Origin of the sequence: Paraburkholderia sp. GAS32, from assembly GCF_050434225.1 — a bacterium.
In the GTDB taxonomy this organism is placed as follows: domain Bacteria; phylum Pseudomonadota; class Gammaproteobacteria; order Burkholderiales; family Burkholderiaceae; genus Paraburkholderia; species Paraburkholderia madseniana.
On sequence record NZ_JBNPVS010000022.1, the window covers coordinates 52,198 to 103,807 of the forward strand.

87 protein-coding genes (2 of these 87 running past the window's edge) are annotated in these 51,610 nt (G+C 58.5%); 83 read left to right on the plus strand and 4 right to left on the minus strand.

Annotated features, from left to right (window positions below; all coding sequences use genetic code 11):
- The 71 genes from P3T25_RS24910 to P3T25_RS25260 all read left to right on the plus strand — a co-directional run.
- Positions 1-419, plus strand: partial view of a hypothetical protein gene (locus tag P3T25_RS24910; RefSeq protein ID WP_429359215.1) — the 3' portion only. It extends 244 nt beyond the left edge of the window; only the last 419 of its 663 coding nucleotides appear in the window; its start codon lies off the left edge, out of view; the stop codon is at positions 417-419.
- A gap of 141 nt (positions 420-560) precedes the next feature.
- Positions 561-803, plus strand: coding sequence for a hypothetical protein (locus P3T25_RS24915; protein WP_429359216.1), 243 nt, complete (start codon positions 561-563; stop codon positions 801-803).
- An 11-nt stretch (positions 804-814) separates the two neighbouring features.
- Positions 815-1,036 (plus strand): hypothetical protein, encoded by a 222-nt coding sequence (locus tag P3T25_RS24920; RefSeq protein ID WP_429359217.1) that lies wholly within the window; start codon positions 815-817, stop codon positions 1,034-1,036.
- Positions 1,037-1,160: 124 nt separating this feature from the next.
- Positions 1,161-1,400, plus strand: coding sequence for a hypothetical protein (locus P3T25_RS24925; protein ID WP_429359218.1), 240 nt, complete (start codon positions 1,161-1,163; stop codon positions 1,398-1,400).
- Between the two features lie 161 nt (positions 1,401-1,561).
- Entirely contained in the window at positions 1,562-1,846 is a 285-nt protein-coding gene (locus P3T25_RS24930; protein ID WP_429359219.1) for a hypothetical protein, read from the plus strand.
- A gap of 146 nt (positions 1,847-1,992) precedes the next feature.
- Entirely contained in the window at positions 1,993-2,229 is a 237-nt protein-coding gene (locus P3T25_RS24935) for a hypothetical protein (protein ID WP_429359220.1), read from the plus strand.
- 157 nt (positions 2,230-2,386) lie between these two features.
- Complete coding sequence (locus tag P3T25_RS24940) at positions 2,387-2,683, plus strand: hypothetical protein (RefSeq protein WP_429359221.1); 297 nt, start codon at positions 2,387-2,389, stop codon at positions 2,681-2,683.
- Between the two features lie 5 nt (positions 2,684-2,688).
- Positions 2,689-2,892 (plus strand): hypothetical protein, encoded by a 204-nt coding sequence (locus tag P3T25_RS24945; RefSeq protein ID WP_429359222.1) that lies wholly within the window; start codon positions 2,689-2,691, stop codon positions 2,890-2,892.
- Between the two features lie 11 nt (positions 2,893-2,903).
- Complete coding sequence (locus tag P3T25_RS24950) at positions 2,904-3,158, plus strand: hypothetical protein (protein WP_429359223.1); 255 nt, start codon at positions 2,904-2,906, stop codon at positions 3,156-3,158.
- 8 nt (positions 3,159-3,166) lie between these two features.
- Positions 3,167-3,568 (plus strand): hypothetical protein, encoded by a 402-nt coding sequence (locus P3T25_RS24955; protein ID WP_429359224.1) that lies wholly within the window; start codon positions 3,167-3,169, stop codon positions 3,566-3,568.
- A 92-nt stretch (positions 3,569-3,660) separates the two neighbouring features.
- Complete coding sequence (locus P3T25_RS24960; RefSeq protein ID WP_429359225.1) at positions 3,661-3,984, plus strand: hypothetical protein; 324 nt, start codon at positions 3,661-3,663, stop codon at positions 3,982-3,984.
- 63 nt (positions 3,985-4,047) lie between these two features.
- Positions 4,048-4,332 carry a hypothetical protein gene (locus tag P3T25_RS24965; RefSeq protein ID WP_429359226.1) on the plus strand — a complete coding sequence of 95 codons (285 nt, stop codon included), beginning with the start codon at positions 4,048-4,050 and terminating at the stop codon, positions 4,330-4,332.
- 152 nt (positions 4,333-4,484) lie between these two features.
- The gene (locus tag P3T25_RS24970) at positions 4,485-4,778 is read left to right on the plus strand and encodes a hypothetical protein (RefSeq protein WP_429359227.1); all 294 of its coding nucleotides are present in this window, start codon (positions 4,485-4,487) and stop codon (positions 4,776-4,778) included.
- 13 nt (positions 4,779-4,791) lie between these two features.
- Positions 4,792-5,022, plus strand: a complete 231-nt coding sequence (locus P3T25_RS24975) for a hypothetical protein (protein ID WP_429359228.1) — start codon at positions 4,792-4,794, stop codon at positions 5,020-5,022.
- Between the two features lie 145 nt (positions 5,023-5,167).
- Positions 5,168-5,977: a DUF4942 domain-containing protein gene (locus tag P3T25_RS24980; protein ID WP_429359229.1), complete on the plus strand. Its 810-nt coding sequence runs from the start codon at positions 5,168-5,170 to the stop codon at positions 5,975-5,977.
- 146 nt (positions 5,978-6,123) lie between these two features.
- Positions 6,124-6,549, plus strand: a complete 426-nt coding sequence (locus P3T25_RS24985; protein WP_429359230.1) for a hypothetical protein — start codon at positions 6,124-6,126, stop codon at positions 6,547-6,549.
- 130 nt (positions 6,550-6,679) lie between these two features.
- On the plus strand, positions 6,680-6,895 hold the full coding sequence (locus tag P3T25_RS24990; protein WP_429359231.1) for a hypothetical protein: 216 nt from the start codon (positions 6,680-6,682) through the stop codon (positions 6,893-6,895).
- 15 nt (positions 6,896-6,910) lie between these two features.
- Positions 6,911-7,330 (plus strand): hypothetical protein, encoded by a 420-nt coding sequence (locus tag P3T25_RS24995; protein ID WP_429359232.1) that lies wholly within the window; start codon positions 6,911-6,913, stop codon positions 7,328-7,330.
- Positions 7,331-7,631: 301 nt separating this feature from the next.
- Complete coding sequence (locus P3T25_RS25000; RefSeq protein WP_429359233.1) at positions 7,632-7,895, plus strand: hypothetical protein; 264 nt, start codon at positions 7,632-7,634, stop codon at positions 7,893-7,895.
- A gap of 140 nt (positions 7,896-8,035) precedes the next feature.
- Positions 8,036-8,443, plus strand: a complete 408-nt coding sequence (locus P3T25_RS25005; RefSeq protein WP_429359234.1) for a hypothetical protein — start codon at positions 8,036-8,038, stop codon at positions 8,441-8,443.
- 147 nt (positions 8,444-8,590) lie between these two features.
- Entirely contained in the window at positions 8,591-8,905 is a 315-nt protein-coding gene (locus tag P3T25_RS25010) for a hypothetical protein (protein WP_429359235.1), read from the plus strand.
- Between the two features lie 216 nt (positions 8,906-9,121).
- A complete protein-coding gene (locus P3T25_RS25015; protein ID WP_429359236.1) occupies positions 9,122-9,445 on the plus strand; it encodes a hypothetical protein in 324 nt (107 codons plus the stop codon).
- Positions 9,446-9,568: 123 nt separating this feature from the next.
- Positions 9,569-9,715, plus strand: coding sequence for a hypothetical protein (locus tag P3T25_RS25020; protein WP_429359237.1), 147 nt, complete (start codon positions 9,569-9,571; stop codon positions 9,713-9,715).
- A gap of 201 nt (positions 9,716-9,916) precedes the next feature.
- A complete protein-coding gene (locus P3T25_RS25025) occupies positions 9,917-10,048 on the plus strand; it encodes a hypothetical protein (RefSeq protein ID WP_429359238.1) in 132 nt (43 codons plus the stop codon).
- Positions 10,049-10,783: 735 nt separating this feature from the next.
- Positions 10,784-11,071 (plus strand): hypothetical protein, encoded by a 288-nt coding sequence (locus P3T25_RS25030; RefSeq protein WP_429359239.1) that lies wholly within the window; start codon positions 10,784-10,786, stop codon positions 11,069-11,071.
- A 14-nt stretch (positions 11,072-11,085) separates the two neighbouring features.
- Complete coding sequence (locus P3T25_RS25035) at positions 11,086-11,448, plus strand: hypothetical protein (protein ID WP_429359240.1); 363 nt, start codon at positions 11,086-11,088, stop codon at positions 11,446-11,448.
- A gap of 136 nt (positions 11,449-11,584) precedes the next feature.
- A complete protein-coding gene (locus P3T25_RS25040; protein WP_429359241.1) occupies positions 11,585-12,052 on the plus strand; it encodes a hypothetical protein in 468 nt (155 codons plus the stop codon).
- A 152-nt stretch (positions 12,053-12,204) separates the two neighbouring features.
- Positions 12,205-12,492 (plus strand): hypothetical protein, encoded by a 288-nt coding sequence (locus P3T25_RS25045; protein ID WP_429359242.1) that lies wholly within the window; start codon positions 12,205-12,207, stop codon positions 12,490-12,492.
- A 62-nt stretch (positions 12,493-12,554) separates the two neighbouring features.
- Positions 12,555-12,815, plus strand: a complete 261-nt coding sequence (locus P3T25_RS25050; protein WP_429359243.1) for a hypothetical protein — start codon at positions 12,555-12,557, stop codon at positions 12,813-12,815.
- A gap of 128 nt (positions 12,816-12,943) precedes the next feature.
- Complete coding sequence (locus P3T25_RS25055; RefSeq protein WP_429359244.1) at positions 12,944-13,204, plus strand: hypothetical protein; 261 nt, start codon at positions 12,944-12,946, stop codon at positions 13,202-13,204.
- Positions 13,205-13,319: 115 nt separating this feature from the next.
- Positions 13,320-13,715 (plus strand): hypothetical protein, encoded by a 396-nt coding sequence (locus P3T25_RS25060; protein ID WP_429359245.1) that lies wholly within the window; start codon positions 13,320-13,322, stop codon positions 13,713-13,715.
- Positions 13,716-13,862: 147 nt separating this feature from the next.
- Positions 13,863-14,261, plus strand: a complete 399-nt coding sequence (locus P3T25_RS25065) for a hypothetical protein (protein WP_429359246.1) — start codon at positions 13,863-13,865, stop codon at positions 14,259-14,261.
- 137 nt (positions 14,262-14,398) lie between these two features.
- Positions 14,399-14,854, plus strand: coding sequence for a hypothetical protein (locus tag P3T25_RS25070; RefSeq protein WP_429359247.1), 456 nt, complete (start codon positions 14,399-14,401; stop codon positions 14,852-14,854).
- A gap of 143 nt (positions 14,855-14,997) precedes the next feature.
- Positions 14,998-15,264 (plus strand): hypothetical protein, encoded by a 267-nt coding sequence (locus tag P3T25_RS25075; protein WP_429359248.1) that lies wholly within the window; start codon positions 14,998-15,000, stop codon positions 15,262-15,264.
- A gap of 205 nt (positions 15,265-15,469) precedes the next feature.
- A complete protein-coding gene (locus P3T25_RS25080) occupies positions 15,470-15,706 on the plus strand; it encodes a hypothetical protein (protein ID WP_429359249.1) in 237 nt (78 codons plus the stop codon).
- Between the two features lie 43 nt (positions 15,707-15,749).
- On the plus strand, positions 15,750-15,986 hold the full coding sequence (locus P3T25_RS25085) for a hypothetical protein (RefSeq protein WP_429359250.1): 237 nt from the start codon (positions 15,750-15,752) through the stop codon (positions 15,984-15,986).
- A 737-nt stretch (positions 15,987-16,723) separates the two neighbouring features.
- Positions 16,724-17,074 carry a hypothetical protein gene (locus tag P3T25_RS25090; protein ID WP_429359251.1) on the plus strand — a complete coding sequence of 117 codons (351 nt, stop codon included), beginning with the start codon at positions 16,724-16,726 and terminating at the stop codon, positions 17,072-17,074.
- A gap of 132 nt (positions 17,075-17,206) precedes the next feature.
- Positions 17,207-17,578: a hypothetical protein gene (locus P3T25_RS25095; protein ID WP_429359252.1), complete on the plus strand. Its 372-nt coding sequence runs from the start codon at positions 17,207-17,209 to the stop codon at positions 17,576-17,578.
- 163 nt (positions 17,579-17,741) lie between these two features.
- Complete coding sequence (locus tag P3T25_RS25100; protein ID WP_429359253.1) at positions 17,742-18,158, plus strand: hypothetical protein; 417 nt, start codon at positions 17,742-17,744, stop codon at positions 18,156-18,158.
- A gap of 139 nt (positions 18,159-18,297) precedes the next feature.
- Complete coding sequence (locus tag P3T25_RS25105; protein WP_429359254.1) at positions 18,298-18,585, plus strand: hypothetical protein; 288 nt, start codon at positions 18,298-18,300, stop codon at positions 18,583-18,585.
- 64 nt (positions 18,586-18,649) lie between these two features.
- The gene (locus tag P3T25_RS25110; protein WP_429359255.1) at positions 18,650-19,003 is read left to right on the plus strand and encodes a GntR family transcriptional regulator; all 354 of its coding nucleotides are present in this window, start codon (positions 18,650-18,652) and stop codon (positions 19,001-19,003) included.
- Positions 19,004-19,109: 106 nt separating this feature from the next.
- The gene (locus tag P3T25_RS25115) at positions 19,110-19,322 is read left to right on the plus strand and encodes a hypothetical protein (RefSeq protein ID WP_429359256.1); all 213 of its coding nucleotides are present in this window, start codon (positions 19,110-19,112) and stop codon (positions 19,320-19,322) included.
- A gap of 72 nt (positions 19,323-19,394) precedes the next feature.
- The gene (locus P3T25_RS25120; RefSeq protein ID WP_429359257.1) at positions 19,395-19,736 is read left to right on the plus strand and encodes a hypothetical protein; all 342 of its coding nucleotides are present in this window, start codon (positions 19,395-19,397) and stop codon (positions 19,734-19,736) included.
- Between the two features lie 147 nt (positions 19,737-19,883).
- On the plus strand, positions 19,884-20,138 hold the full coding sequence (locus tag P3T25_RS25125) for a hypothetical protein (RefSeq protein ID WP_429359258.1): 255 nt from the start codon (positions 19,884-19,886) through the stop codon (positions 20,136-20,138).
- Positions 20,139-20,198: 60 nt separating this feature from the next.
- A complete protein-coding gene (locus P3T25_RS25130) occupies positions 20,199-20,534 on the plus strand; it encodes a hypothetical protein (protein WP_429359259.1) in 336 nt (111 codons plus the stop codon).
- Positions 20,535-21,047: 513 nt separating this feature from the next.
- Positions 21,048-21,185 carry a hypothetical protein gene (locus tag P3T25_RS25135; protein ID WP_429359260.1) on the plus strand — a complete coding sequence of 46 codons (138 nt, stop codon included), beginning with the start codon at positions 21,048-21,050 and terminating at the stop codon, positions 21,183-21,185.
- A gap of 262 nt (positions 21,186-21,447) precedes the next feature.
- Entirely contained in the window at positions 21,448-22,548 is a 1,101-nt protein-coding gene (locus P3T25_RS25140) for a ParB/RepB/Spo0J family partition protein (RefSeq protein WP_429359261.1), read from the plus strand.
- Between the two features lie 197 nt (positions 22,549-22,745).
- Positions 22,746-23,108, plus strand: a complete 363-nt coding sequence (locus P3T25_RS25145; RefSeq protein WP_429359262.1) for a hypothetical protein — start codon at positions 22,746-22,748, stop codon at positions 23,106-23,108.
- Between the two features lie 69 nt (positions 23,109-23,177).
- The gene (locus P3T25_RS25150) at positions 23,178-23,399 is read left to right on the plus strand and encodes a hypothetical protein (protein ID WP_429359263.1); all 222 of its coding nucleotides are present in this window, start codon (positions 23,178-23,180) and stop codon (positions 23,397-23,399) included.
- Positions 23,400-23,543: 144 nt separating this feature from the next.
- Positions 23,544-23,903, plus strand: a complete 360-nt coding sequence (locus tag P3T25_RS25155) for a hypothetical protein (protein ID WP_429359264.1) — start codon at positions 23,544-23,546, stop codon at positions 23,901-23,903.
- A gap of 75 nt (positions 23,904-23,978) precedes the next feature.
- Complete coding sequence (locus P3T25_RS25160) at positions 23,979-24,536, plus strand: hypothetical protein (RefSeq protein ID WP_429359265.1); 558 nt, start codon at positions 23,979-23,981, stop codon at positions 24,534-24,536.
- Between the two features lie 137 nt (positions 24,537-24,673).
- Positions 24,674-24,826: a hypothetical protein gene (locus P3T25_RS25165; protein ID WP_429359266.1), complete on the plus strand. Its 153-nt coding sequence runs from the start codon at positions 24,674-24,676 to the stop codon at positions 24,824-24,826.
- A gap of 12 nt (positions 24,827-24,838) precedes the next feature.
- Positions 24,839-25,273: a hypothetical protein gene (locus P3T25_RS25170; protein WP_429359267.1), complete on the plus strand. Its 435-nt coding sequence runs from the start codon at positions 24,839-24,841 to the stop codon at positions 25,271-25,273.
- Positions 25,270-25,545, plus strand: coding sequence for a hypothetical protein (locus P3T25_RS25175; RefSeq protein WP_429359268.1), 276 nt, complete (start codon positions 25,270-25,272; stop codon positions 25,543-25,545). The genes P3T25_RS25170 and P3T25_RS25175 overlap by 4 nt, the downstream gene beginning before the upstream one ends.
- A gap of 155 nt (positions 25,546-25,700) precedes the next feature.
- Entirely contained in the window at positions 25,701-26,174 is a 474-nt protein-coding gene (locus P3T25_RS25180; RefSeq protein WP_429359269.1) for a hypothetical protein, read from the plus strand.
- A gap of 134 nt (positions 26,175-26,308) precedes the next feature.
- On the plus strand, positions 26,309-26,695 hold the full coding sequence (locus P3T25_RS25185; RefSeq protein WP_429359270.1) for a hypothetical protein: 387 nt from the start codon (positions 26,309-26,311) through the stop codon (positions 26,693-26,695).
- A gap of 123 nt (positions 26,696-26,818) precedes the next feature.
- The gene (locus tag P3T25_RS25190) at positions 26,819-27,211 is read left to right on the plus strand and encodes a hypothetical protein (protein WP_429359271.1); all 393 of its coding nucleotides are present in this window, start codon (positions 26,819-26,821) and stop codon (positions 27,209-27,211) included.
- Between the two features lie 106 nt (positions 27,212-27,317).
- Positions 27,318-27,482 (plus strand): hypothetical protein, encoded by a 165-nt coding sequence (locus tag P3T25_RS25195; RefSeq protein ID WP_429359272.1) that lies wholly within the window; start codon positions 27,318-27,320, stop codon positions 27,480-27,482.
- A 10-nt stretch (positions 27,483-27,492) separates the two neighbouring features.
- Entirely contained in the window at positions 27,493-27,720 is a 228-nt protein-coding gene (locus P3T25_RS25200) for a hypothetical protein (protein WP_429359273.1), read from the plus strand.
- Positions 27,721-27,846: 126 nt separating this feature from the next.
- Entirely contained in the window at positions 27,847-28,335 is a 489-nt protein-coding gene (locus P3T25_RS25205) for a hypothetical protein (RefSeq protein ID WP_429359274.1), read from the plus strand.
- 762 nt (positions 28,336-29,097) lie between these two features.
- Entirely contained in the window at positions 29,098-29,283 is a 186-nt protein-coding gene (locus P3T25_RS25210; protein WP_429359275.1) for a hypothetical protein, read from the plus strand.
- Positions 29,284-29,311: 28 nt separating this feature from the next.
- Positions 29,312-29,773, plus strand: a complete 462-nt coding sequence (locus P3T25_RS25215) for a hypothetical protein (protein ID WP_429359276.1) — start codon at positions 29,312-29,314, stop codon at positions 29,771-29,773.
- A 157-nt stretch (positions 29,774-29,930) separates the two neighbouring features.
- A complete protein-coding gene (locus tag P3T25_RS25220) occupies positions 29,931-30,164 on the plus strand; it encodes a hypothetical protein (protein ID WP_429359277.1) in 234 nt (77 codons plus the stop codon).
- Between the two features lie 130 nt (positions 30,165-30,294).
- Positions 30,295-30,678 (plus strand): hypothetical protein, encoded by a 384-nt coding sequence (locus P3T25_RS25225; protein ID WP_429359278.1) that lies wholly within the window; start codon positions 30,295-30,297, stop codon positions 30,676-30,678.
- A 123-nt stretch (positions 30,679-30,801) separates the two neighbouring features.
- Entirely contained in the window at positions 30,802-31,068 is a 267-nt protein-coding gene (locus P3T25_RS25230; protein WP_429359279.1) for a hypothetical protein, read from the plus strand.
- 49 nt (positions 31,069-31,117) lie between these two features.
- A complete protein-coding gene (locus P3T25_RS25235; protein ID WP_429359280.1) occupies positions 31,118-31,765 on the plus strand; it encodes a hypothetical protein in 648 nt (215 codons plus the stop codon).
- A gap of 403 nt (positions 31,766-32,168) precedes the next feature.
- Complete coding sequence (locus P3T25_RS25240; RefSeq protein WP_429359281.1) at positions 32,169-32,501, plus strand: hypothetical protein; 333 nt, start codon at positions 32,169-32,171, stop codon at positions 32,499-32,501.
- A gap of 127 nt (positions 32,502-32,628) precedes the next feature.
- Positions 32,629-32,946, plus strand: a complete 318-nt coding sequence (locus tag P3T25_RS25245; protein ID WP_429359282.1) for a hypothetical protein — start codon at positions 32,629-32,631, stop codon at positions 32,944-32,946.
- 120 nt (positions 32,947-33,066) lie between these two features.
- Positions 33,067-33,402: a hypothetical protein gene (locus P3T25_RS25250; RefSeq protein WP_429359283.1), complete on the plus strand. Its 336-nt coding sequence runs from the start codon at positions 33,067-33,069 to the stop codon at positions 33,400-33,402.
- Between the two features lie 523 nt (positions 33,403-33,925).
- Entirely contained in the window at positions 33,926-34,150 is a 225-nt protein-coding gene (locus tag P3T25_RS25255) for a hypothetical protein (protein WP_429359284.1), read from the plus strand.
- Positions 34,151-34,289: 139 nt separating this feature from the next.
- Positions 34,290-34,514, plus strand: coding sequence for a hypothetical protein (locus tag P3T25_RS25260; RefSeq protein WP_429359285.1), 225 nt, complete (start codon positions 34,290-34,292; stop codon positions 34,512-34,514).
- A 78-nt stretch (positions 34,515-34,592) separates the two neighbouring features.
- Here P3T25_RS25260 and P3T25_RS25265 read toward each other — a convergent pair whose 3' ends face one another.
- The 4 genes from P3T25_RS25265 to P3T25_RS25280 form a co-directional block, all read right to left on the minus strand.
- Positions 34,593-35,447, minus strand: a complete 855-nt coding sequence (locus P3T25_RS25265) for a SprT-like domain-containing protein (protein WP_429359286.1) — start codon at positions 35,445-35,447, stop codon at positions 34,593-34,595.
- Positions 35,448-36,131: 684 nt separating this feature from the next.
- On the minus strand, positions 36,132-36,590 hold the full coding sequence (locus P3T25_RS25270) for a hypothetical protein (RefSeq protein WP_429359287.1): 459 nt from the start codon (positions 36,588-36,590) through the stop codon (positions 36,132-36,134).
- The gene (stbB, locus tag P3T25_RS25275; RefSeq protein ID WP_429359288.1) at positions 36,590-37,339 is read right to left on the minus strand and encodes a StbB family protein; all 750 of its coding nucleotides are present in this window, start codon (positions 37,337-37,339) and stop codon (positions 36,590-36,592) included. Before stbB ends, P3T25_RS25270 begins: the two co-directional genes overlap by 1 nt.
- A 14-nt stretch (positions 37,340-37,353) precedes the next feature.
- A complete protein-coding gene (locus P3T25_RS25280) occupies positions 37,354-37,785 on the minus strand; it encodes a hypothetical protein (RefSeq protein ID WP_429359289.1) in 432 nt (143 codons plus the stop codon).
- Between the two features lie 460 nt (positions 37,786-38,245).
- On the opposite strand from P3T25_RS25280, the gene P3T25_RS25285 reads away from it, so the two are divergent.
- The 12 genes from P3T25_RS25285 to P3T25_RS25340 all read left to right on the plus strand — a co-directional run.
- Positions 38,246-38,671: a hypothetical protein gene (locus P3T25_RS25285; RefSeq protein ID WP_429359290.1), complete on the plus strand. Its 426-nt coding sequence runs from the start codon at positions 38,246-38,248 to the stop codon at positions 38,669-38,671.
- Positions 38,672-38,901: 230 nt separating this feature from the next.
- Positions 38,902-40,497 (plus strand): type IV secretion system DNA-binding domain-containing protein, encoded by a 1,596-nt coding sequence (locus tag P3T25_RS25290; RefSeq protein ID WP_429359291.1) that lies wholly within the window; start codon positions 38,902-38,904, stop codon positions 40,495-40,497.
- Between the two features lie 16 nt (positions 40,498-40,513).
- The gene (mobF, locus tag P3T25_RS25295; RefSeq protein ID WP_429359292.1) at positions 40,514-45,721 is read left to right on the plus strand and encodes a MobF family relaxase; all 5,208 of its coding nucleotides are present in this window, start codon (positions 40,514-40,516) and stop codon (positions 45,719-45,721) included.
- 78 nt (positions 45,722-45,799) lie between these two features.
- The gene (locus P3T25_RS25300; protein ID WP_429359293.1) at positions 45,800-46,645 is read left to right on the plus strand and encodes a hypothetical protein; all 846 of its coding nucleotides are present in this window, start codon (positions 45,800-45,802) and stop codon (positions 46,643-46,645) included.
- Positions 46,646-46,671: 26 nt separating this feature from the next.
- On the plus strand, positions 46,672-47,106 hold the full coding sequence (locus tag P3T25_RS25305; RefSeq protein WP_429359294.1) for a hypothetical protein: 435 nt from the start codon (positions 46,672-46,674) through the stop codon (positions 47,104-47,106).
- 181 nt (positions 47,107-47,287) lie between these two features.
- Positions 47,288-47,776 carry a DUF2726 domain-containing protein gene (locus P3T25_RS25310; protein WP_429359295.1) on the plus strand — a complete coding sequence of 163 codons (489 nt, stop codon included), beginning with the start codon at positions 47,288-47,290 and terminating at the stop codon, positions 47,774-47,776.
- A 138-nt stretch (positions 47,777-47,914) separates the two neighbouring features.
- On the plus strand, positions 47,915-48,319 hold the full coding sequence (locus tag P3T25_RS25315; protein WP_429359296.1) for a hypothetical protein: 405 nt from the start codon (positions 47,915-47,917) through the stop codon (positions 48,317-48,319).
- Positions 48,319-48,921: a DUF2726 domain-containing protein gene (locus P3T25_RS25320; protein ID WP_429359297.1), complete on the plus strand. Its 603-nt coding sequence runs from the start codon at positions 48,319-48,321 to the stop codon at positions 48,919-48,921. The genes P3T25_RS25315 and P3T25_RS25320 overlap by 1 nt, the downstream gene beginning before the upstream one ends.
- On the plus strand, positions 48,918-49,370 hold the full coding sequence (locus P3T25_RS25325) for a hypothetical protein (protein ID WP_429359298.1): 453 nt from the start codon (positions 48,918-48,920) through the stop codon (positions 49,368-49,370). The genes P3T25_RS25320 and P3T25_RS25325 overlap by 4 nt, the downstream gene beginning before the upstream one ends.
- A 149-nt stretch (positions 49,371-49,519) precedes the next feature.
- Positions 49,520-49,687: a hypothetical protein gene (locus P3T25_RS25330; protein WP_429359299.1), complete on the plus strand. Its 168-nt coding sequence runs from the start codon at positions 49,520-49,522 to the stop codon at positions 49,685-49,687.
- Between the two features lie 94 nt (positions 49,688-49,781).
- Positions 49,782-50,144 carry a hypothetical protein gene (locus tag P3T25_RS25335; RefSeq protein ID WP_429359300.1) on the plus strand — a complete coding sequence of 121 codons (363 nt, stop codon included), beginning with the start codon at positions 49,782-49,784 and terminating at the stop codon, positions 50,142-50,144.
- 227 nt (positions 50,145-50,371) lie between these two features.
- On the plus strand, positions 50,372-51,610 hold the 5' portion of the coding sequence (locus P3T25_RS25340; RefSeq protein WP_429359301.1) for a hypothetical protein. 687 nt of this gene lie beyond the right edge of the window; 1,239 of the gene's 1,926 nt are visible here — the first part of the coding sequence; the start codon lies at positions 50,372-50,374; its stop codon lies beyond the right edge, outside the window.

Genomic DNA, 51,610 nt, shown 5'->3' on the forward strand with positions numbered 1-51,610 from the left:
AGGCGTATCAAGCGCAACAGGATCGCGAATACCGCGACCGGCAAGACAAATGGCAGCGGGAGGCAGAGGCAGCGAACGCCCTACTTCGAATCCCGGTGCGCTGGACTTCGGGCCTGAAAACGGTGCTTTCCGGCCTTTCACAGAACAGCATGGGGACCGGCACCAACCGCCGTTCTGTCGCGCATATCCTGTTGCTTGAACCGCTCGACGCGGGCACCCTTCACCGGCCCGCCAATTCGTTTCTCTGCACCGCCGAGAGCGGCACGAACGGCAAGCAGTGGACTGCGCAGCTACACACGCTGAGTGTTGGCAGCAAAGGCCCCTACGTCAGCCAGATAACGTGCCGTCAGTGTCTAAAGTTGGCGAGCCGATGGAAGGATTCAGATAGCGGCGTGGCTCCCGAATTGATCCGAGGTTGACCGACCGCAGAAGCGAATTAACCAACCCACAGAAAGAACCCGCCTTGTGCGGGTTTTTCGTTTTGCGGCGTGACATGTGTTGACTTGTGTTATTGAATCACGGATAATCGGTTTATTCGACAACGATGCAACGGAACCCCGATGAAGCTCCCGAGAACCGCAACCCGACTGCTGGCCCGCCGTGAGACCGAAGGCGCACGGATCGTTTGCACGGGTGCGCATGAATCGGGAGCCGCCCGCGCTTTAGTCGCCGCAGGCCTGGCCGTCCGGTACGACAACCAGAGCCGCACGATTGCCGGTCGGACGTACTGGAATCACTTCACCCGCCGTTACTGCACGGCTCGACCCCATACCGACATTGGCGGCATCCTTTACTTCGCATGACAGGAGAGTAGATGAAGAAGACCGACGAACAGCGGCACGAATCCCGGTTGAAGAAACAGGGCCGCTTGATTGATACCATGCTTTCCCCGAGCTTGCTTGCCCCCGAAAAGGCTCACCTGACGACGCCCCAAAAACGGCTTATGCGGCGTTACTGGCGACTGGCCGCGCGAAGGCTCGACCTAAATTGCGCAGAGGCAGCGAACGCCCGCAGAATCGCTCGCAGTCACCACTGACCGCTCGACCCGAAACGAACCCGCCTCAGTGCGGGTCCTTCATTTGTGATGCGAAAAGCCGTTGACACTCGTTGTTGAATCACAGATAATGTCTTTCATCGACAACACACGCAGGAGCCGCAACATGGATGCAGAAACGAGGGACATTCTGAACAAGCTCGACGCGATGGCGACCGGCCAATTCTATTTTGGGGCCGCAGTGGTGAAGGCGCTCGAAAAGTTCACCGGCATTACCAGCGAGGAACGGGCAATGCTTATCCGTTTCCGCGACGGCACGCACCGTGGCACCGATCATGTGGAGTTGCAACAGTTCGCAATCGACGTTCGACGCCTTGCCAACAATTCCGCATTGGCGGCACTGTAAGAGCCGCCACGCAGGTAAAGCGCGAGAACCGGGAGTTTGACCGCTCCCCGACCCTGAACCCGCCCCAGGCGGGTTTTTCGTTTGTGATTCAAAATGGCTTGACGCGTAGTTATTGTGATGCGACAATTGCACTTATCGACAACGCCCCTACAGGAGCCAGCATGAGTCAGAAAATCACCCGCGATCAAGCCACGTTCGCCAGCATTCGCGACCTGATTGGAAACAGTCTCCAACAGCACCGGTTCGACGTGGAAGGCGGCGAGGCAATTGCGGCCCGCGTCAAAGTCACGACTCGCGCCGGTCTCATTCACACGAAGCGACTGCACGCAGTTTTGCGTTACAGCAACAACAAGTGCGAGCGATACACGGAGCAGCCGAACGGCAATTTCAAGCGCACGGGCCTGTTTGTCGCCACGGCGGAGGAATTCGCGGGCGTGACCGTATAACGACCACCCTATAGCTTGCAGAGAAAACCCGCCGACCGTGGCGGGTTTTTACTTTGTGACACAAATAATGCTTGCGGCACTTGTTGAATCACGATAACATGTTGATATCGACAGCGCAGTACCAACAAGGCAAAGGAGCCGAAACGATGAACACCACGACCAACGCAATCGCAGTCCCGCAGACCCACAATCCGACGATGAAGGTTATCGGATTCGAGAGCGTGGCAGTAGCGAAGGCGTACAAGGAGCAGCACGGCGGTTGGGTCTTCGAAACGTCCGTGACGCTCCCCGATCACCTGGTATGGTGGTTCGACATGTGCCACACGCCGACGCGAGTAATGACGCATCCTTGCGTGCGAGGCATGAGCGGAAAGCTGATCTAAGCTGTTCCCCACCCGACTAACCCGCCCACTGTGGCGGGTTAGTCGTTTCTGGCCCGTCGAAAGTTTTATCTCTTTTTGTGATTCAGTGCTTGACACCAGCGTTGTTGTGATTCATAATGTATTTCATCGACAACGCAGAAACGCAGGGGGAAACGAAATGCTCTACGCACCTGAACTCGGACAGAAACCGGAGCCGCGCCTGTTCCACTCGGAACACTGCTACCAGTCGCTTTACGAACTGGCTTGGAAGGTGGAAGACGACGCGCAGGCCCGCGAGGTCATGAAGAAGCTGCGCATTCGCCCCGCACGGTCGGAAATCGAGAAGCGCGAGCAGGGCAAGCACCTGACCGCCGACCGCCTCAAATCCGATATTTTCATGTGCTGTATCACCAGCGAAGCGAATCGGAAGCTGATGGACGCGGACGTTACCGCCAAACGCGAGCTTTTGGATTGATAGCGATGACCGGAATAGAACTGGCGAAGGCGATACGGGCGGCAACGGGGAAGGTTTCAATCCCCATGCTGGCCGTGAATGAAGTTCCGTACATCAACGCCGAAAAGTCGGACCTGATTGCGTGGGCGCGTCGGATCGGTGACGGTGAAACCTTTATGACGCTTGAGCGTGACGGCGACGCGTGGATGATCGTTAAGGCGCAGGACTAACAGGAGCAGATATGACGTTCGAACAATGGAAGCGCCGCCCGGTGTATGTGGCGCAGTGCAAGACGGCAAGCCTGGCAATGAGCATGGGCGAGAGCACCCCGATGCTTCGCCTGTTGCCCGCGTACAGGACGCCCGCAGTGCAGAAGGCGCGCAATCGCGTCGCAGACGCCGCCCGCGCCCTTCGCGCACAAGGCAAGGCCGCGAAGTGGCCGAAAGATGAAGTCGCCCGAGCAACCCCGCTTTCCGCCGTGCTGGCGAACGTATAAGGATCGTCATGAAAACCGAAAACGCAGTCGAAACCCTACGCAGTTCGTTCACCGCCGCAGGTACGCGCGTTTTCATGGTCTTCGACCCGGCGCGTGCAGCCGCCCACAAGCCCGCCTACCGGCTTGCGACCCGTTGGCGTTGGCTCGCTGCATTCTCGGACGTGTGGGCCGCAGGAGACGCCTTTGAAGCGCTTGAAATGTCCGATTGCGCAGGACAAGAACACCTGTTCGGCAAATGGGCCATGAGCGAGACCCGCCGAGTCCCCCGCCATCACTTCGGCAACCAGCGCAACACCTGGGCGCGTGTGCGCTACCTGTTGAACTCGGTAGAACGCCGGATGCAGGGCCTACGCCCGCAGCGTTGCGGCTCCAAAGGATCGGTTGAGCGCTGGATTCCCGCCCCCGCCTAAAACACCCCCACTTTTTGCATCACGGCTATTGACTTCTTTGTTGTTGTGATTCATAATCTTCTCATCGACAACACAACGAACAGGGAACGCAAATGGCAAACATGAAATTCTACAGCGACGTGAGCGGTGAACCCGTCGAACTGAAGAACCCGTATGGCATGGACAACAAGGAATACCGCGCCAAGTGGCCTGATGTTAAGGGCCGCAAGTATGACGGGTTTTCCATGTGGGTTGGTCGTCCTGTTGACGGCGGCGAAGTCCAGCCGGTAACGCGCTACATCGAATACAGGTCGAATCCGAGCAAGCACGTTTGCGATTCGCGTTGCGTCAACGCGCAAGGCAAGATCATGAAGTGCGAATGCTCTTGCGGCGGCAAGAACCACGGCAAGGGCGCATTCACCCGGCTAATCGGTTGACCTCCCCACCCCCGAACCCGGCCCCGCGCCGGGGTTCCCCTACCGCATACAAGGCCCCGAAACATGAGCGCAAAGAAAGCCGCCGAAGCCCTTTACACGTTCGACGCAGACGCCCGCGAACTGATCGACGCCCTGTTCGCAGACCGCCCGCATTACGCCGTTCCCAACGAAGAAAAGCAACATGCGATTCGAACGATTGCCGGGACGTGGACACTTTCACTCGCCGCAGCCGCCGCAGGGGTAAGCGAGACCGACGCTCTAATCGCTATCGCGCACCGTTACTTGCATTGCGGCACTATCCCGGCGTCACGCTCGACCGTGCAACTCGCGATGACGGCCACCGTGTAACACGCCGTAGCGTCGCCCCACCGACCCGGCCCCGTGCCGGGTTTTTCGTTGGTCGCGTGAAATATCGAATATTCCATTGTTGAATCACGGAAAGTGGGTTATACTTTTTCCATCGACAACGCAACAACGTGCCACGGCACACGGGGAAGAAAATGGCAAAAATCGAATTCAAGGCGAAAGTGCGAACGATCCTCACCGCGCACACTGACGAAGTGGCCTACCGCTACATCGACGTGCCGCAGTTCAAGCGTAACCACTGTGATATGCACGCGTTCCGCACGCATCCGAAGTACGGCGGTTACGCGAATTCCGACCTGTTCCCCGGTATGCTGGCCCGCATCCGGCGCGACGTGTTCGGCGGCAACCCACTCCGACTGGACGCGATACCGGCAGGCGTGACTGTGGACGTGTCCGGTTTTCTGGCCCGCGTGACGTTCGACGCTTGAGCCGGGGCCACGAATGCGCAAACTCGGAAACGTAAACGCGTTCGTGCCGATGGTTGGCACGATCAACGGCAAACGGTTTAGCTTCGACGGCACCACGCTAGATCTGACCCGCAAGGCAATCGACGTGGGCGGTGAGGCGGGCGACCTGATCCAGAGCGAGTTAGGCCGTCACCGCCTGGAGTGCAACCCGCACGAATCGCGGATACCTGAAAAGTTGTGGGCCGACAAGGTGTTCCAGCAGTAAGCCCTGCCCCACCCGATCAACGACCCGGCTCCTGTACCGGGTTTTTTAATGTGCCGCGTCTGACCCCCGTAATCACTTGACGTGATTCATAAACTCCCGTACAATGTTTTTCATCGACAACGCAGCACTAAGGCCGGGAGCCACAATGACAAAGGAAATCGTTAAAAGCGTCAGTATCGCCAACATGGCAAACCAACGTGCGGCAATCATGGCCCGCGTAGAGAAGGCATTCGAACTGTTGGCCGAAGCTGATGCAATCGCCGCGAGCGCGAACATGGAACTCCCTGGCATCGACATTCGACAGTCGCACCTTGTCAAAGACAACACGCGCATTTGCGGCAAGCACACGACGAAGGGCGACGGGGTCAAGCTGGCAGCGCTCACCGTCGATTACTACGGTTGGTCGTATCTGATGAAGGAATCGGGCCTGATGACGTTCATGGACGCCGCAGCCCGCGACGAGTGGACCCGGCAACTCACCGAAGGCGAAGCACCGGCATTCACCGCCGAAAACATCGAAGCCGTGTTTCGCAACATTCACGCCGAGCGGGGCAACACGTTCGAACGCGGAATCATCAACTGCTTTAAAAATCTCTCATGGGACTACGCGACGAACCAGCCGTTCAAATTCGGCAAGCGTGTTGTCATGAAACACCTGTGCGACCGAATTTTCGGCTACCCGCAAACGGGCATTACTAGCCAACTAGCGGACTTCGCCCGCGCGTTTCACATTCTGGACGGCAAGCCCGAGCCGGATAACCGGCAGTCATTTGACGGCGTAGTTGATGAGGCCCGCAAAAAGGGAAAGACCGAAGCGGAAAACGAATATTTCTCGATCCGTTGGTATAAGAACCGCAACGGGCATTTGACGTTCAAGCGGCCCGACCTTGTGACGCAGATGAATCGCATCATCGCCAAGCACTACCCGCACGCCCTGGCATCCGAAGTGCGATAAGCAGAGACCCGCAGCACCCCGTCCCACCGAGACCCGCCCGAGACCGAGGCGGGCTTTTTCATTCTGTCGCACGAAAACACTTGCTGAATCACAGAAAAGGAGATATACTCTTTTCCATCGACAACGCAACACAGACAGGAACGAAAATGGCATACGCGCAAACCTTCGACAAACTCACGGCAATCAGCCTGGACACGTTCGGCCATTCGCAGACGTGCAATTATTGGTATGTCGTGCAGCAGTATCACGGCCCGCATACGGCGTTCCAGCACCGCGAAAACTTCATTAAGTGGCTCGACCTGTTGGGCCTGAAACTGCGCGAAGAACTTCCGGCCCACGGTACACACAAGGTTATGTGGATCGAAGGCACGTACCGCACGCAGATGCACATGAGCTATGACGAGTTTTACGCGCTGGAAGGTGTTCACACGCGCACGCTTTCGAATGGCAGCTACACGCTTGGCATCGTGACCACGGACGAAGACGGGATCAAGACGCTGCACAGCCTGAACCCGAATTGCAAGCACCGCCACGAATTCGATTATCAGGAATCGCGGGCAATGGTCGGCTGATCGACTGGCACCGCAGCAGAGAACCCGGCCTGAGCCGGGTTTTTCATTCCGGCGCACGAAAACACTTGCTGAATCACAATAAGGCTGGCATAATCTTTTCATCGACAACGCATCAGCAACGGGGTAAGCGATGGAAAAGATTCAACAGATGATGGCTCGCGCACTGGAAGCGCACGACATTAAGGCAGATTTCACGTTTTGCCACCGCAACATGTTGAGCGTAGCAGTGGAAGACGCCACGCAATTCGCGGACGCAAAACGCATTCTCTCGTTTGTGCCGGGTCTCAAGTTCGACAGCGAGACCAGCGACGACGAGTGCGGCCACTTCGCTTACTACACGTTCTGACTGGAGGCCGACGCAATGAACCTGACCACCACAGAGCAGCAGAAATTGACCGATGCAATGGCCCGTTATCACGCGGTACGGCTCGCGATCTACAGCCGCACGATGAGCGGCGAGCGTGAAGCGCAGATTGCAGCCCAATTCGCCTGTGACGCGGCACTGTCCGACATTAAGCGCAGCACACGCACAAGCGGATTCATGGGCGCAATGGCAGTCTTCGAAATGACGATTGAGGACTGTCAAAAGGCACTGACCCAACTGGACGCCCCTCAAATCCCGGCCCACCTGAAAAGCAACCGCGCCCACCTGATCGCCGTGTGCCGCGAGTACGAGGAAGCCCGAGCGCACTACGGCTCGACCACGACCAGCCCGCGCATTCTGGAAAAGAATGCCCGCTTTAACCTGTACGAGCTTGGAGGCATGGCGGCTACGTGGTAACGCAGGGCCGCGAAACCCGAGGTTCACAGGGGGCCGGTGGACGGTTCCCCGCATGGATAACTGGCATTGCACCCCGTTTGCTACCGCAAACCGGGCACAAACCCTGACGGGTACAGCCAGTTACCCACACTCGAAGGCTTTTCCCTAGTGAGATAGAGAATCAAAGTCACAACCGGCCACCAGAGCCGAAGTGATCGCACCACCGACGCCGGAAGAAAAACGAATATCCGCTTGCGTTCCTGTGATTCATTAAGTACAATGGTTTCATTCGACAGCGCAGTACAACACAGGAGCCGCACAAATGGAAACGCTCGAAATCGCAGGTACGCCGGTCAAGGTCAATTTCACGGTCGAACGCGGTCATAGCATGACGCAGGGCAATCCCGATTACGTTGCACTCGACGGTGCGGGCAAGCTGATTGCCACTATCAGTCTGCACTATACGGGGTTGCGCTACTCCGAGCGCTTTTACAACGTGTGTTTCAACGATGGTAAGGTCAGGCTCGCAGACGGCCTGGGCGACGCGCCGAACGTGATCGAAAACTATCTGTTCCGCACCCACTGACCGACGAAGCACCGAGACCCGGCCCCGAGCAATCGAGCCGGGTTTTCTTTTTCGTGTGATGCAAAAAGAGCTTGACGCCAATTGATGAATCACAGATAATACTCATATCGACAACGCAGCAACGAAGGCAAGGAGCCGAAATGAGTAACGGATTTTTCGAAGTGGCACGGAATTCGACCGGTTTGGTTGATGGTCGCGAACCTCTCCCCACCGAAGTTGAGGCGCGGATTATCGCTGCAACACTGGCGGTACAGCACGGAGAAGCGTTTCAGGTGTGGGGCAACAAAAGCCTACTCGACGTGATCGGCCCCGAGCCGACGCTGATCGTGGTAGCTGGCGAAGGCAAGCGCTGGCAAGCGCACTACAACCCGACGCCGCAGCGTTATGTCGTGACCGACACGCAAAGGCCCGGTTACGACTTCCCGGCAGTTCTGGCCGCAGGACTGGAAAGGGAAGACGCCGTAGAGGCTGTGAACATTGCAAACGAAAATCGGCGCTGGCACCCTACCCTGATCCACGCCCAAATTCGCGAGAAGCGCGCGGAATAGGGGTATCGCTGATCCCCGAGCGCAGCAGACGAAAGCCCGCCACTGATGCGGGCTTTTTCGTTTGTGATTCAAATAGTGCTTGACTCCATCGTTATTGTGATTCATAATGTCTTTTATCGACAACGTAGTAACGCTCAGGAGCGCGGCATGATCTACGAAGCACAACCCACCCCGGCCACCGTCGCGACGTTCGCACCGACCCCGGCAGCAGACGCGCCGAAGACCGCAGGTAACTTCGTGCTGATCGAGAACAAGAAAACGCATTGGTTCGAACCGACGCCGCACGCCTGGGACTTGGAGCAAGGAGCAACCCACCGCCTGATCCTCTCGCACGGCGAGAGCCGCCCGCTTCGCCTGTTGAAGACCGTCGCATACGTCGCAGTAGACGAGGCGGCAGACGGGACCGCAGTTTGGGAAAAGTGGCTGATTCGCGACCTCCGCGCCTGGGAACACAAACACTAACGACAAAGGCCCCGCGAGGGGCCACCCTCACACCATGACCGTTCGACGCTATTACAGACACGCCCGCAGCCTGGGCAAATTCAGGGCCATTGATTGCCTTGCCATAGCCCGCAAATGCGCGGCCCTCGATTGGGATGCAGCCGCCGCCCGCTTGATCGCCAATGCGCAGATCGCCAACCGGTCCACGCAGGGCCACCAGACGACACAGGAGCCAGTATGAGCGGATTGAGCGGACGCGTTATCTTCACGCCCCCGGCAAAGCAGGGAGACGGAAACACGCGCTTTGAAACGTGGAGCGGCGACGTTGACCATAATCGTTATGTGCGGATTCTTACGCGCCGGGTAGTGCGTGAAGGCACCGACGAAGCGCAAATCGAATTGATGATTGCGCAGACGCCGACCCGAAGCAAGGGCACGCGCACGCGCACGCAAACAACGTTCGGTTCGGTGGTTCTCAGCCCCGAGGAAGCCCGAGCGCTCGCACTGTCCCTGTGCCCCGAACTGGAACCGCCCACGGAAGACACGAAGAAAATCGAATAATATTTGTGACATGTGTTGACGTGATTCAACAACGATGGCATAATGCTCTTACTGGTTCAGCAGCGAGGGGCCAGTAAGACGGCGCAGCAACGCCGGATCGTCAAACTACCGGGAGTGCGGAACATGGCAGCAGAAGAAATCGAAGTTCGGGCGTTCAACAACGGCTGGAACGACGCCATGCGTGGCGTGTGGATGGCGGAACCAGCGGACTGGAAGACTAGCCGCATGTATGCTGCATACCTTCGCGGGCAAGACGCCGCCCGCATGTGATGAACCCCGGCCCGCTAACACAGGGGCCGCTTTCGTGAGCACATAATGAGGACCGAGGGAAAGGTGGAGTTATCGAAGGCGACGGCGGAAGAACTGGCCCGCGAGTGTCAGGAGCTACGCGACGAAATCACACGCCTTTGCTGGATCGTCCCGCCCCACGTTCTCAGCGGGAGCGTGCAAGCCGTTTGGGAGTGGAAGACAATGGCCCGTAGGGCATTGAAGATCGCGACCGACAACGGCAGCAGTTTCCGCAACTTGCGTGCTATGCGTTTCGTTATGGTCGAAATGGCCGACCCCGCGAAATTCGTCTATGACATTGTTGGGCAGAAGTAAGGGTCGCCCCGGCTTACCTGCTCGACGGCTTTGTTCAGCCGAAGCCACATGTTCTTGCATTTTGCATCGTCAACACCCCTCAAGTGTAGCGGCGTTTCAGCCGTAAACACTCGTTGCGGCGTGCCTCACTCGCGCCACGTTCAAGCATGGCCGTGCGCAAACGTTTGCGTCCGCGCGCGTGATCGGCACTCCGCGAGACCGCCCGCGATAACCGGCCCCGCCGTCGATAAGAAGCCCGCCGCGTGCGGGCGTTTTGTTGCGTAGACGCACGTCTCTAACATTATTGGTGTGACGAATGTTGACGTGATTCGTAAAGAGTCGTAGACTCTAATGCAATTGGGGATTGGTCCCTAAACAACGCGAGCCAATGTGCAGCAACACAGACGCCCGCCCACTGACAGGAGTGTGTCAAATGAAATCGCTTTTCTCGCAGCAAGCCCAAATCATTTTCGCAACGTTCGGCGGCATTGCCGTGAGCGCCTTCGCAATGCAGTCCATCCCCGGCCTCACGCTCTAACGTGGACCCGCTGGACGCCGCTCCATCGGGGCGGCAATCGAATATCAGGCACAGCAAACGCGGGGCTAACCGTTTGATGTGCCGAAGTACCGAATTGGATTCTCAAGGCAGAGACGCAGGGGCGACGCCGACGCCATGACAACGAACAGGAGGACAAGCGCATAGACCGCAGGAGGCCGGTATAGCCCCCACCATCGCCACAACCATAATATATTGCAATGAACACAACACGAGTTTTGCGGGAAATTACCCAAGGGCAGATGACCGAGGTTTCGGGATCGAGTATTACCCGTCATTCGACCGATTCCGGCCTTTTGACACGGCTCCAGTTCTATATCACGCCGGATTCGTCGCGCGTGATCCAGTTGGAGACCGAATGTACGGGCTTGCGCTACGGTATGCTTTCTGAATCGCGGCGCGTGTCAGAGGTCAAAGGCCCGGACTTGTTGCAGTTTCAGGTGCGCCACCGCCGCTACTTCTCGCCGCTTTTCGACGCCAGTGCGTAGTTGAGACCAACCCCGTGAGTGAGACCTACAACGATGCGAAAGCCATTCTTAAATGGCTCGCCCCGCGCGCCCCGGCCACCGTAGCAGAAATTGTCGCCGGGTTAGCCGTGGCCGAGAATTTGCGAAGCAGTTCGCGCGAGGTGTCGGACGCTATTCGATACTTGCTTGACCGGGAATGTGTGATCGCAGATAGCGGCCCGAAAACAGGCAAGGAGGCGATGCTTAAACGCCGCTACAGGGCGACAGGCAAGCCGCTACCGCCCCCAAAGGTGAAGCCGGGTATGCGGACTAGCTTCGACGCCCTGCAATCCGCCTGGGGGATGCACGTTGTTCCCCTGCAATCGAGCTTGACAGTGCAGCACTTCAACCTCGATTGATAAGCGCTGGCTCATGCCCCGCAGCAGACCCGCCCACCGAGGCGGGTTTTTCATTTGTGATGCAAAAAGAGATTGACGCGCACGTTGTTGTGATTCACAATGTCTTTTATCGACAACGAGGCACGGAGCCAACACCATGAAGCACGAAATTTTCAGCATCGCAGGCACGGCGAAGGAAGTTGCAGACGGCATGGCCCGCGCGTTTTTCATGAGCGCATTTGCCGCCGCTTACGAGGAAGCCGATGGAACGTCGCCGTTGAAGGCGCAAATCGGCAGCATGGCGGGCCGCAACCTCGCGGACGTACTTCCGGCCCCGGTTGACCCGGCAGCGCACCACGCCGCTTTTACGCTCGCCTGTGACTTGCGGACGAAGAACGACGCCACCGACCTTGCCGCGCTGTTCGAAAAGGCGCAGGACTTCTACGCGGGCGAGGGCGATCAGGAATTGACGCCCGATAACTTCGGCTTCGCGCTCGCAATGGAGGCAATGGGGGCAATGGGCACCGGCCTGGACGATGCTTTCGGGATGGCAGTCGCCGCCGCTGTATTGGTCCCGCATTGCGAGTTTGGTTCACACTCGCTCGAAATCGACTACTTCGGCTGATTGCCAACCCGCCCCACCCGAGAGACCCGGCCCTGAGCCGGGTTTTTCGTTTCCGCGTAGAAATATCCGATACTCCCTATTGCTGAATCACGGAAAGGGAGTTAGAATACTTTTCATCGACAGCGCAGTACCACTAAGGCAAGGAGCCACGCATGACCCGCAAGTACAAGCACACCCGTTTCGCCGGTCTCGTTTATCTCAACCAGATGCCCGGTCTGTGGCGATTCGTGGACGTACACGACGGGATGCCGAAGGAAGGCGAGGCACCGCGCGTAGTCGGCCCGCAATACAAGACCGAGCGCGAATTGCTGGCAGACGCTGACCGCTACGCTCGCGAGTCCTGGGGTTACGGTGCCACGCCGGATGAGGGAGAAACCCCGCTTGTCATCCTTCCCGCGCAGCACGCTCGCAAAGCTGGCTACGCTGGCGAACCCGCCTAATCCCACCGGACCCGGCCCCGCGCCGGGTTCCCCCCCCGACACCGTAGACAGGAATCGCCCGCATGGCATTCACCCCAAACATTCGCCGCCGCCGCCCGTCCACCGGCAGCGCCTACCCTGAAAACGTGGTAAAGATCATGGCCCCCACGATCGACCATGCAATGACGGCGATGGCCGCGCACTTCAAACGCCGCCACACGCACGGCAAGCAACCGGCCCGCAATTGGGTTCAGGCGGTCAAAGAGATTGACGCCGGTTCCGGCTACAGCACGGCACTGGCACAGGTCCGCGCAGAACGCACCGGAGCAAATGCCGCAGCCTAACCGGTCCCGAGAGACCCGCCCCCGATGGCGGGTTTTTCGTTTCTGAAGTACAAAAATACTTGACGTGATGCAATAATGCGGGCATAATTTTTACATCGACAAACGCAGCACGCACGGGAGACCGAAACATGAAGTTCGCAGCCAAGGAAATCCACGCAGTAGCAATCGAATTTCCGTCCGGTAAGTTCGGGTTCGCGGGTTTCAAGATTCCCGGTGTTCTCCGCTTCGATGCCACCGAGGAAAACATCGAGAAGGCTCACGAATGCCTGGGGACGCAGTTTCTTCCGACCCGCGCATTTCCCACGATGGAAGACGCCGAAGCCGCCCTTTCGTCGTGGCTCGCAGCGAACCCCGGCTACACGAATACCGGCATCGTCGCAGCAGTGTAAAGAATTTTCGGACGGGCGTTGTCGTGATTCGACAACGCCCGTAAGAAAGAGCTACCTGACCAACTAACGGGGCGTGAGAAACGCGGCCCCACTCTGACACAGAATAGGGAGAATCATGATGGCAACGAAGGCAGCAACGAAGACCACGCCGAAGGCGGGCAAGCGCGCACCGGCCCCGGCAGCGAAGCTCCCGAAAACGAAGCCCGCAGCCGCACCGGCACCCGTGGCGAAGACGAAGCCCGCGACGGCATCGAAGGCGAAGCCCGAGACCCCCGCAGCCGTAGACCGCACGGGCATCATCGGACGCCCGAGCAACGCCGAGCGCGGTATGGACAACCTGGAGCAGCGTTCTATCCGCATGACGCCGAATCAGTGGCTTGTCTATGACGGGATGACCCCGGAAAAGGTGCGTGCATGGCTTGACGCACAGGGCGAGAAGAACCCCGAGGTAATCGAGGCTGGCCGTGAAATGCAACGCGCTCGCGAGGCGAAGAAGAAGGGCAAGAAGTGAGCAGCGACGCACGGGCAATCGCCGCACTGATGGACGGATGGAACCGGATCGAATCGGCAGTTAAGGCCACGTTCCCCCAGGCGACTGACGAGCAGGTTTATCAACTGACTTCGGCCCTCATGAAACACTCATTGGGATTCTGAAACCATGAAAATTGCAGTCACCGAGCAGCTTTCGCCGGAATTCGCCGCAGCCCTACTGGCTGATGTTTGCGAATCCCCGATCATTGCCAATTGGGCTAACCCGGACGAAGACGCGCAAGGCGAGTACCGCGAGTACAGCGCAGACGGCAAGTTGACCGCCGCCCGCATTCGTGCAGACATTGAGCCGCTTCCCGGCCACGCAGTACAGCAGACGATCAACGGCGAGACGCTTTCGCTTGGCATCAAGAGGCTGATTGAAGGCACGGCGGAAACGAATCTGCACGCGGAAGCCGTGGGCGTAGTAGTGATCGCCGTTGTAGCTGACGACCCGAGCGACATTGACCAGGAGACGCTGGACACTATTGTTCAAGTCGGTCTGTATAACGACCTGATGTACGCCTGACCCCGACCCGGCTCCCCCGTCGATATGAAAGACCCGCCCCCAAGGCGGGTTTTTCATTGGCGCTCGAATATTCCTGTTGATGAATCACGTAAAGTGCGAGATAATAACAACTCGACAACGTAAGGCAAGGAGCCGTGATGACCGCACTGCATCAACGCGTTCGCGCACCCATTACCCCGGCAGTACGCGCACAACTGAAAAGAGATTGCAGCGACCTGAACGCGACAGCAGCACGCAAGCAAACGACGCTCGACAAATGGGACCACGCAATCGAGAGCGCAGCCGTCCGCGATCATTTTGAGCTTGGTTGCTGGCTTCATTACTTGACGAAGCAGCCGGAAGGTCAAGACTCTATCGCTCTGCGCGTGGAATGCGTGCGCCGTTTGTTCGAAGCAGGATTCGATAACCCGAGCTTCGCGTTTTTTACCGCGTTCGACTTTGGGGAGCGACAGTTCGACAACATTTTCGAACAGGGCGATTCGAAAGCTGTTATCGAAGGGCTACGCGCCCACCTGGGTTCGCGTATGGTTCGCGCCGGGTTCGAATACTTCGGATGGCCCCTTGTGGATGATCGACAAGCGGCGCTGTTCTAACCCGGCACCCGCCACCGCCACCGGCAAAGCCCTGTCACTCGACGGGGTTTCTTTATTGGATGCGCAGAAACAGTTGATGAATCACAGAAAGCAGGTTATACTCTTTCCATCGACAACGCAACACCGAAGGCCAGGAGCGACCCATGACGACGACCGCAACGAAAACCGATATTTCATACAAGAAAGATGGCCTGTTCACCACGTTCTTTGCGGACAGCCAGCAAGGAGGCACGGCAGTTAGCGACCTGATGACTCAGAACGGCGGATCGAACAAGGTTCTCACGATCCACGCCGACGCGGTTATCACGCAACTTCGCGCAGCCGGTTACACGGTGCGCAAGGCTCGCCCGGTCAGCGCGAAGGAAGTGGATTCGATTCTGGCGGAATTGGGCGACCTTCTGCCCGGTTGACGCGCAGCAGCCGTAGTACAGCAAACAAAGCCCCGACCATCGCGCCGGGGCTTCTTTATTGGAACGGCAATGCAGCACAGGATTGCAGTTGCAGGTATCAGAGAAGAAAACAAATAAATATCGAATATTCCACCGGCACAACTTGCGTTAATGAATCACATAAAGTACAATGTTTTTCATCGACAACGCTCGCAGGGGAATCAAGATGGCACGAAAATCCAGATACGCAGCGGCAATCCTGACTCCGATCATCCCCGAATCGGGCGCGCGGATCGGCAGCGAATGCGGCCCCGGCGAATTCGCCCGCGACAATGCAGGGACCGTCATTTGCCAGTACGAAGACCGTTGGGGCAAACACGCGCTTGTGCTGATGGACGCGGGCGGCACCCGAGTTTGTGAGGGGATGAATCGCGGCCCCGGTATCGGCTGGCACTACCTGTAACCCCTGACACTCACCGGCCCCGCCTGGGGCCATTGGAGACCTGATGGACAAGCGTTATAACGTGGGATTCGAAACGATTTTCGGTAAGAAAGTCGGAACGGTGGCAGCGGCGGAAAATATGGATGCGGCAATCAAGCAAGCCCGCGTCCGGTTCACGCTCCCCCTGAAACCCGGTTCCGCGTCGCAAGCGTGCGACGATGGCCCCGGCGATGAAAACTTTGCCCGCATGTACGAAATGCGCTACGGCGGCACACGGATGAGCGAGGTTCCCGCAGCATGAAGCCGACCACGGCATCCAGTAAGACCGAGACCCGGCCCCGTGCCGGGTTTTTCATTCCTGGCCCCGAAATATCGAATATTCCCCTTGCGTTAATGTGATTCAAGAAGTACAATAGTTTCATTCGACAAACGCCGCAACAACGTGCCAAGGCACAACGGGGAACAAGATGCTTCAAGCGAACCAACTCCGCGCCCATATCCGGGAAGTAACCGAAGGCCCGAAAGTGGCAAAGCCCAAACTGACGCGAGACCAGAAAGCGGCCCTGAAAGCGTATAACGAGGCGCTACGGCAAGAGGATCGATACCTGGGTTCCGTGTTCGCGAATGCAGCCGGTCAGCGAGCGATTGAAGGGAAAACCAAGAGCGCTTACGACCGATGCAAGGCCCTTGGAATGACTCACGAACACGGCCTGTAATGCCGCCCCGAGACCGCCCGCCGAGGCAGAGGCGGCCCCGAGGCCCACAGCAGCCCCGCAGACCGGCTTTAGCTTGGGCGACGTTGCAGATCATCCTGGACGCCGCCGAGACCGTAGGCGACGTTTTAAGCGCCCTCACCGATGACTAACGTCCTTTCCGTTCTCTACCTTGTGACTATGAGCGCCATTATCGGATTCGGCATCTGGTTCACCTGGCGACGCAGCGGCCCCCGAAAATAAATCACGCCGTCGCTTGCGTTGTTGTGATTCAGATAGTACAATGCTTCTCATCGACAACGTAGTAACGACTGGAGTGAGAAACATGGGTTTGCATATCGACGTTTTCCGCGCATCGCAAGGCGGCTCGCACATCGACTGCACGATGGACGGCATTAGCAGCAAGGCCGATCAACTGTGCATCGTCAACGTTCCCGGCCCGTTCAACCCGAGCGATACCATCCCCGCCGCGATGTTGGTCAAGGGCAACGCGCTGGGAACCGTGCAGATCGTCCCCGCCGTCAAACCGGGCAATGAGTGGATCGAGACGCGCCGCAACGCGTGCATGGGCGGCAACTACGGCGCGTCGTCCGATAGCCGTTTCAATGAAGCCGTTGAAAAGCTGATCGGCGGCACGTTTTACGGCGCGGTAGCGATTCACGACCGTTTCGAATAACCGGCCCATCGTGCCACGGCACCCCGCCAACAAAGCCCCTCCGCAGGGGCCTTTTTATTGCTTACCCCTTGTGTTGTTGTGATTCATGAACTATAATATTTTCATCGACAACACAACAGCAAGGGGATTCAAATGAGCGCAGGACGAGCAAAGGCAGGCGGGCAGATCGGCCAGAATGGCGAGTTCTACAAAGGCGGCACGTTTCTTCCGTCCACCGACAACCCGAAGCGCACGCCGACCAAGCGCAAGCGCGGCCCTAAGCGTGACCTGATCGCCCCCGGTGAGTTCGCGGAATACCCGGAAGGCCACGGCTCGATTTTCATGGTGATTCGCAACTATGTCGCGTTCGACAGACTGGCAGATGGCACGTTTGGCCCGTTCCGCCGTTCGGACAATGCCAAGGCAATCGCGTACCAATTCGGCGACGGGGCGATGCTGGATGAACTGATCGCCAAATACAACGCGGGCGAACGTTTCTTCCCCTACCCGGCCCGCCCCGAATAACGGATAACGGTGACGACGAACCCGCCCCGCGCCACGGCGCACCGAGGCGGTTTTTTCGTTCGTGAGTGCCAGATCGCCCCGCCGTGTATGCAAATCGCCTAAGTTTTGACGCTCCCCGGCTCGACAGGTATAAGAAGCGCATGGCCGCTCGCAACTCGCACCCGTGAGCAGCCAGGCACGAAAGCCCCTATCGTTTGAGGGGCTTTTCCGCATTCGTCGTCGCCTGAAATTGTTTGTGACAGGTGTTGACGTGATTCAAGAAGTGCGTTATGATTCTATTCATCGACAACGAAGCACGGGAAGCACAAAAATGAACGTCCAACAAGTGATAGCCGACCTAGAAACCGGCGCACTGACCGAAGTGCCCGAAGCCGCTAACCAGCGGTACTCCCCCACGCGCGGCCTGTCCGTCACGCAGCGGTTCTACATTTACCCGGATGATCGCCTGATCGCCGTGGATTCGTGCGACGGTCGCAACGACGCTTACGAACTGCGCGAAGGTTCGGACGAGTATGAGACGTTCCGCCACCTTTACCGTGACTACTTCGACGGCCCGACCACGGCCCCCACCATTCATTAATCCGCAGGGGCCGCGAGGCCCCCGCAGACCGCAGGAGACCCGCCGCCGAGCGGGTTTTTTATTGCCCCTGGCCCTTGACATAGTGAATCACAGAAAGGATAATAGTTACATCGACAACGCAGCAACGAAGGGGCACGAAATGAATCCAGATGAAAACATGGCAGCAGTCACGAAGCTGCTGGACGAGGCGAAGGCCAACCCGGCGAAGGTCGCGGAAGTCCTCAAACTCGGGGCGCACCTGTCCACGGCGACGCACTTGCAGCGACTCCGCAGCGCACTTAGCGACACCGAGCGATTCATCAATCGCGAAGGGCGACGCGACCCGGCAATTCGACCGGCAGACATGCAAAAGACGCTGGATTCTTACATTCAGCATCGCGCGAACCTTCTGGCGGTGATGGCTGAACTGTTGAAGCAGCCGCAGTAAGCGACGACCGAAGCCCGCCCCGTGCGGGCGACTCATCGAACATAAAGGCCGGGAGCCGCAGACCATGAACGTCCCTCACAGGGAAACGCTCGCACCCGAGCGCAGCCCGAGCAAGCCGCGCAGCCGCGCGAAAACAAGCCGCCCGCCCGTCAGTGAATGGATGCCCGACTTTGCCGCCCTGCAAAGTCAGCAGGTAGTGACCGGCATCGCGGACCAGATCGAAGCCGCCATTGCGACCGGCGCACTCAAACCGGGCGAGCAATTGGCGACCATGCGGCAAATGTCAAAGCGCCTGGGCTTTCACCTGAACACGATCAATGCGGCGTTCAAAGTAGCGGCGTCGCGTGGCCTGATCGCGAGCAAGAGCCGCGCCGGTTCCATCGTGCTACCCGTTGCACGCGCCCGCGCCCTGCACTGATCGACGCGCCGGAATATCGAATATTTTTGCGCTCTACTGTTGTTGAATCACAGAAAAGAGGTTATACTCTTTTCCATCGACAACGCAGTAGCAACCGGGAGCAGCCATGTACCACACGACCGAAACCCTCACCCGCAAGATCATCGAGGGCGCGAACGGCAACGAAGTGAGCGTAAAGCGTGCAGACGGCGCAGTTTTCACCGTTCGCCATATCGACGCAATGCGCTATTTCGTCCGCGACACGCGGCAGGAGCACGCGCCGGGTACTGGCTACGCCTTGAGCATGGCCGAAGTTTTCGACCGGATCAGCGCGCAGTAAGCGCCCCCCCAGGAGGCCCCGCCGTGGGGTCTCCCTCGCCACCCTGCCGACCACGGCAAAGGAGCCGCAGCAATGCCCGATACGACGACCGACTACAGCGAGCGCCGCGAATATGACACCCCGGCCACCACGGCGAATGCCGACCGCGCCACATTCGTTTTGAGCAGCATCATGGCCCGCTCAATCGTTACGCTTGCGAAGATCGCACGCGAACATCAGCTTTCGCTGATCGAACGCGAATTCAATAGCGTGCGCTGGACGCTGGACGATGAAAGCGAGGTTTCGCGCGAAGCCGCTTACCTGTGCGTCAATGCGGATCAATTCTGGTTCCGCAGTTGGGACGATGACCGCCACGCGCTCGCATCGACGCCTGTAAGTGTGGCCGAGCTTAAAGACACGTTCGTCATCGAGTAACCGCCCCGCTTCCCACGCAACACCCGACCCCGCCCCGTGCGGGGTTTTTCTTTTGCGTGATGCAGATAATGCTTGACGCTACTTGATGAATCACAGATAATAGCTACATCGACAACGCAGTAACAGCCGGGAGCCGGAAAGATGGAAATGAAATTTGTACCGCAAGTGATCGCAACGCTTCTCTGCGGAGCGAACGAAGTTGGCCGAGTCGTGGCGTTCAACTGCACGGGCACGAATCTGGACAGCGACCAACCCGAGACCCCGATGGCGCAAGCCGAGCGCTATAAGGCGACTTTCGAGCGCGACGGTAACGCGATGGTTCAAAAGGTCGCGGAGGTCTTGGGAGCAGACCGCGTGCGGTACACCGTTGTCGATGACGTGATGATTTTCGTTGGCCTGTAACCCGACCTGATAACCGGGGGGTGCCGACTGGCACCGCCTCACCCTCGACCGCAAACCGATATGAACCTGATCCCGAGCATTGCAGCAGTACAAGCCGCCCGCGTCGCCCTTGAGGCCGAATGCAAGGCAGACGAGGACGCCGGAATCCCGTTTTTCGACCGCCGCCGCGCAATCAGCGACCCGGTAATCACGCCGTTCGCCCGAGCACTGAAAGCCGAAGGATACGCAATCAAGCGCACCCGCGAGGACAAGGACGGCTGCGACTTGCTAGACACTTGCCCCGTGTGCCGGTCGCGCTATCTGTTCACGGCAATCAAGGACGGCCAGGAGACGAAGGCTTGCCCGCATTGCCACGACGCGGCGATGAAAGCCGCAGCAGCGCAAGCCGCAGCCTGAACCGGACCGCCCACCAGCAGCACCCGAGACCCGGCCCCGAGCCGGGTTTTTCTTTGGTCCCGCGTTTGACTCTCAAACCTGTATTGCGCAATACACACCGACAACCAAACCGAAGGGGCGCACAGCCTGGTGGACGGTTCCCGCATCCCTATGCACAAGCCGGGACAACTCGCAAGCGAGTTCCCCCACCTTGCACACAGGGCACCCTTGCGAGCTTTGCCTACGGCCTGACGCGCTCCGCTTGTCCCACGTAGATAGAAAACCTTTCCCCCCTCCCTACGGCCCGCCAATCGCGCCATTGAAGCCCATGAAAAGCAGCTTTGCAGTGAAGGGGGTTCGCTTGCCCCTTCGCACTGGCCCCGCCCCCGGCTGATCGTCCGCCCGCCGCCCTACCCGAAACGCATCACAAAAATATTCGATTTTGCGTGTGACATGTGTTGACAGACGTTGATGAATCACAGATAATAACTACATCGACAACGCAGTACCAACCAAGGCAAGGAGCCGAAAATCATGGCCGGTATGCAACACGCATTCGCACTCCGTCACGGCGTCAACAATGTGAAGTTCGAAGACGGCAAGTGCTTCGTTCGCGGCCAAAGCCGCAACGGTCAAACCGTGTGGCACTTCATGGGCTTGCTCGAATCCTGATCTATGCCCCGGACCACGCGCAGACGGTAGGACCGGAGCGCTACCAAATAACCCCGCCGCGTGCGGGGTTTTGCAGTGAGAGGGTATGACGCACCGCGCAGCAGCGCTAGCCCTAGCGCAACACCGGAGCAAAAAATATTCGATTATTTGGTGTGACAGGTGTTGACGTGATGCAAAAAGGTCTGTAGAATGTTTCTTACTGGTTCAGCAAACGACGCGGGCCACGGAACGAAGTTAAACTCAAACGCAACGGGGATTCAAAATGACGGACACGAACAACACGGAAGTCAAGCGCGACAAATCGAGCAAGGGCGCATACGGCGCAGAGGCCGAAGTTAAGGGTCTGTCGTTTGACCCCGCAAAGCTGGTTCTGGTCACGGACCCGGCAAACCCGCTGTACGATGCCCGCGTGCATCTGCCGATCAACGAGGCGATGGTTCTTTCGATCATGGAACACGGCGTCAAGCTGAACGTCACGGTCTACAAGAACCCGGAAACCGGCGATGTTGAAGTTGCAGACGGTCGCCAGCGCGTCAGGAACGCAGTTGAAGCGAATCGCCGCCTGGCTGAAATGGGTCTCCCGACTCGCTACGTTGCGGCTTCGATCATCAAGACGGTTCCGAAGCTGGCAGCACTCGAAACGAGCGCGCTGATGGCGATTGCCAATCAGTTCCGCGTCGAGGAAACGCCGATTACCCGTGCGACCAAGATGTTGCAGCAGTTGAATCTCGGCGTGAATGAGGAACGCGTTGCGGTCATGTTCGGCTGCGACGCGCAGACGGTTCGCAACATGGTTGCCCTGTTGGATAGCCCTGTAGCTGTTCAGGATGCAATCGACGCGGGCCAAATCACCGCAGCGCACGCCCGCCACCTGGGTAAGTTGCCCCCGGAGCAGCAACGCGCAGCAGTTGCCGAAATCAAGGCGGCGACGGCGGGCAAGACCGGCCATGACAAGAGCAAGGCCGCGCGTGAAGTAGTCGAGCGTGTGACGGCCAAGGGCGGCGCAAAGGCACCGGCCAAGGTCAAGGGCAAAAAGGAAATTCTCGCGAAGATCGCGGAATTCGAAGCCAACGGCGAAGCCGCAGCAGTCGCCGCCCTGAAATGGGTTATGGGTCTGGACGAAGCGACGGAAGGCGCAGAGGACGCGGGCGACGCAGGGCAGGATGCCGCCGCAGCGAAGGCGCAAGCCAAGGGCCAGCAGCCCGCAGCAGCCGAGCGCGACACCAAGACGGGCGATATGTTTGACCGCACCCGCGAAGGCGCGCAGGAACCGGCAACGGGCGACGCAGCGCAGGGAACGAAGCCCGCGCACCCGCTGCCGGTCGCGATGGCATGGCCCTTCCCGAGCGGCGTGCGTCACTAAGCGACGCGGCCCCGCTAGTACAGGGGGCAGTCAAGTCCGAGCCTCACCCCACAAAGCATCCCCGTAGCACTTCGCCCCTGACCTTCACCGGCAGGGGCATTTTTTCGTTTTTTTTGCATCACAGGTATTGACAGGCTAGTTGTTGTGATTCATAATGTCTTTCATCGACAACGCAGTAACAAACACGGGGAACCACGATGAACGCAACGACTAACGCAGCAGTGACCACGGAACAAATCAGCGCCCGCCTGGCCATGTTCGTTGAGCGCCTGACTTCGTTTCTCAATGAAACGAATATCAACGCGGCCCTGTACTCGTATGCTGTGACGCTCGAAGCGGGCAAGAATAATATCCGCATCGTTCGTTCGGAGGTTTCGAGCAAGACCGGCGAAACGATGAGCCACACCCGCAGCGCGTATGGCTTCATCGACGCCGCGACGGGCAACATTCTGAAATCCGATGGCTGGAAGCGACCGGCTAAGGGTGTTCGTGGCTCGATTTTCGCCGCCGACTTTTGCATTGGCAAAAATCGCCCGTGCGGCATGTATAGCGCGTCGTAATTCAAGATCGACACCCGAACGGAGCCGCGTCAGTCGCGGTCCCCGCCCATACAACAAACCGGAGCAAGCATGACAGAGGCAGTCAAAACCGCACTGGCCGCAGTTGACCGGACCTGTAAGGCGTGGCGAGACCACCCGCCGCTGATACCGGGACAGGCCACGAATGCGGACATTGCCAGCTATGAGGCCGTGCTATCCGAATTCGACGCTGCACGCGCCACCCTGGGCCGCGCCATCGACGCCGCACGCGCGGACCAACTCAGGGCCGCAGGACTGGCCCGCCTGATCTAATCCGCGAGTGAGACCCGGTGAGGTAGAATCGCGCGGCCTATTATTTCCATCTTTTCGTGTGACATGTATTGACAGTAATTGTTGAATCACGGATAATGGGAACCATAGCGGGACAACACAACAGCAGCTAACCGGGAGTCAACCATGAAAAAGACCATCGCAGTTCTCGCCGCCGCCCTCGCGCTCACCCAACTCGCCGCCTGTGGATCGTTCGATGACGGCAACCACGGCCCGAACGGGCAGCACTACTGGCACGGTCTCTGCACCAGCAATTGCAGCCTGGAAGATGGTCCGCAGTTGAAGGATTGGCTGCATGGCAAGACGAGCCGCGAAGTGGGCGAAGAAAACGCCCGCAAGGCCGAAGCCGAGCGCGAAGCCGCACACGAACACGAAGCCGCCACGGCCACGAAGGCACCGAAGGCGAAGGCACCGGCAGCAGCGAGCGCGACCAAGACGAGCGCCCACCGATCCCCGGTCAAGCGCACGGCAGGAGCCGCAGCATGACGAAGCTCGACGCCGACGCCGAAGCAGACACGGATTGATTACCGTTTCTGGCAAGGGTCAGCCCTACGCGTGCCGATGACGGAAAAACGGCAGCATGGACCGCTAACATCGCCCGCCGCCTGTATTGATTTTTGCATGACCCCCGGAGCGTTTTACCCCTGTTGCCTCACGGCGCAGGGGTTTTTTTTGTGCTTGCCACTTGCGTTAATGAATCACATAAAGTATAATGTTTTTCATCGACAACGCAGCACACAAGGCAAGGAGCCGAAAATGACGAAGCGAAAAATCCCCACGGTAACGCAATGCGGTATGACTCAATCGCAGCCGGGGACGAGCGTGTCATCCTGCAATGACCGGCGCGGCGAAAAAATGGTTTACATCCTGTCAGTCAATCGCTACTACCCTGACCTGAAAAACAACCTGGGCGGTCTCGGCGTGTTCAAGAAACTGGACTGCGACGGCATGGAGTTTCCGACGAGCGAGGCCGCGCACCAATTCGCGCACGAACGCGGATACACTCGCGAGTATTTCACGGCCCCGGACCTTCGCGCCCGCAACGTCGCTCGCGGCGATGAACTCAAAGCACGCGCCATCGCATTTAAGGAACGTATCGCAAGCGGAAAGCCGTTTTAACGACACCCACCGCTCCACCACGAACCCGGCTCCTGTGCCGGGTTTTTCGTTTCAGGAACAGAAAACACTTGCTGAATCACGAAAAGACGCGTACAATGTTTTTCATCGACAACACAGCAAGGCAAGGAGCCGCAGCCATGAAGAAAAAGAATTTCGTTGTTCCGCCGTCAAAGCCCCGCACCGCTTTGGTTGCCGCCGTGATGACGCGCACGGGTTCCGGCTCGCATCGCAAGAGCGAGACCACCCACCGCCAGGCCGCGAAGCTGGCGCTTCGCGCCGAGCGCTTCTAGGGGGTCGCACAGATGAACGCCACCACGAACCCCGGCGAAACCATCGTGGCCGCCGCTAATCGGTTCCCGGTAATCGACGCAGACCGCAGGGCCGGTAAATACCGGGCAGGCATGGCAGACGCGGCACTAGCGGAAACGCTGATTACTGGCGTTCACGCAGTAGCCGCCCACTACGGAACCCGCCTAGAAACGATTTACCCGCTTGAGGCAATTACGGATATGCCGTTAGTGACCTCAGATGGCAAGCCGTTCGGGCAAGGCTTGTGCGAAGCCCTCAACGCCTATTGCACGCCCCGCGCCGCAGGAGGCCGCACCCTCGGCATCACCCTGGGCGACGACAGCCGCCGCTGCACTATCAGCAGCTATGACGCGCGGAACCTGATCGAGCGCACGGCCAGCACTCTCGCCGGTTCCGCAACAACGTGGCTACAAGGGGCGCAAGTATGAGTGCCGATCCGAGAGCCACGCCCGAAGCCCTGGAGGCGTTCCGGGTCAAACTCAGGGCAGGAGATACGGCGGGCGCATTCGCCACCGTCAAACGCATGACGCCCGAGTGCGTGTCAATGCTGATGCTTGAAGCCGGGTTCAGCGTGCAAGACCATCGAGGCCGCAACGTCAAAGACTTTTGGGCGCACGTTCAATCCAACATCGTGAAGGCGTGCCGCGAGCGAAAGGACGGTTACGAGCTACGCGGCGAGGCCGAACTATTCCCCGCCTGATCGACGGCCACCGGCCCACCAGATGAACCCCCGCCACCGAGCGGGGGTTTTTTATTGGCGACGAAATATCGGATAGTTTTCGCTTGCCCCTTGTCTTGTTGTGATTCATATAGTACGATACACAGATCGACAACGCCGCAAGACAGGAGCCTGAAATGACCGCAGCACTCGCAACCTACGACACCCTGCAACCCTTCGCCCGCCAGATCATTGCCGCAGGCTACGCCGTGATGACCCTGCAAGACGGCACGCTTTCGGTGACGCTCCCGGTTCGCGGCCTTGCCCCGGTTGCCGAAGGCGACGACCCCGCCGTGAAGTACGTTGAAATCAAGTCGCCCGCAGACGCCCGCGCGTTCATCGTGCAGAATCCAAAGCCCCTGACCGCATATGCGGCCCGCGTTTCGCAATTCGGCGGGGTGATGGCTGATTCGAACGCCTTGGAGGAAAAGATTCTCAACTGGCTCAACGGCGCGGCATCGCGTGAAATCATGTGCATCGGCGGCGAAACCCGCTACTACCGCGCAACGAGCGATGCAACGATCCGCAGCGAAATCTGCATGGGGATGCTTGCCGTCCGCATCAACGACCGCCGTTACCTCGAAAATCAAATCCGTTTCATTGGCGAGTAAGCGCCACCGGACCCCGAGAAGCCCCGCCGCCGAGCGGGGTTTTTCTTTTGTGATGCAAATAATGATTGACGTGACTTGCTGAATCACAGATAATAAGCATATCGACAACGGCAGCACACACAGGAGCCGACAGCATGGAAACGAAAGCATATAAGGCAGCACTGACCCACTTCGACGCACAGACCGAACAGGGCGGGGCCTTCGTGGTGTTCGACCGCAAGAGCAAGACGCGCTACGCCACGCGCCGCGAAACCGCCGCCGTGATGGTTGAACTCCAGTCGCTCCCCGATCACTCGCTTTGGAATCTCGCCAACGCCTTGCCGGGTATCTCGGACGCGTTGCCCCGCCCACGCCTGATTAACGCGTTTCTGGCCTATCTGCATGGGTTCTATCAGGGTTACGAGGACGCCCGCCAATACTTCACGGACCACCTGACCAAGCTGCGCGAACTGATCGCTGACGAGCAGGCAGAAAACGCGGCATTCGAGGGAGCCGCCCGAGCAAGCGCAGTCGGAGCATAAGCCCCGCCCCTCACCAGACAAGGCCCCGCACTGCCGGGGTTTTTTTTCATCTATCCCTTGACTTCATGAATCACAACAAGGATAATACTCACATCGACAACGCAGCACGAACCGGGGAACGAAATGGGCCATATCTCGCAAGACGCAAAGAAGGCGGTCGCCACGCAACTGAAAACGATTATGCCGAAGGGCTGGAAATGGTCGTTGGCCGTGCGCGACTACTGTGAACTGTCCCTGACCATCGCGAGCGCCCCGGTTGACCTGCTGGCCCTGTACAACGCGAACAATCGCCGCAACCCGGTGCGGGGCTATGTCCAGATGACGAATCACGGTCTGGTCGATAACTTCAAGGGCGACGCGGCAATGGCTGAAGTGTTTGGCAAGATTCTCGCGGCACTGAAAGGCCCCGGCTACTTCGACCGGTCGGATTCGCAGCAAGACATTACAGACGTTGCGCACTATATTCGCGTCAACATCGGCAAGGACGTCAAGCCGTTCGCAGTCACCGCCGTTTAACCGATCAACGAGGCCCCGCGAGGGGCCACACAGAGGACAGGCCATGCGCGCCAAAATGATTACGTGTGAACCCCGGACCCCACTACGCACTCTAGATGATTCGACCGTGGACCGTGAGCGGGCGATTCGCGAGTATGGCGAAGAAGCTGTTGCAGCCGCCGACGCACGCCCGGTAATCGGGGTTACGATCTGCGTAATTGACGAGGAAGGCGCGCGCTATAACGCGCTTCTGATCGCCAACGGCGACGGTTACGCGCTCGCCATTCTTTGAGGGACCAGCCGTGACCACAACCGCAGTGACATTCCGCAAGGTGAAGGACGCGCAGCCTATGGGCGAGTACAAGCCGACTGCCGTTGACGAGGCGAAGAAGACCGCAGACTTCCGTATCCTGTCAATGGGGAGCGGGCGTCACAACAGCATCGCATGGCGCGATGGACGCCGCGAGAACGTGACGAGCCGCGAACTGGCGAAGCTACAGAAGTCGCACACGTGGGCGACCGACTTCTAAGCCCACATCGCCCGACCGACAACCCGGCCCCGCGCCGGGTTTTTCATTCTGGCGCAAAAAAGGCTTGACGGACATTGTTGAATCACAGATAATAGCTACATCGACAACGCAATGACGGAGCCTGACATGACCGATGAAAAAGAACTGCACTCCCTGATCGAACGTATGCGCGCCCACGGTTGCGACCTGATCGTGAAGTTTGAGGAAGGCAGCGCAGGCAAGGCCACGCACCCGGCAGGCTACATCGACACCGTGCAATTCGTGGGCGTCAAAGGTTGCGGCCCCCACCCGTGTTCGTCTATCACCGCCGCCGAACGTATGCGCGAAGTGCTGGCCCGTCTGGATCGCGAGAACCCGGCGAAGGCTATTCCCCGCGCCCCGGCTCCCCTGACCGGACAAGCCCCGCGCCGTGCGCAGACCGTCGATACGCGTTACGAGGTCGAGAACGCCCGCGAGAAAATTAACGGATACTACGAGCCGACCCCCTACGAACGCACGACCGGCAAGCAGGCCGAGGCATTCGACCGGGCGAAGGCTGAATGCGTGATGCACTTGCAGCGGCAGCTTGCTCTTGTGGAAGGCATGACGTTCGACCAGTTCAAGAGCCGCCGTTAAGCTACGGATCAACCCAACCGGCCCCCGCCCGCCGACGCGGGTTTTTCCGTTTCTGGATCGCGACGCGTTTCCAGCCTATTTAAGCCGTTGCCGCCCCTCCCGGTACTTGGGCACCGGCAGAAGCCGTCCAGCCCCGCCACGGGTCGGGAAATCAGCCCGTGGCCCGTTGCTGGATGCGGGCAGGACTGGCGCCGGAACTCACCAGAACGACCCTACCCCCGGCAACGGCCTGGAACTCCGCTTGCAAGCAAGCTGCGCGGGCTTCGCCCTTGCGTCGTTACGCAGTGGTCTGTCCTACTCATCGGAGACGGCACGGGATTGCTACCGGGCTAATGTGCGTCACGTTCCGGCTAGGGGCGGGCTTCGCCCTTCAATGGGCTTTCGCGGCATATCCTCAGAAAAATAAGATGAACCGTTTTATTTTTCTTCCGGTATTCCACGGTCCCATTGACCCTATCCGGCCCGCACCGCCCACGATCCCTACCGCAACCCGACCGACTCCGACGAGCAGGACAAAACGGCCCCCGGTTTGCTTCACTCCAATGATTAGGGTTTGCTTCGCAAACAGGAAAAAGCAACGATCCGCACCCGGCCCGCCACGCTCGGAGCAGTAACTTAGCCCCCTTCTGAGCACAAGCATTTTCGGCATTTTATTTTTTGCAATCAGTTCGTTACAAGTGTTGACGATCCCGGCGCACAGTGCGAGAATGTGAATCACGACAACGTAGTAACAACCGGGGCACTGGCCCACCGGAGCCGAAAATGACCATCGCCGCAATCGCACAAGCAACAGCCGCCGCCGTTTTTGCCCTGGTGATCCTGTCCCTGATCGCGCCGCAGACCGCCGCAGCCGTGGCCCTGATCGTTTGCCCCGTGTTCATCGCGCATACGCTTTACACCACCGTTCGCGACCTGATGGCGGGCGACGAAATCGGGGTAAACGGTTGATTTTCAGACGTTTATCGCTAAGTAGTCCTTGACATTGATTGTTGAATCACCGATAATAGAACCATCAAAACGCCGTATTCGCCGGGGGCCTGAAATGACCGCAACGCAAATCACCGAAGCGCAGGAAATCATCGCCAGCTTTCGTGCATCGCGTGCGGCAGAGAAGCGGGCAGCGCTTGAGGAAAAGAACGCAATCAACGCAGCCCGCATGGCTTTCTGGTCCCGTTGGGACAACGGCGTTCCCGCCGACCTTCACCCGAAGGTTCGCGAAATCATAGCCCGTCAAGGCGTGATCGTGCTGAACGAGCGCGAAGCCGTTCACGGCAACGACGCCGACCGCGAACAATGCGCCCAAGATGGCGCGGACATGATTGAAGCCGCCCGCGTAGCAGCGGGAGAAGAAGAAGCCGAAGCCGAAGCCGAAGCCGCCGCCGCATTCGAGGCGCTGGACGGTTATGCTGAATCTTACGAACTCGCATACCTTCACTAAGGGAGGGTTTAGCCGTGAACACGTTTTCTCAGCAATCAGCACTCAAGACCCCGAAGAACGCGCCGACGCGGAACCCGAGGCAAGGCACGCGCACGGGTAACGAAGCCCTTGCAAGCATTCACGCCCTGTTGAACGCGAAGTTTCCGCGAGGATCATCATGCAGACCGTAGGAGCGCCCACACGTCAACGCGGGCCGATGCTTACCCTACTCGCTGGCGTGGTCGTGGCGGGCATTCTCGCCGCCCTGATGGTCAACGTAGCGCATACGGCCACGGCTCGCGCCTGTTACAAGACGCTCGCGCTAAAGGACGGCTCTAGCTACTGCGCACCGAGCAAAGCCGACTATGACGCGCTTATGTGGCACAAGGCACACCCCGGCATGACCCGATAACCGATTTTTGCCCCGTAATACCTTCGCCCTGACCCTCACCGGCAGGGTTTTTTTTTGCTTACCCCTTGCGTTGTTGTGATTCAAGAAGTATAATCTTTTCATTCGACAACGTAACACCGGGAGCAAGACCATGAACGCTGCAAAACAGATCATCGAAGCCGCCGCAGCTATCCGCGCAAGTGACGCCGCAATCGAGACGAAGGAAATTCCGGCAGCGCAGGCACGCAGCGCAGGCACGCTTCACGCAGCAGCCGGGATGATGGCCGTGGCCCGTCACCTGGGTACGAGCCTGATCCAGATTCACGCCGCTAATGCCGTCGGCCTGTTTGCGCTTGCCAGCCGCCGCGAGGCAGGCGACGCGCAAGCACCGGCATTCACCCGCGCGTTCCGTAACACGCTCGACCTGTACGTTAGCAACTTGCGCATGAACCCGGCAAAGACCGGCTGCACGATTCACGTTGCAGACGCCCGCCGTATCGTGTTGGCCGTGGCCGACGAACTCAGCGCCGCATAACGAATACCGAAGCCCGCCCCCGTGGCGGGCTTTCTTTGTCGTGATGCAAAAACAGTTTGACTTACATTAATGAATCACAGATAATAACTACATCGACAACGCAGCACGAACCGGGGAACGCAGATGACCAACGCAACGACCGCAGCAAAGACCGTGAACGTCGCAGACCTGACGCGCGAACAAAAGTTGACGCTGATCTACCGCCACACGCATTCGGACTTCAAGAGCAAGATCGGCAACGACAAAACGATTTTGACCATGCGCAACGGCGCAACGTGCCTGGTCGGTCTCGTTGACCTGACCGACGCAGAAATCGCGGACAAGCTGGATTACGCGGTGAGCAAGGAAAAGAAGCGCCTTGCAGCCGCAGCAGAGAAGGCCGCAGCCTAACCCACCAGACCACGACCGGCCCCCGAGCGGGGCCGCAGGAGCGGACAGCATGAGTTATGCGACAAACCGATTAGGCGACGTTGGGGCCGTCTATCACGAAATCTATTGCCCCTTCACGCTGGCCCGCAGCGCCTACGCTGAATGGGCGATGGTCCGAGTGTGTGACCTGACCGGCGACGACGCAGCACGCGCCCGCTATCAGGCGGCAGCGATTGACTACGCAGAGCGAGCCGGGAGCGCCGCACACGACCACGGCACGTACGCCCCCGCCCTGTTCGATGGTCTCGAAATCCTGTCCCTTGCCTGGGAAGACGGGTACGCGGAGGCCGAGGGCAACGCAGAGCAAGCGGCCCGCATTGAGAGCGCGCGGGAGGACGCCGCAGCACGGGAGCGCACGGCCCGAGCTATTGCCGTGTTTAAGACCGGCAGCGGTATCGGCCTGTTTTGCCTGCAAGGCAACCGCGAGACATTGACACCGCCCACGCTGGCGAATCCCCGGATTGATGAGGTAGTGCGCAAGCCGCTCGAAATTCGCGCTATCGACGGATCGTTGATTAAGGCATGGCCCGCGCCCGCCGATGGATGGACACAGCCCGAAGTGTTCGCGATTCTCGACGGTGACGCGGCAAAGGCAGTCGTGCAGGCCGTAACAGAAGCCTACATAGGCGACGAATGGATTGGAGGCACCGAACTGTAGCGCGGCCCCGCCAACGTCACCAGCAGCCCGAAAACCCGCCCGCCCGCGTGCGGGTTTTTTAACACCTGGACTCCGCGTGCAGGCAGCAAACCCCGATGGAATCAAGTGCAGAATATTCGATATTTCGGCGTTACAAGTGTTGACGAATCACAGAAAGGGGCCTATAATCTTTTCATGGTTGAGGCGCGGTGCAGCAACCGAAGACAGGACAAAGGCAAGGAGCCAAAACCATGAATCAAGGTGTTGTTCTCAAAAATACGTTTGTCGCCGGGTTCGTATTCGTTGTTTACGCACTTGTCTTTTTCGCACCCTCCCTCTGGAAGTAAGACGGAACTAGCGCCCCTGTCACCCGGCAGGGGCAACCACACGACAACGCAGCACCCACGGCAAAGGAGCCGACACCATGAAGAACGCAATCCGTTTCATCGCCGCCGCACTGATCGCCGCCGCAGCAGCCCCGGCCCACGCCTACGGCGTTGTGTACGTCGCACCGAGCGCCCCCGCGTACTACGCGCCGCAACCCCCGGTCTATGTCCAGCCCGTCCCGGTTTACGTTCAACCGGCCCCCGTGTACTACTCGCAGCAGCCCGCCCCCGTGTACTACTCGCAGCAGCCCGCCCCCATGTACTACGTTGACCCGGCAGTAGCAGGCGCAGCCGTCGCCGTGACTGGCATCGCCTTGGCGCTGGCAATCAGGGGCCATCACTACGCGCCGGTACATCACTACTGGCACTAAGCCCCGGCCCCGCCGATGACCGAGAACCCGCCCACCGAGGCGGGTTTTTTTATTGTCCGACGCTTGACACTACTTATTGAATCACGGATAATAGGGACTCATTCGACAACGTAGGACGGGGATCAAGATGAACACGGACGAGCAAGCAGCAATGACCAAGGCAGCAAACATCGTGCGCTATGTGCGTAGCTTCGACGCGCAGAACGTTGACCACGCCGCAATCGTCGCCCTATTTCTGCACGAGGCAGCCGGTTCGATCTTCGGGCGATTCGAGGCCCGCATGACCGCAGCCGATCAACGCGCCCTATTCGGTAAGTTCGTGGGCAAAGGCGTTATCTGCATCGACGGTAAAGCCGAGACCGTTTCAATGCGCGTCAAAGTGTGCTTTGGTCTGGATTACGACTACCGAGGAACGACCCCCTTTCGCGCTCTCGCCGTTCACTGACGCGACGCCCGCCCCGGCTCGACCGGGGCCGATGGAAATATTCGATATTATGCTTGACTTATCGAATCACAACAACGATAATACTTACATCGACAACGCAGTAGCTACCGGGAGCCGAGCATGACCGAAAACCAGCAAATCGCAGCAACGATCCTGAATCAACTCGGGGGCCAGCGCCGCCTGATCGCGATGACGAGCGCAAAGGACTTCGTTGCAATCGACAAGGGCGTGCAGTTTGCCATCGGCAAGAATAGCAAGGGCATCAATAAGGTCCGCATCGTTCTCAACGCCGCAGACACCTACGATGTTGAGTTCGGGTTCGCCCGCATGAACTGGACAACGTGCGAACACACGTGGGCGGTGAAGGACGAGACCAAGGGCGCATACGCTGAAATGCTGATGGACCTGTTTGAATCCGCGACCGGCCTGTATCTGACGTTCGGCACCCGCCACTGATCGACAACCACAGCCCCCGCGTGCTAAAGCACAGAGGGGCGCACCGGAGGGAAACACATGGGCGGTAAAGCGAGTAGCGGCGACCCGTACCGCGAGCGTGACGCGCAAGGAGCGAGGCTAAAGCGATTGCTGGCGCTGGCGACGGTTGCACGCCACCGCGCGGAAATTACCCGGCTCACGGAGCAACTGAAACGCCTGGGAATCCCGGCCTGATTGGACGCCGAGCGACACACCGAGAACCCGCCCCGTGCAACAGCACATCGAGAGGATGTGCCGCGACCGCCACGCGGGACCCGCTCCCCGACCGATGAACCCGGCCACCGCGCCGGGTTTTTCTTTTCCGCTGCGTGACTCCCGCGCCTGTGACGTTCCCGCCTGTTTTTTGACGCCCCGGTTACGGTGATGCAGAATCGTTTCAACGAGCAACGAAGGGCGAACGAACGAGATGGCAGAGGCCGACACGCAGGCGCATCGACTAGCAGAAGCACGACGCGCCCACTCCGCAGCACTGGAACGATGCGACATGGCGCAACGCACATATCCGAAAATCTACCTGCTGAACGAGTACGCGAGCATTCAGAACGCCAGCGATGGCCGCGTGAACGATGGAGGCCCGGTAATCGCCCCCTGTAGCGTGACATGGGACGCCGACGCATTCACCCGCGTAGCCCGTCACATCGAGGCCGACACGGGCGCACGTATGGCCGAACTAGGACTAGACCCCGCCGCTTACGGCATCCGGTTCTAACGCCACCCCCACCGACCCGGCCACGCGCCGGGTTTTTCATTTTGCGGAAATATCGAATATTTGCAGCACAGCCATTGACATTTGTTATTGAATCACAGATAATACTAACTCGACAACGCAATAACGGACGGGGATCAAGATGACAAAGCAAGAGTTTTTCGCGCAACTGGCAGCGCTCTATCAAGTTGGCAACCGCGCTGATAGTACGGAAGCGAAGGCCGAGGCGGGCGAGACCTGGACGAAATGGCAAATGGCGGGCACCGCGTTTTGCGCCAAGATTGACGATGTGATTCGCGAAATGGTTAAGGTCGGCGTACTGACCGAGGACGAGGCCGCGAACTGGCTGGAAAGCGTGGACGCCTAACCAGCCGCAGCAGCAAACGAAAGCCCCGCCAGATCGACGGGGCTTTTTCTTTTCCGGCACCCCCGGCCCCCCAATGCTTCAATCGTCCGAGTCGTCATCGTCATCGACCGGACGCCGCCCGTTGGGCCGGTTGCCCTTTTTGATACCGGGCAGCATTTGAGGCGCGTTGCAGTCTTGCCCGCCGCACAGGACACGAAGCGACGGACGGCCCCATGCGTTTTCACCGCACACCGGACAGGTGAATTTGACCCGGTTCGACTTGTCCTTGTCGCGATCCTTGCCCCGGTCTCCTGGCTCGACAATCAGACCATCCGGCAATTCGTTTTCTTCGTCATCGTCCGAGTCGTCATCGTCATCGTCGCCGCGCCCCGGCTTTGGCGAACCCGGCTTGTGACCGTTCTCGCGCCCGTGGTCAAGCGCAATTTGCGGAGGGTAGCGGTCTAGCCATGAGAGCGTGAATTCATCGGTCAGCAGCTTCGCGCATGCCACATCGAACGGGCCGCCCTCAATGACGTAATCCATCATCTGATCGCCGGTCTTTCTCCCGCCTGGCTTGCCCGTGTTCGACGGCATGAGGCCGACTTTCTGCATCATGTCGCCCCATTCCTTGTTGTGATAGCCCCCGCGTCCCGGCTTTCCCTTTTGCCGTTGCCACGTGTGAACCATTTCATGCACAAGCGTTTGCAGGGTCTCGCGAATCGACCGCGTGCTAAACCAGCCTGGATTCATCGCCAGTTGATCCACGATTTCACCGGAGCGACGGCCAAACCGTTTGTACGCGCAGTAACCGAGGGTCCGAGGGTTGTTGTGATCCAGCGTCAACAGAACCTCATCAATCTCGCCGTCGAATAGCTCGCGTTTGAAGAACGAGTACGCGTGTTCCAGTTCTGCATAGGCTTCCGCCGTTGGAGTCATTGCCTGATCGCTTGCCATTGATTTTCGTTCTCTCAGGTGCGGGTACGGGTTCAAATATTCGATATTTGTATTGCGCAATACACAGCAGCCGCCACATTTTACGGGGTGTAGGCCGTGAAACAATCGCGACCTAAAACCCGAGGCGTTCAATCGCCCGCGTGGCGTGGGTTTACGCCTGTTAGCGGCGAATGTTTCACGGCCCATTTTCCGACCACAGGGCAAAGCAGCGGGCAGGCACGACTACCGGGGCAGAAGATCGGACATGGCACCAACGTTTGTAACGGTTAACACGTAATCCGTAATTTTCGATTAGTAGCTACGGTAGCTACCATAGCTACCGTAGCGCCCGTACCAACCGTAGCACCCTGACTCGGATGGTAAACGTGTATTGCGCCATACACATCGAAGGGGCAGGCGCGAACGACTTACATTCGACCTGCCGCCGCATGATCGTGGTAGCTACTCTAGCTCGCTACCGTAGCGACCATAGCTACAGTAGGCACTACGCCACATCAACAGCCGACCACCACCCGAAATACATCGCCCCGGCCCCCTTGGTCGTGTCGCCGTTTTCCCCGCCACTCACTGCCAGCGGACAGCGAGCGTGTGTATTGCGCACTACACACCGGGCTGCAAGAAAAAGCCCCGTCGATTAGGACAGGGCTTGTCCGGTAGCGTTGGTAGCTACCCAAGCTACCAACGCTACCGAAGGAGCAGGGCCACGACACCGGCACCGACCAACGACCCGACGAGAGCAGCGCCACCGGCTACCACGGCCAGCTTTGCCGACTGGTGTTTGACCGTGCGACCGACCGCCACGGCAATCGGAACCGCGAGGTTGTCACCGGCCTTGGCTTCAAAGTCGCGAATCGTTTGAGTCAGTTCGCGGTGAGCGGCGACGAGTTCACGCTGATTTTCAGCCGACATGGTTTCCAGACGCCTTGCCGATTCAGCCATAGCCTCCCGTACTGCGTCAGCCGTGACAAACATTTGCGTCAGCACTTCCGTAACCGTTTTTTGCGCGTCGAGAATGTCTTTCGATTCGCCAAAAATCAGTTCAAACAGCAATTCCTCTTTCGACGGCGGGCGCTGGATTTTCCCCGGTTGATCGCCGGGGGCAGAACCGACCGCAGCCCCCGATTGCGAATCGGCTTCGCTCATTAGCGGACACCCCGCGTCAGTTCGCGGAATGCCGCATCGAGATTGCGACGCATCGGAATCGCCTGTTTCGTCCAGCGGTGCAGCTTCCCGAACTCAGCGGCCTTTTCCGGCTCCGCTCTCGCCATCGCCCGATAATCGGGAATAACCGCGCCTTCCGGCCCGAGCAGATCGTCAAAACTCATCTTCTTAGCCGAGAGGTATTCGAAGACTTCGGAGCGGTGGATAAACGCCTTGCGACTGGCCCACCCAATATCCAAGTCTTTAACCTGTTTGAACAGGTAGTCGAACGCTTGACGTTCTTCGTCCGGGTCTTCGACTTGATCGAGGTTCGTTGCGTCAACGAAGTTCGGGATAAACCGGATTCGGTTTTTATTCACGCCGAGGTCCTGAATTTCCGCGCCCGTCGCAATGCTTTCGTTGACGACCTTTCGATCCGCCGTCACCGGAATAACGAAAAGATCGAATTCTTCGTCAATGTCTTCCGTGCGCTCCATCGCGCTTTTCAGCGATTCGATATTTGACGCACCAACGTCTAGAACCGCCGAATCGAGTGAGAACATTTCGACAATGACTTTGCCGAGTTGCGACCCACGGATTTTCTGAACGCCCTCGACGCCCAAATCCGCCGCCGTTTCGTTCACGGTATCCATCGCGAAGAAAGTCGCACCCGGCAGACGCGGGAGCAGAAGGAAATTCGCGACTACGGTTTTACCAACGTTGCCGCCCTTGTTCATCACAGCTATTTTCATATCCGATATTCCTTTTAAAAATCGGGGTTGGTATTTTCCCGCCGAAGTCGTATCGCCACTTCTTTAGGAGTTTCTTTTCTTTCAGCCTGTCCTGCTGAAACCGGCTTAGTTGCAGTCAGTGCCGCAAGCGCCTTTGGTATGCCCGCCGTGGGCGTGGTCGGCACCTGTGTTGCTTGATCCACCTTGTCCGTATCCGTCGCCGGTTGACTTGTGGCCGTTAGCGGTTGTGTCGCAGTCCCGTGGGGGTTTGCCTTGCCTCGGGCTTTCCTCGCCCGTGCAATCGCGCTCAGAAAGCCGTTGAACCCGATGCTCAGGCCGTGCTGGGCGCAGATCACCTCATGTATCTGTTCCCGCGTTAGCCCCCTGGCCAATGCCGCTTCAATTTCATCCAGCATGGCCCGAATCACAGCGGATTCATGCTTGGGTTTCACTTCCGTCAGGGACATTGCATGTTTCCTCCTATGACTGCATCCGACGTGCATCCGGTTCGGATTCTACCCGCATCTAGTCTGCATCCGCAAGTGTGGAAACAGCATCCAATGTGCATCCATAGTGGCACTAGTTAGAATCTATGTCGCATCTAACGTGCGTCCGAGATATGGAAAGGTGTTGGGGAATAGATCGAGACGTGTTTTCGCGACCGCAAACTGCCCTTAAACGCGGTTGCTCGAAATGGTTTTGGAGGTTGGGCACTGCCCTTAAATAGCCATACACCATACGCAAGCGCTTCGCGCTTGCAGAAAACCTCGCAAGATTTTGATTCTGCTGGATAAAGGGGCTATCGTTGGGAGAATTTTTCGGGGTTTTTTGTTGAACATCGGTAAAACGCTACTCCATGAATGCTAGACCCCATAGGTGTTTCATTGTTGAAAAATCGTTGAACGTACAATCAATACTTGTCACGAAATGAGCAAATACACGTCAATAGGCATCCGATGCACGGTCGCAGAAAAGGCCGAACTTGAGGTCAGGTCGGGCGGCAACCTGTCGGAGTACGCCCGGAAACTCCTGTTCGAAGACCAATCGAGTGCGCTATCGGAGGTTCACGCCCGATTGGAGGAACTGATTGAGTCGGTGCGCGTCCTGAGCCAGCAGCAGAGCTTGACCGGTGAGGAAATACGGGAGGCGTTGGCGAAAGTCGGATCGCCCCCGGCACCGGCCAAGGTAAAGGCGAAGACGGGCGACGACGCACCGACGAATTCCAATCCGGTCCTCAAAAGCATCCTGCTTGAACTGCTTTTGATGCAACGGAGCAGCCGCGCCCGCAGCGACCTCAACGCAATCCATGCCGAAATTGAGCGCCAAGGGTTGACCGTTTGGGAAAGCCGATAATCTCGGACCGATTAACTTTCAAAGGAGGGAATAGCGTTGGACATTATGAGCGCCATTACATCGAGGCCGTTCAAAGTAGTAGGCGCGGCAATCGTGGTTCCGCTTGTCGCGACCGTGATTGAGGGAAAGACCGTGAAAATCGGAGGCTCGCACGCATTATCGAGCTTGCAGCGGGGCGCATGGCTCGCAGTATCGAAACCGGAAAAATCAATACCAAAGAGGATTAACTGATGGATCGCACAGAAAAAGCGCGGGTTTATGCCGCCGTGGTTATCTTGATCGGCATTCTTTCATTTATCGCGACCGTGAAATTCACGTTCGGATTCACACCGAGTACGGTTGTCCATACTTTTCTGTGGGTTTTAACGCATTTTGGTTCGTGGCCGCGCTTTTACATCGTTCCGGTTATCACGATGATTCTCGCGGCAATCGCGGTCGGCGCATTTCTTGAATACATCACCCCGGCTTTTGCGGGCGCACGATTTGGCCGTTTCTATCGCGGTTCGGAAGTCGTGAAAGCCCGTGAATTGGCCGGTAAAACGCGAGAATTCGACTGGAAGAAAAAGCGCCCGAAACAGCAGATTACGATTGCGGGTATTCCGATGCCCGAAGAAGCGCAATCGACGCACGTTGCAGTTGGCGGCTCGACCGGCGTTGGTAAATCAACACTGGTGAAGGAAATGATGTACTGCATGTTGCAGTATCAGCACCGTTTCTTTGCGATGGACCCGAACGGCGCGTTTTACTCGACCTTCGGACGCCCGAAGCGTGACGTATTGCTGAACCCGTTCGACACGCGTTCGGAAGGTTGGGTTTTCTTCAACGAGATTCGCAACCCGGAATTCGATTTTGAAACGTACTCGCGTTCTATCGTTCAGCAGTCGGCTTCGGTTGACGAAGAACAATGGAATGGCTATGGCCGCCTGCTTCTGACCGAAGTTTCGAAAAAGGTTTATGCGAATCGCCGTCAACCGACGATTGACGAGGTATTCGATTGGTGCTGCATTCAGCCGATGGAAGACCTTGAGGAATACGTGCGCGGAACTCCGGCGCAATCGCTTTTCACCGGCAATGAAAAGGCAACGGCATCGGCGCGATTCGTTCTCTCGAATAAGCTGGCACCGCACCTGAAAATGCCGCGTGGCACGTTCTCGATTCGCCAGTGGCTTGCCGACAACAAGGGCGGAAATATGTACGTCACGTGGGACGAGAACATGCGTCAAACGTTGATTCCGCTCCTGTCCACGTTCGCGGACGCAACGTTCACGTCGCTTCTCGGCATGGGTGAGACCGATGGCCCGCCTATCTGGACGTTCCTGGACGAACTGGAGTCGTATGCGTATCTCCCGAACTTGAACGACCTGTTGACCAAGGGCCGCAAGCACATGCGCGGCGGCGGCGTTGTCACCGGCTGGCAGGCGTTCTCGCAGTTGGTGGAGGTCTACGGCGAGAACATGGCCGAAACCCTGCTTGGCAACCACCGAACGACTATCGGCATGGGTGTTGGCCGCTACGGTGAGAAGACGGCGAAGAAGATGAGCGACGCATTCGGTCAACACCAGGTCCAGCGCGACAAGAACGGCACTTCGATGCAGTCCGGTCGCTTGGGGATGAACCGCAGCTTCAACACCGAGACGATTACGGAATCGGTCATTCTCCCGTCCGAGTTCATGCGCCTTCGCAACCTGCATGGCTATCTGGCATTTCCCGGCGACTTGCCTATCGCCAAGTTCAAGACGCGCCCGGTCAAGTACCAGCGCAGCGAGAAAGTGCCGGGGATCATTCTGCGCACTGGCGACCAGGCCGGTTCGATGGCAGCGGCCTAACTACGGGATTTGACCCATGCTGAATGTCACCACGATCAAGCGTCAGGGGTTGGGAGGCGTCGCCGCGTACTACGCGGACGGCGCGGACGACTATTACGCCAAGGACGGATCGGCTATGCAGTGGGAGGGCCAAGGGGCGCAGGCCCTTGGCCTTTCCGGCGCGGTCGATCAACAGCAGTTCAAAGACCTTCTGGACGGCAAGTTGCCTGACGGTTCGAAGACGGCGCGGAAGTCAGACGAGAAGGCGAAGGCCGCAGCACTTCAACGCACTACCGAAGTCATCGACTTCATGAAAGGCGTAAGCGCGGAATACGGCGGCGACGGCAACGCACTGCCGTCCATCGAGGTTTCGCAGCTTCGCGCCGAACGCGACAAGGCGATGGCCGACGCTATCGAGGCCAAGCACGATCCGCGCAAGAACACGCAGACGCTTGACTACATCAAAGGCGTTCACGCAGAGGCAACGGCGAACGTCGAACGTCACACCCGCAAAAAGGATTGGTCGGGTAAGACCGTCGATGAAATCCATGCCGCGCACGATAAGGCCGTGGCGAAGGAAATGGCTCGCATCGCCGCTCGCTACAACAAGGAGCGCCTGGGCTACGACCTGACATTCAGCGCCCCGAAATCCGTTTCGTTGCAAGCCTTGGTCGGCGGCGACGCAGCCGTTGTAGCCGCACACGACAAGGCAGTGAAAGCAGCACTGGCCGAAGTTGAAACGATGGCCGGTGCGCGTACCTACAAAAACAAGAAGTCGGGCCACGAACAGACGGGCAATATCGTTGCCGCCACGTTCCGCCATGAGACGAGCCGCGAAGTCGATCCGCAACTGCACACGCACGCAATCGTGATGAATCTCACGCAGCGCGAGGATGGACAGTGGCGGGCGCTTTCGAACGAAGAACTGATGCAGTCGATCAAGCACGTAGGTGAGGTGTACAAAAACACCCTCAACTATGAGCTTCGCAACCTGGGCTATGAACTGCGCTTCGAACCGCAGAACAAGACCTACGAACTGGCGCATATCTCCCGCGAGCAGACGCTTGCTTTCTCAGCCCGTCTTGAGCAAATTGATTTTCAGTTGGCGAAAATGGGCTTGACCCGCGAGACCGCGAGCGCCGAGCAGAAGACCGCAGCAGCGCTCAAAACTCGCGCGGCGAAAGGCGAGCTTGACCGGGACGCTATCTATAACGGTTGGGTGATCGGCGCGGCGGAAGTCGGTATCGACTTCAACACCCGCGCATACAACGGCTACGGCATCGACGGGGCGCAGAAGACCGGACCTGTGCTGGAAGCGGGCACCGTCCTGGGCGAATTCCCCGGCCTGAACCTGCAAGCCGATGGCAGCTACGACGCCACGGCAGCAGCCGCAGCCGCCGAGAAGCAAGCCGAACTGCAATCCGCAGCAGCAGAGAAGGCAGCAGAGAAGGCAGCAGCGGAAGCCGCGAAGGAAGCGGCATTGGCCGAGGCAGCAGGCCCGAGCATGGGCGATGACGGTCCCGTGTTCTACGACTACGGCCCCGGCTTCGATAACGAAATGCTCGCGTTCGACCAGATTCCCGATTCGGCATACGAGGAAGGATCGTTCGGCGGCTATGACGATGGCCCGTCGCTCGACTTCTACGAACCTGCACCGCAATTCGAAATCCCGAGCGCCTACGAGCAACCGCTTGAGCGGGCATCGCACGATGCGCCGACCACGGACGAGCAACCGGCGACCGATGCCCCGGCAGAACAGCAATCGCAGGACGCGAACACACAGCCGGTTGAACCGGCATCGCACGACCCGGAATTCGACCATAAGCACGCGCAGGAGACCCCGGAAACCGAGGCGAAGGGCTTGGACAAGGAAGGCCCCGGCGAAGCCGCCAAACCGGCTATTTCGGCTATCTCCGTGGTTTCCGATGGCAAGGGTGGCGTGAAGTTCATCGACCAGGACGGGCAGGAGTTGAAGCCCGAAGCCGTGAAGGCGATCTTTGGCGACAGGGTTGTGACGCACGCCGATGAACACGGCGAGGTAACGCACAAGTTCGCGGCCAAGGGCGACGTTGGCTTAGGAATCGCGGAAGCCATTGCCGAGGCGAGCAAAACCGAAGTCAACAAGGAAGCAGCGCAGGACATTCGCACGTCTGTTATCGGCCCGCCGCCCGAAGTGTCGGGACGCAACCGCGAGAACGAAGCCCGTTTGGCAGTCGCCTACGCGGTGCAGAAGTTGACCGAGCGCCAATCCATCTTGACCCGCAAGGAACTGATGGACGTTGCTTTCGCGCACGGCACCGGCAAGTTTTCGGTTGACGAAATGAAGGCCGCGATTGTCGTTGCCCGAGCAACCGGCAAGCTGATCGAAGAACAGGCGTTGTACCGTTCGATGAACCCGGACGAGAAGACCGGCTACCTTCCGCCCATGACCCGTCAGGAGTGGATCAACAAACTGATCGAGGGTGGACTGACGAAGGAACAGGCGACGGGCAAGGTTGACCAGGGCATCGACACCGGGCGCTTGAAGCGCGAGGAAATCCGATATACAACGCAAATTGCGCTCAACCGGGAGAAGGAGATTCTTTCGATTGAGTCGCGCGGGCGTGGCGTCATGGAGCCGATGGTTGATGCAAAGACCGTTGCCGAATTCGTCTCCGCATACCGCCTTGGCGACAAGTCCATCGCAGCCGCCGAAAAATTCTTTTTCGACAATCCGAAGATCGCGGCCCAACACAGCGAACTCCGCGCAGCAGTTCAGGCCGATTCGTTGACGAAGGCGCAGGCGCAGGAGCTTTCGCGGATTACCGGCGTACAGGCCGGTGACAAGTTGACGAAGGGGCAGGCGACGGCGCTTGAAGCACTGACCGGCACGCGCACGCAATCCATGACCGCAGCGCAGGCGAAGGCACGCGCCGAACTCGCGCTTATCAAAGACGCGAACCTGACCCCGGCGCAGTCCGCAGCGTTCGAAAAACTGACTGGCTTCCAAGCCGAAACGCTATCGAATCCGCAAGTCACGCGACTGGCCGAGTTGGCAGACGTGAAGGCGGGCGAGAAGTTCACGAAGGATCAAGCCTATGCGTTTGAACGTCTGACCGGCGCTCGCGCGGAGTCGATGACCGTTGAGCAAGTGGCCGCAATCCGCGAAATCGGGACGACCAAAGCCGGGATGATGACGCCGGAACAGTCCGCAGCGTTCAAAACCCTGACTGGCAAAGAAACCGATTTTCTGACGCGGACGCAGATCGGCCAGTTGCAGAAGTTGGGCGGCATTCAGGCGGGCGTGTTGTCTGGGGAGCAGGCACGCGCTATTGAAATGGTTGCGACTTCGGAGAACCGCGTGACCGCCGTTGTGGGCCGCGCCGGTACGGGCAAGTCGTACATGACCGAGAAGTTGACGACCCTGATTGAACAACAGGGCTTCAAGGTCATTTCGCTCGCGCCATACGGGATGCAGGTTGAATCGCTGAAAAACGATGTTGGCCTGGAGAACTCGAAAACCGTTGCCGCGTTTCTCGCGTCACAGAAGCGACACGACAAGGACAGGGAGGGGAAAGCACTTGAACCGGGCCGCGACGGCGAGAACCCGACGCAGCACCGACCGGGCGCGACCAAGTACGAACCGATGACGGAAAAGCACATCATCATCGTTGACGAAGCGGGCGTGGTTGGTACGCGCATTGGCCGCGACCTGATGCGCGAAGTCGAAAAGGCGGGCGCTCGCATTCTGTTCCTGGGTGACACGGAACAGACGAAGGCCATCGAGGCGGGCAAGCCGCTCGAACAACTTCTGAAAAACGGTATGCAGCATAGCGTCATGGACGACATTCAGCGACAGAAGAATGACGACCTGTTGCAAGCCGTGAAGTACGCCGTTGACGGCAAGGGCGCTGCATCGCTGGAAGAAGTCAAAAAACACAATGTCACGGCAATCCGCGAAATCGCAGAAGGCCCTGACCGCTATGCCGCAGTCGTGCAGGCGTATGCCGGTTTGCCGGAAGCCGACCGCCGCGAAACCCTTGTCATCACCGGCACGAACGAAAGCCGCAAGATCATCAATGACGGCATTCAAACTGCGCTTGGCTTGAAGGAAAGCGGTATCGAATTCGGCTTGCTTGGCCGCTTCGACTCGACACAGGCCGACCGCCGCTATGCGAAGTATTACGAGGTCGGAACCACGATCATTCCCGAGTCCGACCACAGGCGGCAGGGGCTTGAACGCGGACACCAATACACGGTTATCGACACCGGCACCACCGACAAGAACATGTTGACGGTGCGCAACGAGCGCGGCGAGGTTCATCAATTCAACCCGTCGCAGGCGCGCAATGTCTCTGTGTACAAGGTCGAAACCAACACGCTTGCCGTTGGCGACCTGGTGAAAGTCACGCACAACGACCGTGACCCGAAACTTGACCTGACGAACGGCGACCGCTTCAAGGTCGTGGCCGTTACCAAGGACAAAATACTTATCGAGTCCACGATTCGCGACCGGGAGCATAAGAACTTCGGGAAGACCGTTGAACTGGATACGAAGAAGCCGTTGCACCTGGCTTTGGACTACGCATCGACGGTTCACAGTGCGCAGGGCTTGACCGCAGATCGCGTGATTATCAATCTCGAAACGAATTCGCGGACCACGGCGAAAGACGTGTACTACGTGGCCCTTTCGCGGGCGAAATATGAGGCCGTTGTGTTCACGGACAGCATTTCGAAACTGCCGACCGCGATCCAGCGCGAGACCAGGAAACTCGCGGCGCTCGACCTTTCGACGGTTCGCGACAAGGACAAGTCGCATTTCAAGCTCGCGAACATGCTTGACCAGCAGAAGCGCCACCAGGCCGAAATTGCACAGGTCATCGCGAATCGCGATCTTGCAAAGGCGATGGACAAGGCAGGGGCAGCGAAGGGCGAGCCGGTGCATCGTCTGGACGGCAATCAGATGCAGGCCGCACGCGCGTATTTCGCGCAGGCTCCGCAGTCCTTGCGCGATGCTCACCCCGAACTGATGAAGGCACTCGACGCGAACGCCTTGACCAAGGCTCAAATGCAGCAGTTGGAGAGCCTGACCGGCATCAAGTTCGAACAGGCGAAGGGGCAGAAGGAATTCAATCCGTTTGGCGGTGCGGCTGGCTACAACGGTCGTGAACAGATTAAGGACATTCAGAAGGCGGCAGAGAATCAGAGCGGGACGAAGCCGAAGACGAAGACCCATGAGAAAGACGGGCATTCTTTTGGCTCGTAATCCATAACGATCCATAATGTTGCGGGGCGCATTATTGGCCCCTGACAGCCAGTAGGCTAAACAATCAGAGAGGTACGCATGAACCAGAAAGCGAGTGCGCAACAGCAACGGGGCTTCGATCAGTCCCGCGATCCACCGGCAAAGGGCAACAACGCGTTTGGATCGTTGGGTGGCTCAGTAGGTGGACCGAAATCGGCGGGCTTCGGCTCAGTCGGCGGCGAGTCCAGCGTCCGCGATGCAAAGGTCGAACAAATGCTTCGCGCGACTCCCGAAATCCGTCAAGAAGGCACAGCACGTCAGAAAGAGGGGGGCGCGTTCGGCGGTCTCGGAGTCGGATCGACATCGACGGCCTTCGGCTCGGTCGGTGGCGGGTCCAGCGTCCGCGATGCGAAGGTCGAACAAATGCTTCGCGCGACTCCCAAAATCCATCAAGAAGGCACCGCACGTCAGAAAGAGGGCGGCGCTTTCGCCGGTCTCGGAGTCGCATCGCGGTCTCACAACCCGTTTTCCGGGGTGGGCGCAGGCAGTTCGCGCACGTTGGACAAAGACGGCATTCGCGATGCGTCGCAATCGCAGATGAACCGGCTGCGCGGCATCGAGAACGCGGCGCGTGAACAGACGGGCCACGGCAAAGACGGCATCGCCCGTACCCCCTTCGAAAAGGGCATGAAATTCGGTGAGAAGCACACTGACAAGGCGATTCAAGTTCTGTTCACCGGCAGGGACAAAGCCGAAGTAGCGCAGAAGCCCAACGCCTTTTCTGGCCTGGGCGTGGAAAACGATTCGCGCAGCGTATTGGCGAAGGTCACGCAGGCCGCTCGCGACGCGATGGAAAAGCACGGCAGCGGCAATAACGGCCCGCGTGAACACGCGCATGAGAAGCAGCACCAGAAGCGTGAGAACTCGCACGCTATGGGTATGTAACCGCAGTTCAACCCGAGAGGTACGGCATGAAAGAAAGAGATTTGGCAAAGGCAGTCGCGCAGAATCCCGAACTGCGCAAAGACGTTGCGATGACCGCGACGGCTCAACAGCGTGGTTTCGATCCCTTGGCGACCGCCACCGGAGGACTTGCGAAGGCTCCGGGTCACGCGAAGCAGATGGAGCAGTTGCGCACCATCGAGAACACGGCCATGCAGCAGATCGGCCGCACGAAAGTAGGCATAGGCTTGGAAAAGGTCGGTTCGCACTCCGCGCTTTCCGGCATCGAGAAGCATTTGCGCGAACCCGGCACCGGCCAGAAGGGCATCGAGAAGGGCGCACCCGCGAAGCAAGGCGGCATCGACGGGGCAATGCGCAGCGTCGGTGAAGCTGCACGCGGCATTGGCGACGGCAGCAACGCTAACCGCCGCGAGAAGGTGAAGACGGCTGAATTCGCCCTGTAATTGCACACGGGCCGGTCTGCATGACGGCCCCGCAACCCACACGAAAATGATCGCACTCTACATCGGCATACCCGCCGTGATTTCCGCCGTCGCAGCAGTTTGGGCTTTCAACAAGAAGCCAAAACGCAACTCCGACTACCCGACCGGGCTTCAGTCGCAGGCCCCACAGGCAGCAGGACGCATGGCTCGCACAGTTCAGGAGAGCGACGAAGAACCCGAGTACGTGCGACCGGACCTGAACAAACCGCGCTACCGTCAGTGTCCGATCCTGACCGAGAACGAAAAGGAATTCTTCGGGCGTCTGGTTTCCGCGGTTCCCGAATATCGGATTTTCCCGCAGGTCGCCATGTCGGCAATCATCGAACCGGCTTCAAGCGAGTATTACATGACGTACTGGAATCGAATCGCGATGCTGCGTGTCGATTACGCGGTCTACGACCAGAAATTCGACCTGATATGCGTGATCGAACTGGACGACAAGACCCACGACACGCGCCGGAAAAAAGACGAGAAGCGTGATGCTCGAATGATCGAAGCGGGCGTTCGCGTTCTGCGCTACAAATCGCGCAGCAAACCGAGGCCCGACGCAATCCGTCACGACATTATGAATCCGCAGTTGATCCCCGCGCCGGAACCCCGAAAGTCGATGTTCGACACCCATCCCGCGTGACTCACGCTACGCCACAACAAAAGCCCCACTGGTCTATCGACAGTGGGGCTTTTGAATTTGAAGCGTCTTACTGTCTCCAGATCAACGACACAATTCCATTTTCTACCGGTTTCGTGACACTCTCACCCACGATTTGACGTGTCATCCGAATCATCAGAGAATGCGAATCACCATAACCTACGATGTTTCCAGATGAGCCACACACCCGAAGCCATCCATAACGCAGACCCGAACGCGCCGGAATCCGAAGACCTGTGGGAATGGTTCCGAAATTTCACCTTGCAGGAAGTTCAGTTTCGGGAAGCCCGCATTCGTGGCATTGCCAATCTGCACACGATCTTGAGCGCCGAGCAGTTGCAACATGCTCGCGATGCTCGCGCCGGAATTCGTCATATTTCGGCCACGGTTCATAGTGCGTTCGAAGCGCACCATGAAAAGCCATGGCACGCCCGACTGGAAGCGTTGCAAGCGGAAATTCATCCGATGCAGGAAAAAGCCGAAAAGCTTTGCCGTTGGCTTATCCGCTTGTACAGCGACGACTGATGCGCGCACTCGACCTGATATTGGGGCCGCTCGCTGCGTGGACGGCGGGCGCTTGGGTTTGGCGGAAGGTGAAGCGGGCAGGGAAGCGCTCTAACGGGATCAACACGGCTCCCCGCTATCCGACGACGCCTGCACCACAGCAAAGCCCGTGGGCGATGCAGAAGACCGATAGGCGATTCGATCCCGGCACATACAGTTATCAGAGTCGTGCGCTACTGACGCGAAACGAAATCGAATTCTGGACCCGGCTTACTCGCGCGCTGCCGCAGGCTCACGTATTCCCGCAAGTCGCAATGTCGGCGTTGATCGAACCGAGGAATAGCCGGTTCGCGGAACAGAACTTCCGACGCATCGCCGGTCAGCGTGTGGACTTCGCCATCTACGATCAACAGTTCAACATTCTGTGCGTGATCGAACTGGACGACCCGACGCACGATGAATTCAAGGACAGGCAGAGAGACGCCCGGTTGCAGTCGGCGGGAATTCGATGCGTGAGGTTCGAAGCTCGATCCCGGCCCGACTTCAAAACAATTCGAGCGCGTGTGTACGGTAATCAACCCGCGCGCACTGACATTCACCCTAACCACCCGGACCAGCCATGAACCTGATTCGTCTGACTGTCGCCAAGCCCGACCCGCAGCAGTACGCACGTGTCTTGGTTTACACCGAAGGCCACGACTTCAACGGCGAACAGTTTTTCGACGTGAAGGCCGAGGACTTGACCGGGTTCGAAGACCCCGAAGACCAGTCCGAGGTTTGCCGTTATGCAACGCACTGGATGCCGCGACCCGATTCGCTACAGTCGCAGCAGGCCGAACAAGCGGTCTTTGAAGCCAGCATCGCGGAGAACGGCGTGGATGCCGCGCACCGGGCGGGGAAGGCGCGCTTGAAGGCTCGCGACCTTGCATACGCTATTCGGACGCTACAGGAGGCGATTCCGTATCTGGCAGAAGGCGGCGTTCGGGAATCGCAAATCGCCGCAGCACTGCGCAAAGTGCTGGCCCATCCCCGGTTAATTGACGGGGATTTCCCCCTTGACGGCGCGTTGTAATCGTGTGCTATTTGTCACAAAGTCCCAGCGCGTAGTTGACACGTCATCATGACGCGCAAATAATGAATCACATAGACGGGCCGAACGGGCCTCAACCGGATTACGAACTATACTGACGTGGGCCAAATTAGCCCCACTTGGAGAACAAAATGAGCATCGGAAACTTGGTGAAGTTCTTATTCTTTGGAACCCTTTTCCTGATCCTGTTGCCGTTCCAGCTTTTCGGCGCAGGGGATTCGGCGGGCAGCGCTTCGGCGCGTCGCCGCGAGGCAGAAGACTTTCAGCGCCGCCTGCTGTGGCGGAATCAGAATCGTTGATTCTCTCCGAAAGAAACCGATTTACCGTTGGCGCACTAAACGCGGTCATAGGTCGCGCTGGATTTGATTGACCGCCCCATAGAAGGCAGAAGAAATGACGAAGGACGCTACAGCACCCGAGAAGAAGACCACGGCGAAGAAGACGGGTCCAGTGAAGAAGGTCGCGCCCGTGAAGAAGGTTGCCCCGGTGAAAAAAGCGCCGGTCGCGACCGGCAACACGAAGGCGGATAGCACTCGCAAGTCGCAGTTGCGTCAATACAAGCAGGATCAGCGCGACCGTGACGAAGCGGCGGGCGTGAAGGTGATCCAGCCGCGCATTTCAGCGCGCACCCAGGCGTTCCTGTCTCGCTACCAGAAGGAACACAGCCTGCATTCCGTGGGGGCGGCACTCGACAAGATCGCCGTGGACATGGAAGCCGCCGAGAAAGAGGGCAGGCGTAACAACCGCAGCAAGTAAAGTGGCTTTGGCGTGCCACTAAGAGGATTGCGGTGATCGCCCGACTGGCCCGCAAGCGCCGCCAAAAGCGCATTGACCGACTGGCCTTTGGCTTCAAAACGAAAAGCCCACACCCTGAAAAGTGTGGGCTTTTCATTTCCGGTCGCGAAATCACCGAAAAGGAGACCCGTCATCACTTGTCCGTTACAATCGGTTAGCAAATCACACAAACCCCGAAAGGAATAAGAATGACTGACCGGCAAGACCCCGCGCAAGACAGCCTCACCGAAGTAACCGATAAGGTGCGTCCGCACGGTGCAACCGTCATCACAGCGGAACAGGGAACGCAGCACTTCGAACAGTTTTGTGGCTACACCTGTTCGGCAGAACCGGGGCACAAGGAGGCGATGAATGCGCGACGTGCGGAGGCAGAAGCCGACGACGACAAATGGCGCTCGACGTTCGATGAGAACGGGCGCTATCTCGATCCGGTCACGGGCTTTTGGGAATCGCTCAACGCCGAATTCTACTTGGCGAATACGCAGGAATGGGTGTCGGCTTACGACGATGACGAAGTAGGCCCGGTTTCTGGCACGCGATACCCGCAACGCGCCACCTTGGCCGCTGCGCAGATCAAGATTACGAAAGTCGATGATGTGCCGTTAGTCGAATTCCGCGCCCTCCCACGGGACAACGTGTTTCCGGGTCACGCCGAGGTCGTGAAGCTGATCGAAACGCGTGTGGCTCCGACCAACTGCATCAACTACGACGAGCAAAGCGGACTCGGAGCCTACATTGTGGACGGCGCGGAGACGCCGACCGTGGGAACGATCCTGACCTTGCACCACGGCGAAACCGTTATGCCGGTCGAACAGTATTGGGACCAACTGAACGCCCACGACTGGCACTACTGTTTTGCTGATGCGGGCATGGACGCCTACCTGAGCGGGGAAGCGAACGAAGACCGCCTGAAGGCCATCGCAGAGCAGGGCGGCGATGACTACGAAGCGCTGTATCAGGCGTTCCGCAAGCATCACAACACGGGCGAGCCGTGGCGCAATGCGCAGTGGGATAAGCCGCAACGCCCGGTGAATGGCGTTGTCGTGATCCCCGAGGCTCCCGCCGAAGAACACGCCGAGGAAGCCACCCACAAGAGCAACGTCTATCGCATCACGCACTACTACCAGATCGGGGACCAGGACGTTTACGTGACGGACCCGACTGGCGAAAAAAATGGCAAGGAGATTGCGGCCTACATTTTCGGTTGGGCGTGCGAGTGGCACGGCCACGGCAATCTGATTTCGAATCTCGGAATCGCGGCCATGATGGTGCAGTTCTACGGGTTCATCCACTGTGCGAAGGACGAAGACGCGACCACCGTTGACATGTATTGGGATTGTCAGGGCAACGATTTCCTGACCATCCTGAATAACGAGACCTACGAGCGCAATACCTTGCGTAAAGCCGTGGTCCCGTTCATCAACGGC

Bases quoted from the DNA above. Each gene is read 5' to 3' on its own strand.
- P3T25_RS24915 (WP_429359216.1), top strand. From the start codon at position 561: ATGAAGCTCCCGAGAACCGCAACCCGACTGCTGGCCCGCCGTGAGACC.
- P3T25_RS24920 (WP_429359217.1), top strand. From the start codon at position 815: ATGAAGAAGACCGACGAACAGCGGCACGAATCCCGGTTGAAGAAACAG.
- P3T25_RS24925 (WP_429359218.1), top strand. From the start codon at position 1,161: ATGGATGCAGAAACGAGGGACATTCTGAACAAGCTCGACGCGATGGCG.
- P3T25_RS24930 (WP_429359219.1), top strand. From the start codon at position 1,562: ATGAGTCAGAAAATCACCCGCGATCAAGCCACGTTCGCCAGCATTCGC.
- P3T25_RS24935 (WP_429359220.1), top strand. From the start codon at position 1,993: ATGAACACCACGACCAACGCAATCGCAGTCCCGCAGACCCACAATCCG.
- P3T25_RS24940 (WP_429359221.1), top strand. From the start codon at position 2,387: ATGCTCTACGCACCTGAACTCGGACAGAAACCGGAGCCGCGCCTGTTC.
- P3T25_RS24945 (WP_429359222.1), top strand. From the start codon at position 2,689: ATGACCGGAATAGAACTGGCGAAGGCGATACGGGCGGCAACGGGGAAG.
- P3T25_RS24950 (WP_429359223.1), top strand. From the start codon at position 2,904: ATGACGTTCGAACAATGGAAGCGCCGCCCGGTGTATGTGGCGCAGTGC.
- P3T25_RS24955 (WP_429359224.1), top strand. From the start codon at position 3,167: ATGAAAACCGAAAACGCAGTCGAAACCCTACGCAGTTCGTTCACCGCC.
- P3T25_RS24960 (WP_429359225.1), top strand. From the start codon at position 3,661: ATGGCAAACATGAAATTCTACAGCGACGTGAGCGGTGAACCCGTCGAA.
- P3T25_RS24965 (WP_429359226.1), top strand. From the start codon at position 4,048: ATGAGCGCAAAGAAAGCCGCCGAAGCCCTTTACACGTTCGACGCAGAC.
- P3T25_RS24970 (WP_429359227.1), top strand. From the start codon at position 4,485: ATGGCAAAAATCGAATTCAAGGCGAAAGTGCGAACGATCCTCACCGCG.
- P3T25_RS24975 (WP_429359228.1), top strand. From the start codon at position 4,792: ATGCGCAAACTCGGAAACGTAAACGCGTTCGTGCCGATGGTTGGCACG.
- P3T25_RS24980 (WP_429359229.1), top strand. From the start codon at position 5,168: ATGACAAAGGAAATCGTTAAAAGCGTCAGTATCGCCAACATGGCAAAC.
- P3T25_RS24985 (WP_429359230.1), top strand. From the start codon at position 6,124: ATGGCATACGCGCAAACCTTCGACAAACTCACGGCAATCAGCCTGGAC.
- P3T25_RS24990 (WP_429359231.1), top strand. From the start codon at position 6,680: ATGGAAAAGATTCAACAGATGATGGCTCGCGCACTGGAAGCGCACGAC.
- P3T25_RS24995 (WP_429359232.1), top strand. From the start codon at position 6,911: ATGAACCTGACCACCACAGAGCAGCAGAAATTGACCGATGCAATGGCC.
- P3T25_RS25000 (WP_429359233.1), top strand. From the start codon at position 7,632: ATGGAAACGCTCGAAATCGCAGGTACGCCGGTCAAGGTCAATTTCACG.
- P3T25_RS25005 (WP_429359234.1), top strand. From the start codon at position 8,036: ATGAGTAACGGATTTTTCGAAGTGGCACGGAATTCGACCGGTTTGGTT.
- P3T25_RS25010 (WP_429359235.1), top strand. From the start codon at position 8,591: ATGATCTACGAAGCACAACCCACCCCGGCCACCGTCGCGACGTTCGCA.
- P3T25_RS25015 (WP_429359236.1), top strand. From the start codon at position 9,122: ATGAGCGGATTGAGCGGACGCGTTATCTTCACGCCCCCGGCAAAGCAG.
- P3T25_RS25020 (WP_429359237.1), top strand. From the start codon at position 9,569: ATGGCAGCAGAAGAAATCGAAGTTCGGGCGTTCAACAACGGCTGGAAC.
- P3T25_RS25025 (WP_429359238.1), top strand. From the start codon at position 9,917: ATGGCCCGTAGGGCATTGAAGATCGCGACCGACAACGGCAGCAGTTTC.
- P3T25_RS25030 (WP_429359239.1), top strand. From the start codon at position 10,784: ATGAACACAACACGAGTTTTGCGGGAAATTACCCAAGGGCAGATGACC.
- P3T25_RS25040 (WP_429359241.1), top strand. From the start codon at position 11,585: ATGAAGCACGAAATTTTCAGCATCGCAGGCACGGCGAAGGAAGTTGCA.
- P3T25_RS25045 (WP_429359242.1), top strand. From the start codon at position 12,205: ATGACCCGCAAGTACAAGCACACCCGTTTCGCCGGTCTCGTTTATCTC.
- P3T25_RS25050 (WP_429359243.1), top strand. From the start codon at position 12,555: ATGGCATTCACCCCAAACATTCGCCGCCGCCGCCCGTCCACCGGCAGC.
- P3T25_RS25055 (WP_429359244.1), top strand. From the start codon at position 12,944: ATGAAGTTCGCAGCCAAGGAAATCCACGCAGTAGCAATCGAATTTCCG.
- P3T25_RS25060 (WP_429359245.1), top strand. From the start codon at position 13,320: ATGATGGCAACGAAGGCAGCAACGAAGACCACGCCGAAGGCGGGCAAG.
- P3T25_RS25065 (WP_429359246.1), top strand. From the start codon at position 13,863: ATGAAAATTGCAGTCACCGAGCAGCTTTCGCCGGAATTCGCCGCAGCC.
- P3T25_RS25070 (WP_429359247.1), top strand. From the start codon at position 14,399: ATGACCGCACTGCATCAACGCGTTCGCGCACCCATTACCCCGGCAGTA.
- P3T25_RS25075 (WP_429359248.1), top strand. From the start codon at position 14,998: ATGACGACGACCGCAACGAAAACCGATATTTCATACAAGAAAGATGGC.
- P3T25_RS25080 (WP_429359249.1), top strand. From the start codon at position 15,470: ATGGCACGAAAATCCAGATACGCAGCGGCAATCCTGACTCCGATCATC.
- P3T25_RS25085 (WP_429359250.1), top strand. From the start codon at position 15,750: ATGGACAAGCGTTATAACGTGGGATTCGAAACGATTTTCGGTAAGAAA.
- P3T25_RS25090 (WP_429359251.1), top strand. From the start codon at position 16,724: ATGGGTTTGCATATCGACGTTTTCCGCGCATCGCAAGGCGGCTCGCAC.
- P3T25_RS25095 (WP_429359252.1), top strand. From the start codon at position 17,207: ATGAGCGCAGGACGAGCAAAGGCAGGCGGGCAGATCGGCCAGAATGGC.
- P3T25_RS25105 (WP_429359254.1), top strand. From the start codon at position 18,298: ATGAATCCAGATGAAAACATGGCAGCAGTCACGAAGCTGCTGGACGAG.
- P3T25_RS25110 (WP_429359255.1), top strand. From the start codon at position 18,650: ATGAACGTCCCTCACAGGGAAACGCTCGCACCCGAGCGCAGCCCGAGC.
- P3T25_RS25115 (WP_429359256.1), top strand. From the start codon at position 19,110: ATGTACCACACGACCGAAACCCTCACCCGCAAGATCATCGAGGGCGCG.
- P3T25_RS25120 (WP_429359257.1), top strand. From the start codon at position 19,395: ATGCCCGATACGACGACCGACTACAGCGAGCGCCGCGAATATGACACC.
- P3T25_RS25125 (WP_429359258.1), top strand. From the start codon at position 19,884: ATGAAATTTGTACCGCAAGTGATCGCAACGCTTCTCTGCGGAGCGAAC.
- P3T25_RS25130 (WP_429359259.1), top strand. From the start codon at position 20,199: ATGAACCTGATCCCGAGCATTGCAGCAGTACAAGCCGCCCGCGTCGCC.
- P3T25_RS25135 (WP_429359260.1), top strand. From the start codon at position 21,048: ATGGCCGGTATGCAACACGCATTCGCACTCCGTCACGGCGTCAACAAT.
- P3T25_RS25140 (WP_429359261.1), top strand. From the start codon at position 21,448: ATGACGGACACGAACAACACGGAAGTCAAGCGCGACAAATCGAGCAAG.
- P3T25_RS25145 (WP_429359262.1), top strand. From the start codon at position 22,746: ATGAACGCAACGACTAACGCAGCAGTGACCACGGAACAAATCAGCGCC.
- P3T25_RS25150 (WP_429359263.1), top strand. From the start codon at position 23,178: ATGACAGAGGCAGTCAAAACCGCACTGGCCGCAGTTGACCGGACCTGT.
- P3T25_RS25155 (WP_429359264.1), top strand. From the start codon at position 23,544: ATGAAAAAGACCATCGCAGTTCTCGCCGCCGCCCTCGCGCTCACCCAA.
- P3T25_RS25160 (WP_429359265.1), top strand. From the start codon at position 23,979: ATGACGGAAAAACGGCAGCATGGACCGCTAACATCGCCCGCCGCCTGT.
- P3T25_RS25165 (WP_429359266.1), top strand. From the start codon at position 24,674: ATGAAGAAAAAGAATTTCGTTGTTCCGCCGTCAAAGCCCCGCACCGCT.
- P3T25_RS25170 (WP_429359267.1), top strand. From the start codon at position 24,839: ATGAACGCCACCACGAACCCCGGCGAAACCATCGTGGCCGCCGCTAAT.
- P3T25_RS25175 (WP_429359268.1), top strand. From the start codon at position 25,270: ATGAGTGCCGATCCGAGAGCCACGCCCGAAGCCCTGGAGGCGTTCCGG.
- P3T25_RS25180 (WP_429359269.1), top strand. From the start codon at position 25,701: ATGACCGCAGCACTCGCAACCTACGACACCCTGCAACCCTTCGCCCGC.
- P3T25_RS25185 (WP_429359270.1), top strand. From the start codon at position 26,309: ATGGAAACGAAAGCATATAAGGCAGCACTGACCCACTTCGACGCACAG.
- P3T25_RS25190 (WP_429359271.1), top strand. From the start codon at position 26,819: ATGGGCCATATCTCGCAAGACGCAAAGAAGGCGGTCGCCACGCAACTG.
- P3T25_RS25205 (WP_429359274.1), top strand. From the start codon at position 27,847: ATGACCGATGAAAAAGAACTGCACTCCCTGATCGAACGTATGCGCGCC.
- P3T25_RS25210 (WP_429359275.1), top strand. From the start codon at position 29,098: ATGACCATCGCCGCAATCGCACAAGCAACAGCCGCCGCCGTTTTTGCC.
- P3T25_RS25220 (WP_429359277.1), top strand. From the start codon at position 29,931: ATGCAGACCGTAGGAGCGCCCACACGTCAACGCGGGCCGATGCTTACC.
- P3T25_RS25225 (WP_429359278.1), top strand. From the start codon at position 30,295: ATGAACGCTGCAAAACAGATCATCGAAGCCGCCGCAGCTATCCGCGCA.
- P3T25_RS25230 (WP_429359279.1), top strand. From the start codon at position 30,802: ATGACCAACGCAACGACCGCAGCAAAGACCGTGAACGTCGCAGACCTG.
- P3T25_RS25235 (WP_429359280.1), top strand. From the start codon at position 31,118: ATGAGTTATGCGACAAACCGATTAGGCGACGTTGGGGCCGTCTATCAC.
- P3T25_RS25240 (WP_429359281.1), top strand. From the start codon at position 32,169: ATGAAGAACGCAATCCGTTTCATCGCCGCCGCACTGATCGCCGCCGCA.
- P3T25_RS25245 (WP_429359282.1), top strand. From the start codon at position 32,629: ATGAACACGGACGAGCAAGCAGCAATGACCAAGGCAGCAAACATCGTG.
- P3T25_RS25250 (WP_429359283.1), top strand. From the start codon at position 33,067: ATGACCGAAAACCAGCAAATCGCAGCAACGATCCTGAATCAACTCGGG.
- P3T25_RS25255 (WP_429359284.1), top strand. From the start codon at position 33,926: ATGGCGCAACGCACATATCCGAAAATCTACCTGCTGAACGAGTACGCG.
- P3T25_RS25260 (WP_429359285.1), top strand. From the start codon at position 34,290: ATGACAAAGCAAGAGTTTTTCGCGCAACTGGCAGCGCTCTATCAAGTT.
- P3T25_RS25265 (WP_429359286.1), bottom strand. From the start codon at position 35,447: ATGGCAAGCGATCAGGCAATGACTCCAACGGCGGAAGCCTATGCAGAA.
- P3T25_RS25270 (WP_429359287.1), bottom strand. From the start codon at position 36,590: ATGAGCGAAGCCGATTCGCAATCGGGGGCTGCGGTCGGTTCTGCCCCC.
- stbB (WP_429359288.1), bottom strand. From the start codon at position 37,339: ATGAAAATAGCTGTGATGAACAAGGGCGGCAACGTTGGTAAAACCGTA.
- P3T25_RS25280 (WP_429359289.1), bottom strand. From the start codon at position 37,785: ATGTCCCTGACGGAAGTGAAACCCAAGCATGAATCCGCTGTGATTCGG.
- P3T25_RS25285 (WP_429359290.1), top strand. From the start codon at position 38,246: ATGAGCAAATACACGTCAATAGGCATCCGATGCACGGTCGCAGAAAAG.
- P3T25_RS25290 (WP_429359291.1), top strand. From the start codon at position 38,902: ATGGATCGCACAGAAAAAGCGCGGGTTTATGCCGCCGTGGTTATCTTG.
- mobF (WP_429359292.1), top strand. From the start codon at position 40,514: ATGCTGAATGTCACCACGATCAAGCGTCAGGGGTTGGGAGGCGTCGCC.
- P3T25_RS25300 (WP_429359293.1), top strand. From the start codon at position 45,800: ATGAACCAGAAAGCGAGTGCGCAACAGCAACGGGGCTTCGATCAGTCC.
- P3T25_RS25305 (WP_429359294.1), top strand. From the start codon at position 46,672: ATGAAAGAAAGAGATTTGGCAAAGGCAGTCGCGCAGAATCCCGAACTG.
- P3T25_RS25310 (WP_429359295.1), top strand. From the start codon at position 47,288: ATGGCTCGCACAGTTCAGGAGAGCGACGAAGAACCCGAGTACGTGCGA.
- P3T25_RS25320 (WP_429359297.1), top strand. From the start codon at position 48,319: ATGCGCGCACTCGACCTGATATTGGGGCCGCTCGCTGCGTGGACGGCG.
- P3T25_RS25325 (WP_429359298.1), top strand. From the start codon at position 48,918: ATGAACCTGATTCGTCTGACTGTCGCCAAGCCCGACCCGCAGCAGTAC.
- P3T25_RS25330 (WP_429359299.1), top strand. From the start codon at position 49,520: ATGAGCATCGGAAACTTGGTGAAGTTCTTATTCTTTGGAACCCTTTTC.
- P3T25_RS25335 (WP_429359300.1), top strand. From the start codon at position 49,782: ATGACGAAGGACGCTACAGCACCCGAGAAGAAGACCACGGCGAAGAAG.